This window comes from Bradyrhizobium sp. AZCC 2230 (assembly GCF_036924495.1).
Taxonomy (GTDB): Bacteria; Pseudomonadota; Alphaproteobacteria; order Rhizobiales; family Xanthobacteraceae; genus Bradyrhizobium; species Bradyrhizobium rifense.
Genome location: NZ_JAZHRS010000001.1, coordinates 4722383 through 4779793, shown reverse-complemented (window position 1 = coordinate 4779793; position 57411 = coordinate 4722383). Strand labels below are relative to the sequence as shown.

52 protein-coding genes and 3 pseudogenes (2 of these 55 only partly in view) are annotated in these 57411 nt (G+C 61.0%); 25 read left to right on the top strand and 30 right to left on the bottom strand.

Annotated features, from left to right (window positions below; all coding sequences use genetic code 11):
- Positions 1-24, top strand: the 3' portion of a protein-coding gene (locus tag V1280_RS22970; RefSeq protein WP_334529219.1) for a DUF5335 domain-containing protein. It extends 327 nt beyond the left edge of the window; only the last 24 of its 351 coding nucleotides appear in the window; its start codon lies beyond the left edge, outside the window; it ends in the stop codon at positions 22-24.
- Between the two features lie 408 nt (positions 25-432).
- Here V1280_RS22970 and V1280_RS22965 read toward each other — a convergent pair.
- Positions 433-753, bottom strand: a pseudogene (locus tag V1280_RS22965) (PRC-barrel domain-containing protein); the annotation flags it as partial.
- A gap of 63 nt (positions 754-816) precedes the next feature.
- Positions 817-1170, bottom strand: a pseudogene (locus V1280_RS22960) (PRC-barrel domain-containing protein); the annotation flags it as partial.
- Positions 1171-1491: 321 nt separating this feature from the next.
- On the opposite strand from V1280_RS22960, the gene V1280_RS22955 reads away from it, so the two are divergent.
- From V1280_RS22955 to V1280_RS22940, 4 genes and pseudogenes are all read left to right on the top strand, one after another.
- A complete protein-coding gene (locus tag V1280_RS22955; RefSeq protein WP_334529216.1) occupies positions 1492-1956 on the top strand; it encodes a (2Fe-2S)-binding protein in 465 nt (154 codons plus the stop codon).
- A gap of 9 nt (positions 1957-1965) precedes the next feature.
- On the top strand, positions 1966-4167 hold the full coding sequence (locus tag V1280_RS22950) for a xanthine dehydrogenase family protein molybdopterin-binding subunit (RefSeq protein WP_334529213.1): 2202 nt from the start codon (positions 1966-1968) through the stop codon (positions 4165-4167).
- Positions 4164-5513, top strand: a complete 1350-nt coding sequence (locus V1280_RS22945) for a cytochrome c (RefSeq protein ID WP_334529210.1) — start codon at positions 4164-4166, stop codon at positions 5511-5513. Before V1280_RS22950 ends, V1280_RS22945 begins: the two co-directional genes overlap by 4 nt.
- A 343-nt stretch (positions 5514-5856) precedes the next feature.
- Positions 5857-6258: pseudogene (locus V1280_RS22940) on the top strand (integrase arm-type DNA-binding domain-containing protein); the annotation flags it as partial.
- Between the two features lie 133 nt (positions 6259-6391).
- Here the strand turns inward: V1280_RS22940 and V1280_RS22935 are convergent.
- The gene (locus V1280_RS22935; protein WP_334529207.1) at positions 6392-7129 is read right to left on the bottom strand and encodes a DUF6894 family protein; all 738 of its coding nucleotides are present in this window, start codon (positions 7127-7129) and stop codon (positions 6392-6394) included.
- Positions 7130-7367: 238 nt separating this feature from the next.
- On the opposite strand from V1280_RS22935, the gene V1280_RS22930 reads away from it, so the two are divergent.
- From V1280_RS22930 to V1280_RS22915, 4 genes are read left to right on the top strand one after another with little or no spacing between them, the layout of a single operon-like run.
- A complete protein-coding gene (locus V1280_RS22930) occupies positions 7368-8015 on the top strand; it encodes a hypothetical protein (protein ID WP_334529204.1) in 648 nt (215 codons plus the stop codon).
- A gap of 33 nt (positions 8016-8048) precedes the next feature.
- Positions 8049-8300: a hypothetical protein gene (locus V1280_RS22925; protein ID WP_334529201.1), complete on the top strand. Its 252-nt coding sequence runs from the start codon at positions 8049-8051 to the stop codon at positions 8298-8300.
- 25 nt (positions 8301-8325) lie between these two features.
- The gene (locus tag V1280_RS22920) at positions 8326-9060 is read left to right on the top strand and encodes a Bax inhibitor-1/YccA family protein (RefSeq protein WP_334529198.1); all 735 of its coding nucleotides are present in this window, start codon (positions 8326-8328) and stop codon (positions 9058-9060) included.
- Between the two features lie 24 nt (positions 9061-9084).
- Positions 9085-9285, top strand: a complete 201-nt coding sequence (locus tag V1280_RS22915; protein ID WP_334529195.1) for a DUF2905 domain-containing protein — start codon at positions 9085-9087, stop codon at positions 9283-9285.
- A 13-nt stretch (positions 9286-9298) separates the two neighbouring features.
- Here V1280_RS22915 and V1280_RS22910 read toward each other — a convergent pair whose 3' ends face one another.
- Positions 9299-9811, bottom strand: a complete 513-nt coding sequence (locus V1280_RS22910) for a hypothetical protein (RefSeq protein ID WP_334529192.1) — start codon at positions 9809-9811, stop codon at positions 9299-9301.
- Between the two features lie 143 nt (positions 9812-9954).
- Here V1280_RS22910 and V1280_RS22905 point away from each other — a divergent pair, with 143 nt between their 5' ends.
- Positions 9955-10242 carry a hypothetical protein gene (locus V1280_RS22905; RefSeq protein ID WP_334529189.1) on the top strand — a complete coding sequence of 96 codons (288 nt, stop codon included), beginning with the start codon at positions 9955-9957 and terminating at the stop codon, positions 10240-10242.
- 69 nt (positions 10243-10311) lie between these two features.
- Here V1280_RS22905 and V1280_RS22900 read toward each other — a convergent pair whose 3' ends face one another.
- The gene (locus tag V1280_RS22900) at positions 10312-10524 is read right to left on the bottom strand and encodes a DUF6894 family protein (RefSeq protein ID WP_334529186.1); all 213 of its coding nucleotides are present in this window, start codon (positions 10522-10524) and stop codon (positions 10312-10314) included.
- Positions 10525-10868: 344 nt separating this feature from the next.
- Between V1280_RS22900 and V1280_RS22895 the strand changes: the two genes are divergently transcribed.
- The 3 genes from V1280_RS22895 (at position 10869) to V1280_RS22885 (ending at position 13457) form a co-directional block, all read left to right on the top strand.
- Positions 10869-11702: a universal stress protein gene (locus V1280_RS22895; RefSeq protein ID WP_334529184.1), complete on the top strand. Its 834-nt coding sequence runs from the start codon at positions 10869-10871 to the stop codon at positions 11700-11702.
- Between the two features lie 157 nt (positions 11703-11859).
- On the top strand, positions 11860-12177 hold the full coding sequence (locus V1280_RS22890; RefSeq protein ID WP_334529182.1) for a DUF1772 domain-containing protein: 318 nt from the start codon (positions 11860-11862) through the stop codon (positions 12175-12177).
- 95 nt (positions 12178-12272) lie between these two features.
- Positions 12273-13457, top strand: a complete 1185-nt coding sequence (locus V1280_RS22885) for a baeRF11 domain-containing protein (RefSeq protein WP_334529179.1) — start codon at positions 12273-12275, stop codon at positions 13455-13457.
- Positions 13458-13498: 41 nt separating this feature from the next.
- Here V1280_RS22885 and V1280_RS22880 read toward each other — a convergent pair whose 3' ends face one another.
- From V1280_RS22880 to V1280_RS22835, 10 genes are all read right to left on the bottom strand, one after another.
- Entirely contained in the window at positions 13499-13786 is a 288-nt protein-coding gene (locus V1280_RS22880; protein WP_334529176.1) for a chaperone modulator CbpM, read from the bottom strand.
- 2 nt (positions 13787-13788) lie between these two features.
- Entirely contained in the window at positions 13789-14703 is a 915-nt protein-coding gene (locus V1280_RS22875; protein ID WP_334529174.1) for a DnaJ C-terminal domain-containing protein, read from the bottom strand.
- 45 nt (positions 14704-14748) lie between these two features.
- On the bottom strand, positions 14749-15288 hold the full coding sequence (locus V1280_RS22870; protein ID WP_334529171.1) for a nucleotide exchange factor GrpE: 540 nt from the start codon (positions 15286-15288) through the stop codon (positions 14749-14751).
- A gap of 50 nt (positions 15289-15338) precedes the next feature.
- Positions 15339-17264 (bottom strand): molecular chaperone DnaK, encoded by a 1926-nt coding sequence (dnaK, locus tag V1280_RS22865; protein ID WP_334529168.1) that lies wholly within the window; start codon positions 17262-17264, stop codon positions 15339-15341.
- A 172-nt stretch (positions 17265-17436) separates the two neighbouring features.
- Positions 17437-17907, bottom strand: coding sequence for an Hsp20/alpha crystallin family protein (locus V1280_RS22860; protein WP_334529166.1), 471 nt, complete (start codon positions 17905-17907; stop codon positions 17437-17439).
- A 58-nt stretch (positions 17908-17965) separates the two neighbouring features.
- Positions 17966-18619, bottom strand: coding sequence for a BON domain-containing protein (locus V1280_RS22855; protein WP_334529163.1), 654 nt, complete (start codon positions 18617-18619; stop codon positions 17966-17968).
- Between the two features lie 232 nt (positions 18620-18851).
- Entirely contained in the window at positions 18852-19505 is a 654-nt protein-coding gene (locus V1280_RS22850) for a hypothetical protein (protein ID WP_334529161.1), read from the bottom strand.
- Positions 19506-19531: 26 nt separating this feature from the next.
- Positions 19532-19999 (bottom strand): PRC-barrel domain-containing protein, encoded by a 468-nt coding sequence (locus V1280_RS22845; protein ID WP_334529158.1) that lies wholly within the window; start codon positions 19997-19999, stop codon positions 19532-19534.
- A gap of 127 nt (positions 20000-20126) precedes the next feature.
- Positions 20127-20666, bottom strand: a complete 540-nt coding sequence (locus V1280_RS22840) for a DsbA family protein (protein WP_334529155.1) — start codon at positions 20664-20666, stop codon at positions 20127-20129.
- Positions 20632-21144 carry a redoxin domain-containing protein gene (locus V1280_RS22835; protein WP_334529152.1) on the bottom strand — a complete coding sequence of 171 codons (513 nt, stop codon included), beginning with the start codon at positions 21142-21144 and terminating at the stop codon, positions 20632-20634. The genes V1280_RS22840 and V1280_RS22835 overlap by 35 nt, the downstream gene beginning before the upstream one ends.
- Before the next feature lie 256 nt (positions 21145-21400).
- Here V1280_RS22835 and V1280_RS22830 point away from each other — a divergent pair, with 256 nt between their 5' ends.
- Positions 21401-22093, top strand: a complete 693-nt coding sequence (locus V1280_RS22830; RefSeq protein WP_334529150.1) for a helix-turn-helix domain-containing protein — start codon at positions 21401-21403, stop codon at positions 22091-22093.
- Positions 22094-22102: 9 nt separating this feature from the next.
- On the opposite strand, the gene V1280_RS22825 is transcribed toward V1280_RS22830, so the two are convergent.
- The 6 genes from V1280_RS22825 to V1280_RS22800 form a co-directional block, all read right to left on the bottom strand.
- Complete coding sequence (locus V1280_RS22825) at positions 22103-22732, bottom strand: response regulator transcription factor (RefSeq protein WP_334529147.1); 630 nt, start codon at positions 22730-22732, stop codon at positions 22103-22105.
- On the bottom strand, positions 22722-24434 hold the full coding sequence (locus V1280_RS22820; RefSeq protein ID WP_334529144.1) for a PAS domain-containing sensor histidine kinase: 1713 nt from the start codon (positions 24432-24434) through the stop codon (positions 22722-22724). The genes V1280_RS22825 and V1280_RS22820 overlap by 11 nt, the downstream gene beginning before the upstream one ends.
- 402 nt (positions 24435-24836) lie before the next feature.
- Positions 24837-25454, bottom strand: a complete 618-nt coding sequence (locus V1280_RS22815) for an HdeD family acid-resistance protein (protein ID WP_334529141.1) — start codon at positions 25452-25454, stop codon at positions 24837-24839.
- Positions 25435-25710, bottom strand: a complete 276-nt coding sequence (locus V1280_RS46830) for a hypothetical protein (protein ID WP_442895152.1) — start codon at positions 25708-25710, stop codon at positions 25435-25437. The genes V1280_RS22815 and V1280_RS46830 overlap by 20 nt, the downstream gene beginning before the upstream one ends.
- Before the next feature lie 367 nt (positions 25711-26077).
- Positions 26078-26899, bottom strand: a complete 822-nt coding sequence (locus tag V1280_RS22805; protein ID WP_334529138.1) for a universal stress protein — start codon at positions 26897-26899, stop codon at positions 26078-26080.
- A 7-nt stretch (positions 26900-26906) separates the two neighbouring features.
- Positions 26907-27362 carry a hypothetical protein gene (locus V1280_RS22800; RefSeq protein ID WP_334529135.1) on the bottom strand — a complete coding sequence of 152 codons (456 nt, stop codon included), beginning with the start codon at positions 27360-27362 and terminating at the stop codon, positions 26907-26909.
- A gap of 311 nt (positions 27363-27673) precedes the next feature.
- Here V1280_RS22800 and V1280_RS22795 point away from each other — a divergent pair, with 311 nt between their 5' ends.
- From V1280_RS22795 to V1280_RS22780, 4 genes are read left to right on the top strand one after another with little or no spacing between them, the layout of a single operon-like run.
- Positions 27674-28705, top strand: coding sequence for an AI-2E family transporter (locus tag V1280_RS22795; RefSeq protein WP_334529132.1), 1032 nt, complete (start codon positions 27674-27676; stop codon positions 28703-28705).
- Entirely contained in the window at positions 28680-30230 is a 1551-nt protein-coding gene (locus V1280_RS22790; protein ID WP_334529129.1) for an HlyD family secretion protein, read from the top strand. The genes V1280_RS22795 and V1280_RS22790 overlap by 26 nt, the downstream gene beginning before the upstream one ends.
- Before the next feature lies 1 nt (position 30231).
- The gene (locus tag V1280_RS22785; RefSeq protein WP_334529126.1) at positions 30232-31776 is read left to right on the top strand and encodes a DHA2 family efflux MFS transporter permease subunit; all 1545 of its coding nucleotides are present in this window, start codon (positions 30232-30234) and stop codon (positions 31774-31776) included.
- 26 nt (positions 31777-31802) lie between these two features.
- Positions 31803-32276: a phosphate-starvation-inducible PsiE family protein gene (locus V1280_RS22780; RefSeq protein WP_334529123.1), complete on the top strand. Its 474-nt coding sequence runs from the start codon at positions 31803-31805 to the stop codon at positions 32274-32276.
- A gap of 11 nt (positions 32277-32287) precedes the next feature.
- On the opposite strand, the gene V1280_RS22775 is transcribed toward V1280_RS22780, so the two are convergent.
- Genes V1280_RS22775 through V1280_RS22760 form a run of 4 tightly spaced genes read right to left on the bottom strand, consistent with a single transcriptional unit; the run spans position 32288 to position 34949 of the window.
- A complete protein-coding gene (locus V1280_RS22775) occupies positions 32288-32683 on the bottom strand; it encodes a PRC-barrel domain-containing protein (RefSeq protein ID WP_334529120.1) in 396 nt (131 codons plus the stop codon).
- A gap of 26 nt (positions 32684-32709) precedes the next feature.
- Positions 32710-33333, bottom strand: coding sequence for a hypothetical protein (locus V1280_RS22770; protein WP_334529117.1), 624 nt, complete (start codon positions 33331-33333; stop codon positions 32710-32712).
- Positions 33315-34175: an SDH family Clp fold serine proteinase gene (locus V1280_RS22765; RefSeq protein ID WP_334529114.1), complete on the bottom strand. Its 861-nt coding sequence runs from the start codon at positions 34173-34175 to the stop codon at positions 33315-33317. Before V1280_RS22765 ends, V1280_RS22770 begins: the two co-directional genes overlap by 19 nt.
- Before the next feature lie 33 nt (positions 34176-34208).
- Positions 34209-34949, bottom strand: a complete 741-nt coding sequence (locus V1280_RS22760; RefSeq protein ID WP_334529111.1) for a rhomboid family intramembrane serine protease — start codon at positions 34947-34949, stop codon at positions 34209-34211.
- Positions 34950-35165: 216 nt separating this feature from the next.
- Between V1280_RS22760 and trxC the strand changes: the two genes are divergently transcribed.
- The 3 genes from trxC to V1280_RS22745 are packed head-to-tail and all read left to right on the top strand — an operon-like array spanning position 35166 to position 38270.
- Positions 35166-35630 carry a thioredoxin TrxC gene (gene trxC / locus V1280_RS22755; protein WP_334529109.1) on the top strand — a complete coding sequence of 155 codons (465 nt, stop codon included), beginning with the start codon at positions 35166-35168 and terminating at the stop codon, positions 35628-35630.
- A gap of 37 nt (positions 35631-35667) precedes the next feature.
- Positions 35668-36483: a universal stress protein gene (locus V1280_RS22750; protein ID WP_334529106.1), complete on the top strand. Its 816-nt coding sequence runs from the start codon at positions 35668-35670 to the stop codon at positions 36481-36483.
- A 41-nt stretch (positions 36484-36524) separates the two neighbouring features.
- A complete protein-coding gene (locus tag V1280_RS22745; protein WP_334529103.1) occupies positions 36525-38270 on the top strand; it encodes an FAD-dependent oxidoreductase in 1746 nt (581 codons plus the stop codon).
- A 191-nt stretch (positions 38271-38461) separates the two neighbouring features.
- Here V1280_RS22745 and V1280_RS22740 read toward each other — a convergent pair whose 3' ends face one another.
- Positions 38462-41086 (bottom strand): MMPL family transporter, encoded by a 2625-nt coding sequence (locus tag V1280_RS22740; RefSeq protein ID WP_334529100.1) that lies wholly within the window; start codon positions 41084-41086, stop codon positions 38462-38464.
- Positions 41087-41306: 220 nt separating this feature from the next.
- Here V1280_RS22740 and V1280_RS22735 point away from each other — a divergent pair, with 220 nt between their 5' ends.
- From V1280_RS22735 to V1280_RS22720, 4 genes are all read left to right on the top strand, one after another.
- Positions 41307-41477, top strand: coding sequence for a hypothetical protein (locus V1280_RS22735; RefSeq protein WP_334529097.1), 171 nt, complete (start codon positions 41307-41309; stop codon positions 41475-41477).
- 34 nt (positions 41478-41511) lie between these two features.
- On the top strand, positions 41512-41643 hold the full coding sequence (locus V1280_RS22730) for a hypothetical protein (RefSeq protein WP_334529094.1): 132 nt from the start codon (positions 41512-41514) through the stop codon (positions 41641-41643).
- Positions 41644-41757: 114 nt separating this feature from the next.
- Positions 41758-44112: an efflux RND transporter permease subunit gene (locus V1280_RS22725; protein ID WP_442895246.1), complete on the top strand. Its 2355-nt coding sequence runs from the start codon at positions 41758-41760 to the stop codon at positions 44110-44112.
- Positions 44113-44589: 477 nt separating this feature from the next.
- The gene (locus V1280_RS22720) at positions 44590-45264 is read left to right on the top strand and encodes an HAD family hydrolase (protein ID WP_334529089.1); all 675 of its coding nucleotides are present in this window, start codon (positions 44590-44592) and stop codon (positions 45262-45264) included.
- A 417-nt stretch (positions 45265-45681) separates the two neighbouring features.
- Here V1280_RS22720 and V1280_RS22715 read toward each other — a convergent pair whose 3' ends face one another.
- The 4 genes from V1280_RS22715 to V1280_RS22695 form a co-directional block, all read right to left on the bottom strand.
- Complete coding sequence (locus V1280_RS22715) at positions 45682-47394, bottom strand: cation:proton antiporter domain-containing protein (protein WP_334529087.1); 1713 nt, start codon at positions 47392-47394, stop codon at positions 45682-45684.
- A 391-nt stretch (positions 47395-47785) separates the two neighbouring features.
- Positions 47786-50434, bottom strand: a complete 2649-nt coding sequence (gene clpB, locus V1280_RS22705) for an ATP-dependent chaperone ClpB (RefSeq protein ID WP_334529081.1) — start codon at positions 50432-50434, stop codon at positions 47786-47788.
- 275 nt (positions 50435-50709) lie between these two features.
- A complete protein-coding gene (locus tag V1280_RS22700) occupies positions 50710-51555 on the bottom strand; it encodes a tyrosine-type recombinase/integrase (protein ID WP_334529078.1) in 846 nt (281 codons plus the stop codon).
- Positions 51556-51656: 101 nt separating this feature from the next.
- Positions 51657-57411, bottom strand: partial view of a DUF3320 domain-containing protein gene (locus tag V1280_RS22695; RefSeq protein ID WP_334529075.1) — the 3' portion only. It continues 194 nt past the right edge of the window; 5755 of the gene's 5949 nt are visible here — the last part of the coding sequence; its start codon lies off the right edge, out of view — the gene reads right to left on this strand; the stop codon is at positions 51657-51659.

Sequence of the window (57411 nt, the reverse complement as noted above, 5' to 3'; positions counted from 1 at the left end):
CAATCCACCAAAAAAGCGAGCTGATAATTCGTCGGATGTTGTAATCGACAGCCGCATGCGCCGGAGTACAAAGGGTATCCCGCGTCCGTGATGCCACAATTGGCGGTGGGCCAGCGTCCCCTTCTACCTGCGCACCGGTCCACGGCAGAGGTAGGTAACCGAACCTTGGCATGCTTGCTCGCGAGGCACGATAGCCACTTTACCACGGGATGCGATAATTTCGGCTTGTTTGCTCTTTTAGATTTAGCAGACGGTCACGTTAGCTCCCGAACTGAAGTCGAGACGCCCCCTGCGACGCCCCCTGCCGGGCGTCCGCTATCATTTCCCAAGGCAACCATGATTCGGGCGACCGCCGACAAGGTGGGCGACGAGAAATTCTCGTCCCTTCCCTACCGCTGTCCTCCCGGGATGTCGGCTGACTCCGGATCCGGCCTATTCCACAAGCCAATAGTATCTGACTTCCCAATAGTCGTAGACGTCCTGGTTGCGGTCCCGGTTCGCTTGCTCCCAGCTTTCCCCTTGTTCGATTTTCGGGGCGTTCTTGAGTTGCTCTTCGGTGACGTTCAGTTGGAAGCCGTCGGGCTTTTCATTGTAGGTCAACATCGACCAGGGAATCGGATATTGGTCCGCGCCGATGCCGAGGAAGCCCCCGAAACTCAGGATCGCATAGGCGATCCGGCCGGTGAGCTTGTCGATCATCAGGCGCTCGACCTTCCCGATGCGCTTACCGCGCTCATCATAGACCGGCATTCCCTCCACCCTGTCGCTTGTGATCAGGGATGAAGTTTGGCGCTCTTGCACCGGTGCGGGTTGCTCCCAATAACCATGGACCTCCTCGTCGCGGTCCCGGTTCGCTTGCTCCCAGCTTTCCCCTTGTTCGATCTTCGGGGCGTTCTCGAGTTGCTCTTCGGTGATGTCCACACGGTATCCGCCGAGCTTCTCATCGTAGTCCAGCATCGGCCAGGGAATCGGATAATGGTCCGCGCCGATGCCGAGAAAGCCCGCGTAGGCGACGCGGCCGCTGGCTTTATCGATCACAAGGCGCTCGACCTTCCCGATGCGCTTACCGTGCGCGTCATAGACCGCAGTTCCTTCCACCCGCTCGCTTGCGATCAGCGAAGATGTGGTTCCGTGCTCCGTCATGGGTGCGCGCTGTATTGTGGTCACCATAGTGTCGTCTCCTCGATTGCCGGCCCCCGTTGGGCATATGAAAACCGGTGCCTGGGCTCGGATCGCTGGTCGGTGGCCCCGCAGCCTTGCACTCTGTTGCAAGAGTTTACGCTGCCATCGCGCTCGTTGCGTTGACAGTCGTCAACGCTGGGAGGCCCTCGTCAACTTGACAGTGTCGGCACCGCAGGTCCGCGCTGCAAAAGATATCTCTGCTTTGTTGACGGATAGCAGCGCGATACGATCCAACCACCACCTCAATCCGTCCCTGGCAAGCTACACCGCGACCGGCGATGTCCGGTGATCGCCGAATTGGAGGTTCCGATGGCCACCACCCTGACAATCAATGGCGAGCCGAAATCGTTCGACGCGCCGGCGGATATGCCCCTGCTGTGGGTTCTGCGTGACGTGCTCGGCATGACCGGAACAAAATTCGGCTGCGGCATCGCGCAATGTGGCGCCTGCACCGTGCATATTGACGGCAAGCCGGTGCGTTCCTGCATGCTGCCGGTCGGCGCGATCCGCAATCGCCCCGTCACCACCATCGAAGGCGTCGGCGCGACGCCTTCTGGTGCGAAAGTGCAGAAGGCCTGGCTCGATCTCGAAGTGATCCAGTGCGGCTACTGCCAGCCGGGCCAGATCATGTCGGCCGCCGCCTTGCTCGGGGCCACCTCCAATCCAGACGACAGCGACATCGACGCTGCGATGGCGGGAAATATCTGCCGCTGCGGCACCTATGTGCGGATTCGTGCCGCCATCAAACAGGCCGCCTCCGGCCGCCAGTCGTAGGACCGCGCCATGATCCTTGCAGAAAAAACTAGTCTTGCCGAAAAGTTTTCCGGCCACGTTTCGCGCCGCACAGTGCTGACGACTGGTTTGGCGAGCGGATTTCTGCTCGCATTCCATCTCCCCCTGCCTGCGCTGGCGCCAAACGAGCCGCTGCAGCCGCCGGACGCGACGGAGGGCAAGTTCGCGCCCAATGCCTTCATTCGCATCGATCACGCCGGCCATACCACATTGGTGATGCCGCAGGTCGAAATGGGTCAGGGCGTTTACACCGCGATCGCGATGATCCTAGCCGAGGAACTCGACGCCGATTTTCCACATGTGACGCTCGAGCATGCGCCGCCAAACGACAAGCTCTACGGCAATCCGGTGTTTGGTCTTCAGGTCACCGGCAATTCCAATTCGATCCGGGCGTGGTGGACACAATTGCGCAAAGGCGGCGCCGGCGCCCGCGCCATGCTGGTCCAAGCCGCCGCGCAACAATGGCAGGTCGATCCGGCAAGCTGCACGGCGGCGAACGGCGAGGTCATCCATAAAGAGAGCGGACGCAGGCTTTCCTATGGCGCGCTGGCGCAAGCCGCCGGGAGCCAAACGCCGCCACAAGACGTCGCGCTCAAGGACCCGAACGATTTCGTGTTGATCGGCAAGCCGCTGAAGCGCCTCGACACGCCCGACAAGGCCAACGGCAAGGCCGTCTACGGGATCGACGCGATCCTCCCTGGCATGAAGTTCGCAACCGTGGCGGCGTGTCCGGTGTTCGGCGGCAAGATTCGTAAAGTCAATGACAGCGCCGCCAAGAGAATTCCCGGTGTGCAGAAGACCGTCGTCCTAGACGACATGGTCGCGGTGGTCGGCGACCATATGTGGGCCGCCAAGAGGGGTCTCGATGCGCTGGTGATCGACTGGGATGAAGGCCCGAACGCACGCATCACCTCCAAGGACATCTGGCAGGACATCCGCGCGGCTAGCGAAAAGGACGGCGTGGTCGCAAAATCCGAAGGCGATATCGCCAAGGGCCTCGCAACCGGCGAGCGGCTTGACGCGTCGTATGAGCTTCCATTTCTCGCACATGCGACGATGGAGCCGGTGAACGCCACGGTTCACGTCACACCCTCCTCCTGCGAAATCTGGACCGGTACCCAGATCATGACCCGGGTGCAGTCGGAGGCGGCGAAAGCGGCCGGGCTGCCGGTCGAGAGAGTGACCGTCAACAACCACCTGCTCGGCGGCGGTTTTGGCCGCAAGCTCGAGCCCGACATGGTGGTCGCGGCGGTGCGCGTGGCAAAGCAGGTCGATGGCCCCGTAAAAGTGGTGTGGACCCGCGAAGAAGACATCCAGCATGACGTCTATCGTCCGGTCTATCGCGACACGATTTCGGCGACTTTGTCCGACGGCAAGATCGTCGGCTGGAGATACAAGGTCAGCGGCGCGGCGGTGATCGCGCGCTGGCTGCCGCCGGCATTCCAGAAAGGCATCGATATCGACGCGATCGACAGCGCCGTCGATGCGCCTTACGACATTCCCAATTTCCACGTCGAGTATGTCCGCACCGAACCGCCGGCGGTGCCGACCGGGTTCTGGCGCGGCGTCGGTCCCAACAACAATGTCTTTGCGATCGAAAGCTTCATGGACGAACTGGCGCGCAAGGCGGGCAAGGATCCGATCGACTTCCGCCGCGGTATGCTGGGGAAGAACCCGCGTCTGTTGGCCGCGCTCAATCTGGTCGCGGAAAAAGCTGGTTGGGGCCAGCCGCTTCCCGCACGCATCGGACGCGGCGTCAGCGTGCAACCGTCATTCGGCAGCTTCATCGCAACTGTGGTGGAAGCGGAGGTCGATGAACAAGGCGAAGTGCATCTGCATCGCGTAACATCCGCGGTCGATAGCGGAATCGCCGTCAATCCCGATACCATCGTGGCCCAGCTCGAAGGCGGTTTGATCTTCGGCCTGACCGCTGCGCTCTACGGCGAGATCACCATCGACAAAGGTCGCGTTCAGCAATCCAACTTCCATGACTACCGCATGCTGCGCATCGACCAGACGCCGAAGATCGAGGTTCATATCATCAAGAGCGGCGAGGCGCCGGGCGGCATCGGCGAAACCGGCGTGACGGCGGGGCCGCCGGCGCTGCGCAACGCGATTTATGCCGCGACCGGCGTTGCCTTGCGGCGACTGCCGATCGACCGCTCGCTAATCGCTGTGGGGAGGAAAGAATGAGCTCCGCCACGCGCCGCATTCTCGTTAGCGTTACAGGGATCGTGGTGATCGCGGTGGTCGCGGCCGCCTGGATCCTGCGCGGTCCCGATCCGATGGCGTTTGCGGATGGCCCGAAGGTCAAGCTCGCAGATTACCACGGCCCCAATCCCACCGGCGTCCCGGCCGCGCTCGCCAAGGCGAGCCTGGTGGAACGCGGCGCCTATCTGGCGCGGGCGGCGGATTGCGAGGCCTGCCATACCACCCAGGGCGGCAAGCCCTATGCCGGGGGCCTCGGTTTCAAGCTGCCATTCGGCACGCTGTACTCAACCAACATAACTCCCGATAAAGACACCGGAATCGGCAATTACAGCGATCAGGATTTTCTCAATGCGGTTCGTCGCGGGATCCGCGAGGACGGCGCGCGGCTTTATCCGGCAATGCCGTTTACCTCCTACAGCTATATGACCGACGAGGACGCGCTTGCAATCAAAGCCTATCTGTTCAGCCTGTCGCCGGTGCGCGCGGAGGATCCCGAGAACACGCTGAAAGTTCCGTTCAACCAGCGCTGGGCGATGGGGTTATGGTCAGCGGTGTTCAATCGGGATACGCAGTTTGAGCCCGACACCTCGAAGACTCCGGAATGGAACAGGGGCGCTTATCTCGCGGAGGCGCTGGCCCATTGCGGCGAATGCCACACGCCGCGAAACTTGGCGTTTGCGCTGGACAACCGCAAGAAATTTGCCGGTGCCGTCACTGCAGGCTGGCGCGCCTACAACGTCACATCGGACAAGGCGACCGGCATCAGTGGCTGGAGCGACGACGATCTCGTCGCCTATCTTGCGATCGGCCACGCCAACGGCCACGGCACCGCTTCGGGGCCGATGGGCGAAGCGGTCGACCGCGGCTTGAACCATCTGGTGCCAGAGGACATCCGCGCCTTGACGGCCTATCTGCGTACGGTGCCGCCGATCACCTCGCCCGACCTGCCGGCGAGCGTGGCGCCGCCCGCGCCGGCCTCGCACAAGCAGGGAGGCGGCACACAAGAGGCGCGCGGCAAGATGGTATTCGAAGGCGCCTGCGTCAGTTGTCACGGCTGGACCGGCGAAAGTTCGATCTCGCCCTTTGCCACAATCACCGGAGCGTGGGCGGTCAACGATCCCAGTGCGGTCAATGTCGTCCAGGTCGTGCTTCACGGAACCAAGCGGCACACCCCACCCGACGCCATCTCGATGCCGGCGTTCGGCGATGCCTTTTCCGATACGGAAATCGCCGCGCTCGCCAATTACGTCACCGCGCGCTTCGGCAGCAAATCATCGCACCTCACCGCGCAAGACGTGGCGGAGTTGCGCCAGCAGGCGTCGGAGTAGAGGCCGCTGTCGACTGAGTGGTGCTGTGCGGCGCGCGGAGCGGCCCGCACCCTCAATTGTCATCCCGGGTCTTGCCTCGGCGAGCCCGATGACGGGCTTCTGCGAGTTATCCAGCAGGCCGCGGCCTTTCGGTTCTATCATGGACATCTCGAATGCTGGATCATCGGGTCAAGCCGGACGATGACAGTGGGGCGTGGCTGCGGGCGCCAATCATAAATTTTGGGATCGCCCTGCGCGCTCTCCGGATGCGAGCGACGTTCCAATCCGAAAGCCCGCCACCGATTCTCTCCAGCGTGCTTACGCGCTGTTTACGCGAGAGATCGCGCCCGGAACGAGGAACGGCATGGTCAAGATTACGAAGAGGGTCGTCGAGGCGGCGGAAGCCCAAGAGAAGGACTACCCCTGATCATGACGAACTGCCCGGCTTCGGATTCCGGATCTTTAGTTCTGGCAAGCGCAGCTACGTCATCGAGTATCGAACGAGAGGTCGCTCCCGTCGCTACACAATTTGGCTGCACGGAGCGTGGGCGCCAGAGACGGCGCCGAGAGGCAAAAGTACAACTCGGTCGCGTCGCTGGAGGTGATGATCCCGTCGAAGACCGCCAGCTCGATCAAAGGCGATTCCTGTAAAGGAGCTGTGCGCGCCCGCTATCTCGCCGATCTCCAAGCGGGACCCATACTCGGCAAAGGTAACCGCGCAAAGAAGCCGTCGGATATCGTCACCGACACTGGCCGCATTGAACGCCTGGCGCAGATGGCGCATGCAAATGATGGATCGCCGGCCGTCGATCCGCCGGGCAATGTGGTTTCGCGCGCGTTGCCGAAATAGGCGGCAAGTCCTTGCTCCATTGGAACAGCGCTAAACTTGCGACCAGGCGTTATCGGCCAATCCGCACGCGCGCAATTGGGCGTCCCCTGGCGTTCGTGACGAGAACCGATGCTCCATGCCAGCTGTCGTCTTGCGCCAGTTCCAGGGCGATCGTAAGCGCATGCGCCGCAGCCTGATCCGGCGTTGAATGGACGGATCCTGTTTCGTCCGCATACCACTTGCCATTGTCGATATGGAAATAAAACCGGCTGCTATCAGACGAAAGTTCGGCGGCGGGTTCATGGCGTGCACCAATTGTCGAACGCGAATGCTCGACGTTGTGCTCGGCTGCTCGCCGCAAGGAATCCGTCACCAGCTCGATGAGGGAATCGAGCTTCGCGGGAAAGCTCCGGCCGATCTGCTGATGAATACCGAAGGTGACGCGATAGTCGCGCGCATCGACAAGCCGCGCCCCAAGAATGTCGCGAACGCCGCATGCCAGTACAAAATCGTTATACCATTCGCTTCTGCGCAATACCGGATCCGGGAAGCATTCGGAGAGTTTTTTCCAGCTTCGATCGAGCAACGGCGAGTATGGGTCGAGGGCGGCGTAGTGCCTGATATAATCGGACTTGAATTCAGCGCTCAGGCCGAAAAAACAGGCCTCTTCCACATTTCCCGTGCTCTTGTTCGAAATGATCAGGGCGGCGCCTGCGACGCCGGCCGCCTCCGTCAGCGCCTTGAGCGCATCGGGCCACGCCTCCCGCGAAGCCGCGGCATCCTGGAGCGCTGAAACAAGAGTGGACATGCGAACCGCATCCTCATGACCCGGCTGGAGGAGGTCAGCGAACCCGCAACCTCTTTGCGGATACGCAGACAATCGCCCGCCGAGATTGGCAAAAGACTGTGCTCACATCACGGCGAAATCCCCGACGTTCCCTTGACATTCGTCAAGGTGATGGAACGGGGCGACGAAGAAAATCGACATCGCTAATTTTGTCGCGCCGGTCTCGGCCGATCCGCGGCTTACGCGATGGGACCATGTCATGCTGATCACCATCTGTCGTCTCTACGATTCATATGCCGACGCGAACCGGGTCGTCATCGGGCTCGAAGCCGAAGGCATAGCGCTGTCGGAAACCAGCCTCATCTCGAATAATTCCGACAGCTGGTACCGGACCGGGAAGGCCTCCAACGTGGTTCCGCTGCGGAAGCAGGGCGCGAGCGGAGATGCTGCGACCATCGGCAAATTCGAGGACGCTGCGGTCGGGGTCGCGATCGCCGCGACAGCGGCGACCGCTGCCAGTCTTGTCACCATGCTCGCGCTTCCGGGCGTCGGCGCGGTAGTCGGCGCCGGATGGCTTGCGGCGCTGTTGGGCAGCATGGCGATCGGCGGCGCAACCGGCGGCCTGCTTGGCGCGCTGACCAATGCCGGCATCAGCGAAGAGGATGCACATGTGTTTGTCGAGGGCGTGCGTCGCGGCGGAACACTGGTTGCCGCGCGAGTATCGCCGACTGACGTGCCGCGAATAGAGGCGATGATGAACCAATCCGCGGTTAAGCTTGGGGAGCGCTGTGACCTCTACCGCAATCCGATTGGCATTCGTTCGATCCGTTCGCCAAGCCCTATACCGCCGACCAGGTTCGCAGCGAACGTACGCTGCATGCTCACTAACGGGCCGGCCGGGCGTTGACGTCCGTCAAGGCCACGCCATCTGGAGGTGGCAATGATCCTTGAGCAGCTGATATTGGGAATCCTGGTGGTCGCGGTCGTGGTCCTGCTGCTGCCGTTCCTGCTGGTGATGGCCGGCGTCGCGGTGGCGACGGTGTTCTGGTTTGCTGCGTTCGCCGCCTTATTGGGTGCTTGGATGTTCTGGTTGGTGTTCCCCGGTACCTACGGTGTCGCCGTCCTGCTGCTGGCGCTGCTCATCGGACTGCTGCTGATCGACCGGCGATCCCGGCACGGCGCTTATTGGTAGATGTGAGCAACCACAGGAGCAAGAAATGAGCTATTTTGATTCCGATGCTCGCAGGGCTTCACGCGGAACAGGCTTTCCGCCGTCGGCCGGCGCCCAGATCGACGCAGGCCTGCGTGCCCATGTGCAACGTGTCTATGGCTATATGGCCGGCGGACTGGCACTGACCGGTATCGTTGCCTACGCCGCGGCGGCCTCGGGTTTCTATCAGTCCATTGCGGCCACGCCGCTGATCTGGCTCGTGATGCTGGCTCCGCTCGGCTTCGTGCTGGTGCTCAGTTTCGGCATCCAGCGCATGAGCGCAGAAACGGCGATGCTGCTGTTCTGGCTCTATGCCGCCGTCATGGGGCTCTCGCTCGGAAGCATCTTCCTGGTGTTCACCGGTGAATCGATTGCGCGCGTGTTCTTCATCACGGCGGCGACCTACGGCGTCATGAGCCTCTATGGCTATACGACTAGGTCCGATCTTTCGCGCTTCGGCTCGTTCCTCATGATGGGCCTGATCGGTATCGTGATCGCCTCCCTCGTCAATATCTTTGTCGGGTCAAGCGCCCTTCAGTTCGCCATCTCCATCATCGGGATCATCGTATTCGTGGGCCTTACCGCCTATGACACCCAGCGCATCAAGGAGATGTATCTGGAGTCCGACAGCGCTGATATCGCCGGCAAGAAGGCCGTGCTCGGCGCGCTGTCGCTCTACCTCGATTTCATAAATCTGTTCATGATCTTCCTTCAGTTGTTCGGTCAGCGCCGCGACAATTGACGGAAGAAGCGAGGATTGACTGCGATGGCGCGTGTTCTGATCGTCCTCGGCCTTGTGATCCTGGCAGCCGGTATGCTCTGGCCCTTTTTGAGCCAGCTCGGACTGGGACGGCTGCCCGGTGATATCGTGATCGAGCGGGAGAATATGACGCTGTATTTTCCGCTCGCGACATGCCTGCTCATCAGCTTGCTGCTCAGCGTGGCGCTGTGGGTCGTGAACCGATGACGCGGAGTCGGCATTATCTTAGCGAATGTCGGGTGCCGCGCGATGCCCTGTTGGGCGAAGCTGTACGAGTACGCTTCGACACCGTTGCAGCCTTGCGGCCTTCCAGCATGCCGTGCAGGTGGGCTGCCGCATTCTCGATGTCGTAATGTCGGTATTGGCCGGCTCGGCTTTCCGCAGCAAGTACGCCACAACGGTGAATATCCCTGAAATCTCCGAAGGGAAACGCGTAGTGCGCCTTGGTATTTTCGGGCCTCTCGTCGTTGATCCCCAAAAACCATTTGCCGTATTCGGCAAAACCGCGGAGACGGATATATTCGCTTTCCTGCAGTGCAGACGGTTGGTGCTCGCTCCAGTCATCGCGCTCGTCGAATACGAATCGTCCTTCATCGATCAGCGTTTTGGCGTGCTCATACGCTCGTCGGTTAAGAGTCACGGCCATGGAGGTTCTCCTGTTTAGGTCGGTGTTGCCGAGGCCGGCAATGCCATAGAAGACAAGCCGGGCGTTCGACGCGCTGACGGCGATCAATAATCGCGTTTCTTAGTCGGGCACTTGACGAACGCCAATGCGGTCGCCGTCCGAGCCGCTACCATCACGCTGTCGCGGATGTGTGTCCGGAACTTCGTCTTGCCGGGTACTGGATTTCGCCGCAACGTAAAAGTGGAGATCGCATGATGAAAAAGACCCTGGCCACACTCGCAGTTGCTGCAACCGTCGCGATCGGTGCGGTTACGTTCCCGACACCTGCAGATGCCCGATGGCATCGTGGCTTCCCTGTTGGCCCCGTTATCGGCGGCCTGGCGGCGGGCGCCATCCTGGGTGCCGCGCTTGCCGCACCTAGGCCATACTACGGTGAAGTCTACGAGCCGGTCTATTTCGGGCCCCGATGTTACGTCCGGCGCGAACGGTTCTGGGACGGATGGGGTTGGCGCGTTCGCCGGATCGAAGATTGCTACTGAAGCTGCTGTCGGCGTCGCGAGTCATCTTTCGGACACGGACGGAGGGTCGGGAATTCGACGACGGTCGTTTTAGTCGCCACATTCCGACAGCCGAACTTCGAAAAGTCGCCGACCGTCTTCGACCACGACGATCGCCGCGTTCGTCGATTCTCCGCCGTGCACCAGTTCGGCCGCGACGCGCCTGGCGTGTTGCAAGGCCACGGAAACATCCGCGAGCACTTCGCCCTCCTCGTCCTTGAATAGGGATGCTTCGACCCGGAAGTGAAAGAAGTAGCGAGGCATGGGCTAGGTAGATCGACTTGGTAGATCGACTTGGATTCAGGAACGCCGTTCCCGGCAAAATCGGGACAACACGGAATGCCACGGCTTAAGCGCAAGCCAACGAGTGACCGCGCGGGAACGTGAAACAGGTGATCATACAGGTGATCATGCAGAACGGTGCCGTTACAACCGCGATTGGGCGGCTTGGTTCCTGATGAATGCGTGAACGTGAACAATTTGATGGTCGTCGCCCCCGCTTCTATCAATGACGGGCCACGTTCGTTGACCGGCATCAATGCCAAAAGTGGCGGGATGCTCGACAGTACCCTCTGCGACGGCCCGGCGTTTGCTCTCGGAGCATCTCTATGATCAAGGACGTTGTCATCAATCTGGAGCATCAGGTCGCGCGCAATCCGGCTCGCGACTTTGCCATTTCGATCGCGGAAATCTGCGACACCCATCTCGCGGGAGTGGCTTTCGCATACACTCCGGAGTTTCCGGGCTATGTTGTGCTGGAATTGCCGCCTGACATCGTGGCCCAGATGACCGCTGAAAGCGAGAAATCCGCGGTGGCCGCAATAGAGCGCTTCGATGCGGCAGCCAAACGGAGCTTGATTTCAGCGGAGCACCGGTTGCTCAGGACGCAGGGCGCGGAGGCGCCGGCGATCCTGGCGAACCTGGCTCGGCGCTTCGATCTCAGCGTGCTCATGCAATCCGAGCCCGGTCGCGTCGACAACGATGACATGATCGAAACCGCGCTATTCCAGTCCGGACGGCCGCTCATCGTGGTACCGTATATTCAAAAGGACGGGCTGAAGCTTCATCGCATGGTGTGCTGCTGGGACGGCAGCCGCGCGGCAGCCCGCGCGCTCAACGATGCGCTGCCATTACTGACCAGGGCGAACACGGTCGATCTGCTGATCGTGCTGAATGAGAAGACAAACAGCGAGAACAGGGAAGTCCGCGGCGTCGAAATGGCGAAGCACCTCGCGCGCCATGATGTCAAGGTTCAGCTCGAAAGGATTCCTGCGCCCGACATCGACGTCACTAGCGCCATACTCTCCTATGTCGCCGATAATTCCGGAACGCTGATCGTTATGGGTGGTTACGGCCATTCCAGACTGCGTGAGGTCATCCTGGGCGGCGTGACCCGCGATATGCTGAAATCGATGACCGTTCCTGTGTTCATGTCGCATTGAGGGATGAGCCAACGGTCTCGCGTCAGGAGCGCCAAGCGATGCGGCCCGGTCTCTACGCCTTCGCTGTCGCAGCCGCCTTCCTCGGCGCCACGATTTACATCAGCCTTGTCGAGCAGCCGGCCCGGCTGAGGCTTAATGGCCGTGCGATGGTTCAGGAATGGAAACTGAGCAACCGGCGCGGCACGCTGGACTGTCAGTGCTTGCGGTCCTCTCGGCCACGACCGCCTTCATCCAGTTCAGGGTGAATGGCGACGTCCGCTGGACCATCGGAGGCATCACCATTCTGGCGAGCTGGCCGTATGCCTATTTCGTGATGATGCCGGTGAACATCTGGCTCTTCGCCATTCCACTCGGGAAGCCGGTTTCGCCGATCCGGAAACTGATGCGCGACTGGGGACTCCTGGAATGGGGGCACATCCTGATCGGGCTAGCCGCCTGTTGCGCATTCGCCTGGCCGCTCGAGATGCCGCCTTGATTGACGGCCATCAATGCCGGTGTGCGGTGCTTCAGCGAACATCGCTCTAGATTGGATATGAAAGACGGTCTCCCGGCCGCCTGAAGCGAGGGCCGATGCTCCATATCGAGATTCCGAGCCTGGAGGAGTTCAAGGCGCTCGCGCAGGTCAAGGGTGAAACCTGCGTTTCCCTGTATCTGCCGACGTCTCCCCTCGGTGCCAGTGCCAAGGTCAATCGCACCGCCTTCAAGGACCTCGCCAAGGACGCCCTGTCTCAGTTGAAGGAGGCAGGTATCGGCAAGGTTGAGTTTACCGCGTTCGCGGAGCAATTCGATCGTCTCGCAGGCGTCGAGCCCGATGTCCAGGACCAGGAAAAGGTCCGAAGGCATCGGCACGCAAAGCCGGACCCGGTCGATTCCTTCTGGCACTATCAGGCCAATGGGCTGGCGGTGCTCGCCACATCGAGCGCAACGCGAACATTGCGTCTCCCGAATTCGCCAAAGCCTCTGGCAGAGGTCGCGGACCGATTCCATCTGACGCCGCTGATACGGGCGATGACTTCGCGGCACGATATCTACGTGCTCGCGCTGGCGAAAGAGAGCGTTCGGCTGGTCCATGCGTTCGCCAATTTGCCGCCGGAGCGGCTGCAGGTTCCGGGCCTGCCTGCGAATGCGGGGGAGGCGACGCGGCGGCCATCGGTTCACGTCCGGGCGCCAAGCGGCCACCTGCAGAATCTGGAAGGAGAGAAGGTGTTGCTGCAACAATATGTCAGGAAGGTCGAGCAGGCCGTCTACGGCGTGCTGGCCAAACGGAACACGGCGCTGGTTCTGGCGGCGGCGGAGCCGCTCGCGTCGATGTTCCGTTCGGTCAACACCTATCCGGGACTGGCACATGAGATGATCGAGGGAAATCCGGATCAGACGACGGATGCCGAACTGGAAGATGCAGCGATCCCGATCCTGGATCGGCTTTATTCCCGCGATCTGGCCGCCGTGATCGCCCGTTACGACGAACTGAAGCCGCGCCTCGCAACTACGGACGTGTCCTATGCCGCGCATGCCGCGACCGCTGGTGCCATCGATCAGCTCCTCGTCGATCTTGATGCCGTCGTTCCCGGCCTCGTCAGCGACGTCGACGGCAGCGTTACCTACGCAGCCTCCGATGATGCCGAGACTTACAGCGTCGTCGATGAAGTCGCGCGGCGCGCGCTTTACACCGGCGCCAGGGTAATGGGCGCGCGGAGGGAGGAGTTGCCGGATCGAGCCCCGCTCACCGCCATTCTTCGCTACGCGTTTCATTGAAGAGCGCGTCGTATTCCCGCGCCACCGGTCAGCCGGGATCCTCAGCCGGAATCCCTGGCCCGGTCGGTCGTTTCGATCGCGTGGATATCCCTCACCAGGGAACGCAGTCCGTGGAGCTGGTCGAGGAGATGCAGGATGATCGCAATGCCTTCGTCGTTGACGCCAAGGTCCAACTTGAGATCCCGGATCAGCCGGGCCCGCGCGAGATCGGCATCAGAGAATTGAAGAGCGCTGCCGTTGGCGCGCGGTATCAGCCATTCCTCATCAATCCAGATGTTCAATGTTGCTGCATCAAGATGCGATCGGCTGATGAATTCCTGGGTCTCCACGGTCACACTCCCATCGATTGCCGTGGACTGTCCGCCACCGGCTGCCACTGCGCGACGAATTTCTCGAACTCCCGATCGGGCTTTTGCGGAAGCACCAGCTTCAGTGTGACGTATTGATCGCCTTTGCTGCCGTCGGCGCGCGGCACGCCGCGGCCCTTCAGTCGGAGAACTCGCCCGGTATTCGACCATTTCGGCACCGCCGCCGTGACCATTCCGCTCGGGGTCGGCACCTTGATCTTGGCGCCCAGCACCGCCTCCTTCAGGGAGATCGGCAAATCCAGATAGATGTCGTCGCCCTTGCGGATGAAATAGGGATGCGGCAGCACGCTGACCTCGATCAGCGCATCGCCGGGCGGGCCGTCTCCCACCCCCGAGCGACCTTTGCCTTTCAAGCGTAGAACCTGACCGTCCCGCGTGCCCGGCGGGATGCTGACGTCAAGCGCGGAGCCATCGGGGAGCACGAGAGATTGCTTGCCACCGTTGATGGCATCCAGGAACGTAAGATTGAGATGGTAGTGCACGTCCTGGCCGCGCCGGCGGCGGCCTGCGCGGTCGCCGCGGCCGAAGATTTCGGAGAGAATATCCTCGGCGCCGGAGTAATCGCCGAAATCGGAAAAGCCGGCATTGTTGGTGTAGGCCGACCAGCCCCCTTGATCGGCGAAATCGCGGTAATATTGCTGGCGTGGCCGCTCCGTTCCCGAAGCGTCAATCTCGCCGCGGTCAAAGCGCGCGCGCTTTTCCGGGTCGCTCAGCAGGTCATAGGCGGCCGAAACTTCCTTGAACTTGTCTTCCGCTGTCTTGTTGCCGGGGTTCAAGTCGGGGTGCAGCTTCTTCGCCAGGCGGCGATAGGCCTTCTGAATTTCGTCTGACGTAGCGTCCTTTTTCACGCCCAGCGTTGTGTAGGGATCTGCGGCCAATGCCCACTCCTGTTTGCGCCTGGCTCACGGCGAGCGAATGCAGCGTCATGGTTGTTCCGCTTGCGACGATGGCTGCCGGGGCTTGGCCACCACCACACGCGCCGGCCGTAGCAGACGGTCGTGAAGCATGTAGCCGTCCTCCAGAACCTGGGCCACGCTGCCGGCCGGCTGGTCTGTCTCGTCCGTCTCCATCACCGCTTCGTGCTTTTTGGGATCGAACGGTTGGTGGAGAGCCTTGATTTGCTCGACGCCGAAGCGATTGAGAATCTGAGTCAGGATGCGGTCGGTGGCGGCAACGCCCTCGATCAGCCCGTCGGTTCCGCTCGCCTCGCGGCCTGCCGCGCCGGCATCGATGGCGCGGTGGAGATTGTCGACAACCTGCAGCAACTCACGGGCAAAGTTCGTGATCGCGTATTGGCCGGCGTCCTGCGCACGCCGTTCGCCCTGCCGCCTGGTATTTTCCGTCTCGGCCAAAGCGCGCATCAACCGCTCGCGCAACGACGCGATTTCGCCCGCGTTGTCGTTGTCTTGGGCTTCGCCCGCGACTGACGGGCCGGCATCCTTATCCATTGTGTTCGTCGTCATGCCGTTCTCCTGCGTCTCACCGCGTCGAGGCAACTTGAAGTCTCAAGGCCTCAGGATGCCCTGCGGTCGCGGGGATCGACCTCTTCGAATTCGGCGTCGACGACGTCGTCGCCGGAAGAGCCGCTGCTGGCGCTCGCTTGCCCGCCTGCGCCACCGGCTCCCTGCGAGGCCGCTTGCGGCTGGCTGAGGGCTTCACCGATCCTTGACGCCGCTTGCTGCAGACGGTCAGCCGTCTGACGGATGGTTTGCGGGTTGTCCGCCGTCAGGCTCTGCTTCGCGTCGGCGATCGTCTGCTCGACCTGCTTCTTTAGGTCAGCGGGAATCTTCGTCTCCGATTCCCTCAGCAACTTCTCAGTGGAGTAGATCACCGCATCGGCGTGGTTGCGCGCCTCGACGAGTTCCTTGCGCCGCTTGTCCTCATCGGCATGGGCTCCGGCCTCCTTGACCATCTTCTGGATGTCGGCCTCGCTCAGCCCACCGGACGCCTGGATCCGGATGCTCTGTTCCTTGCCGCTCGCTTTGTCCTTGGCCGATACGTTGACGATGCCGTTGGCATCGATATCGAACGTAACTTCGATTTGCGGCATGCCGCGCGGCGCCGGCGGGATGCCGACCAGATCGAACTGGCCAAGAAGCTTGTTGTCGGCCGCCATCTCCCGTTCGCCCTGAAACACGCGGATGGTGACCGCGGTCTGGTTGTCCTCCGCCGTCGAGAATACCTGGCTCTTCTTGGTCGGTATTGTTGTATTGCGATCGATTAGCTTGGTCATCACTCCGCCGAGCGTCTCGAGGCCGAGCGACAGCGGGGTGACGTCGAGCAGCAGCACGTCCTTGACGTCGCCTTGCAGCACGCCGGCCTGGATCGCCGCGCCGATGGCCACGACTTCGTCCGGATTGACGCCCTTGTGCGGCTCGCGCGCAAACAGCTTTTGGACGATCTCCTGAACCTTCGGCATGCGGGTTTGGCCGCCGACCAGCACAACCTCGCTGATATCGGACGCCTGCAAGCCAGCGTCCTTTAGCGCAGCCTTGCACGGGTCGATCGTGCGCTGGATCAGGTCGTCGACCAGCGCTTCCAGCTTCGCGCGCGACAGCTTGATGTTGAGGTGCTTCGGCCCGTTCTGATCTGCGGTAATGAACGGCAGATTGACGTCGGTCTGGGTGGCGCTGGAAAGTTCGATCTTGGCCTTTTCGGCGGCGTCCTTGAGCCGCTGCAGCGCCAAGCGATCCTTGCGCAGGTCGATGCCTTGCTCCTTGCGGAATTCGTCGGCCAGATAATCCATGATCCGCTTGTCGAAATCCTCGCCGCCGAGGAAGGTGTCGCCGTTGGTCGCCTTGACCTCGAACACACCGTCGCCGATCTCGAGGATCGAGACGTCGAAGGTGCCGCCGCCGAGATCGTAGACCGCGATCTTGCCGCTGCCCTTCTTGTCCAGCCCGTAGGCAAGGGCGGCCGCGGTCGGCTCGTTGATGATGCGCAGCACTTCAAGCCCGGCGATGCGACCGGCATCCTTGGTTGCCTGGCGCTGCGCGTCGTTGAAATAGGCCGGCACGGTGATCACGGCCTGCGTCACCTTGCTGCCGAGATTGGCTTCCGCGGTCTCCTTCATCTTGGTGAGGATGAAGGCGCTGATCTGGCTCGGGCTGTATTTTCTGCCCTTGATCTCGACCCAGGCGTCACCATTGTCGCCGCGTACGATGTGGTAAGGCACCATCGTCTTGTCTTTTTCGGTGATGGGGTCGTCGTAGCGCCGACCGATCAGCCGCTTGATGGCGTAGACCGTATTTTCCGGATTGGTGATGCTCTGGCGCTTGGCCGGCTGCCCGACCAGCACTTCGCCATCGTCGCTGAAGGCGACCATCGATGGCGTGGTGCGGGCGCCCTCGGCATTTTCAATGACCCTGGCCTTGCTTCCCTCCATCACGGCAACGCAAGAGTTGGTGGTTCCGAGATCGATGCCAATTGCTTTCGCCATGATCAGGCTCCTTGGTTAGGGTCGCGGTTCGTGCTCTCGATGTACAGTGCGTCGCCGGTCCGTGCCTCGGCGGGAATTCAAATCGGGCGTCGCGTCGATCGTTCGACCGCGTGCGGGGCGCGCAAGCGTTGGAGGAGGGCACCGCCAGCGCGTCCCGCTACCTCTCGGCGTCTCAAGCGGCTTCCTTGACCTCGATTTTCTTCGGTGCCGATTTGGCCGGTTTCGGAATTGTGAGCTTCAAGACTCCATTGGACATCGTGGCTTGGACGCTCGATGGATCGATGCCGGGGGGCAACTGCAACACGCGCAGGAACACGCCATAGCTGCGCTCGCTGAGCTGGACGTTTTTGTCCTTCTGCTTTTCCTCGACCTTCTTCTCGCCGCGGATCGTCAGGGTATCGTCCTCGATCGAGATCTCGACGTCCTTGCGTTCGAGTCCCGGCATCTCCGCACTGACCTCGATCGCCTTTTCGGTTTCGGTGATTTCGATGTTGGGGACGATGGACTGCGCGCCGCCTGGACCGATGCCTTGCGCGAATTCGTTGAACAGGCGGTCAATCTCCCGGTGCAGCCCAAACAATCCGAAATCCGGCCGCATCAGCGCGCCGCCTTCACGGAACGGAACCAGCGATTTTAACCTCATGGGATTCTCCTTTTGTCTTGGATGGGACTATCTCTGGCGGACAATGCGGCTCGCCGTGCTACGGACTGACTACGATCCGATCTTCGACGTGGGTGATGCCAGGCGCCGACCACGCGACGCGCTCGGCTTCCTCGCGTTCGATCCAGGAGCGAACGGTACCCTTGAGGATCACCTCGCCGCCGTTAGCTTCGACGGTGATCCGATTGGCGTCCACCTCGGCGTTGCGCTTGAACGCTTCCTGGATCTTGCGCTGGATGTCGGTAGGTTGGACCTTGGGCTTGACCGTGATGACGTTGGTCACGCCCTTGACGCCTTTGACCTTTCGCACGGCGCTCTCGGCGGCAGTCTTCTGATATTGCCACTCCGCCGCTCCCTCCAAGGTGATCCAGCCGCTCTTGACAACGATCTTGATCTTGTCGTGCGAAATCGGCAGCTCCGACTTCAGGGCGGCAACCGCGTCCCTGGCTATGTCCGGATCCGGACGCTGATCGATCGCTGGCAGGCGGACCTCGATGTCATTTGCGACCGCGTGAACCCCGGCGACGCGCTTGACGGCAAGTTCGGCTTCCATCCGGTCGGTGTAGCTGTGAGTGAAGCCCGCCAGCGTAACAACGCCATCCTTGACGGAGACGGCGATGTCTTCCGCGTCAAGGTCTGGATCCCATTTCAACTCTTCACGGACATCGCGCTCGATTTCACTATTGGATTTCATGGTTGGCTCCTGGTCTGCGAGTTGCGGGCTCGGTGTGATAACGCTACCGATCGTGATCGATCCTATGAGTGATCGCGCCGGCGGCCATGACGATGATCAACTTCCGCCCCAAGTTTTATCGGCGGTTGTATAAATCTCAGTTCGCCCGGGAGCCGCGGATGTCGCCATGCTCCCGGCAGGCGACAAAAGTTCGTGCTGGATCGACGGCGACAGGTCTTGGATGCAAGTCGCGCTACGGCTGTCCCAGCCGTTCGTCACCGAGCCATGGATCGGGGCGCAGCGAATGGAGCGGAAGATCGTCGGTTCGTCGGGCCAGTTCGATTTCATGAACGTGGACCGCGTCGCCGCCGTGCCGCATCAGGATCTCCTGAGCTAGCGCTTCCTTCTCCGGCGAACTGACCCGTACCCAGATCAACAGGCCGTCCCATTCGGAAAACTTGTCCAGTCCCCGCCTGCGCTCCTGGTCGAACCGGCGACGTACCACGAGCACGGCGATGCCGGCGACGACCAGCCCGCACAGTATTGACAGAATGCCGATGACGAGCGGCCTCACGTCCTTCACCACGAGAAAGCACGCTATTGCCACTGCAGCGGCGCAACCGGCAATGCTGCCGACGACGGCCTGGGTGCCGGCGATATCGTCGCCGCCGGTGAAAGGGCGCCTCGGCGTGATCGGGATATCGGCAAGATCTGCCGGGGGAATCGACGCGTAGTTCAAGCGCCGCTGCAGCTCATCGGCAGGGGCGCTGACATCGATGTCCGCGCGATCGAATCCCGCAACAAGCAATTCCTCGGCGGCGTCGACGAGCGCCTTCCGTGCGTGGAAGACGCCCGTCACTTCGCGGGTGCGCATCCGGTCTAGGATATCGTCTGGTGACGCACGCATGGATGTTTTCCGAACAGCGGTTCCGATCACGCCGGATAGTTGAATGCCGATAGCTTCTTCAGTTCGTCCTTGGACGCGCCGGGCAGGGTGATCTTCTGGCCGGTCTCATCGATCACAAGGCTTTCATACGGTACGACCACAAGATGTCCGCCGAGGCCGAGGAAGCCGCCGACCTGCAGCACCGCGAAACTGAGCTGCTTCTTGTCCTTGTCCGCGACCACGTCGTCGACGGTCCCGATCTTTTCGTTCTTGTCGTTGATCACGGTAGTGCCGATCAGCTTGCTCATCCGATAGCCCTTCGCCACGACCGAAAGATCGACCTTGATGAGCTGCACTCCTGCCTGCGGCAATGCCGGACCGGCGGCGAGGGCGACCGCAAGCGCGGTCCAGATCATCCAGCCTGAATAGCGTCGCGCCGGACGCGTTGGGCTGTGCGGTAACGGAGTCGCGTCGACATGCGATTGGGATGGCGTCTGAAATCCGAAGGCAACCATGGCTCTCTCCTGAGGTCTTGAGCAGGGTTGCAGGAATAATCCGGAAGCCTCGATGCGGCACTGATCATTGTCAATTCGTGGAGGGTTTTTGATTCGCAGGATTGCACCGATGCCGCCCGCGGGGCGGCTATGCGCTCGTGTCGGTGGCGAGGCGCATCTGGATTGCTGCCACCAAGGAAGCAGAATCGTAACCACCGTCATGCCGCACGCCATTGATGAAGAAGGTCGGAGTGCCATTCACGCCGCTGCGGATTCCACCCATAAAATCGCTGCGCACCTTGTTTCTGTATTGCCCCGTCTCCAGAGCGTTCCGCAGTTCCGTCTCGGTTAATCCGAGTTGTTCGGCGATCAGGAAGATCGTTGGCAGGCTCAACCTGCTCTGGTTCGCAAATAGGGCGTCGTGCATATCCCAGAATAGCCCGGCTGCGCCTGCGAATTCGGCGCTTTCGGCGGCGATCTCGGCGTGCGGATGAACTTCGGTCATGGGGAAGTGGCGGAACACGAACCGCATGCGCCCGCTGAAATACAGTTGCACCCGGTCGACAATCGGATGGGCCAGCGCGCAATGCGGGCACTCATAGTCGCCGTATTCCACAAGCGTGATCGGCGCCGATTCCGGTCCGCGAACATGATCACTTTTCGTGATGGGCGTTGTCAAATTGGCCATGGCCATTGGCCCCATCTGTGAGGTTTTCGAGGGCGTCGAGAATTCCGTCGGCGCCGGGATTGACCGCGATCGGGGAGCAATAGCTCCACGCAATAACCCCCTGTCGATCGAGCACGAACAGCGCGCGTTCGCAGACCCCTTCATTGGCACGATAGGCGCTGTATTTCCGCGCCACTTCGCCCTTTGGTTCAAAATCGGCGAGCAACGGAAAGTGCAGGCGGCGATCGCGGGCAAAGGCGGCATGGCACCAGACGCCGTCGACCGAGACACCCAGCAACTCGGCCTTGTGCTTGTGGAACTCCGGAAGAACTTGGTTGTACAGCGTCACCTGATCGCCACAAACCGGACTCCAGTCGGCCGGATAGAACGCCAGTATTACGGGCCTTCCTCGGAGGTTCGAGAGCGTGAGGCTTTGATCAGGGGTGACCCGCAGCGTGAAATCCGGTGCAGCGGTCCCGGCAGCCAGAATGGATGACATTTCGTGCCTCGAACGTGTCGAGAGGGATGGGTCGTTCGGAACTGCAACGTTACAATTAGCGCGACTTCGCGTCGTTGACTGCAGTCAACTTCCTGTACCTCCATGTTCCGGCAATCCGATGTGCAACCCGTCCCTATTGCGGCACGCGCAGCTGCATTACGTATTTTCACGTACCGCAGTTTGTCAAATTCATTCGAACGTTCCTGCAGCGGTATAGTTCACCCTGAGTGGTTTCCGAAAAAAGAAGGGTGCGACTATGAAAACAAGGATCCATGCAGCGGACTACTATCGGCGGATGCTCTCGATACAGCCCCATGCACTGAAATGCCTTGATGAGTTTGCCAAGATCATGGCGTGCAGACGTGGTCAGGAAATACCAAATAACCCGGGGCCTGCGGGCCACTGGTACTACGTCATCACCGGCGCGGTCCGGCGATGCGCCGTGCGTTCGGACGGAAGACGGCAAATCGTCGACCTGATGCTGCCGCGGGACTTCTTCTTTGTTTTGGGCAGTCGGAATGAGGCGACGATCGAAGCGATCGCCGACGAGACGGTGCTTGCGAGCTATCCGGGCCAGCGGGTTGAACTGGTCGCGGAACGCGATGTCGAGTTTGCGAGAGAACTTCGCGATGTCGCGTTCGAGTCTCTCACCCGCTCCCAGGCCCAGCTTCTGATCATTGGCCGGCTCACCGCGCTCGAGAAAGTCGGCTCCTTCCTGCTCTCACTTGACGGGCGTGCTTCCGACGCAAACGGGGAGGTCGTGTTGCCGGTCTCGCGATATGATATTGCCGATTATCTCGCAGTGTCGGTCGAAACGGTTTGTCGCGCGATGACCGATCTGAGGCAGCGGGGCGTTATTCGTCTGGCGGGCAAACGAACAATCAAGATACTAAACCGCAGTGCACTGGAAGACCGCATGGACGAAAGTTCGATGGCGGCGTGCGTTTGAGCTGTGCCATCATTTGTCCGGGGCTGACGCGACGCTCAGCTTCGCCATCACGCCAAGGCGGATGGCTCCCGCGAGCTGGCGTACCCCAAGGCGCTCCATCATGCGCGCGCGGTGCACCTCGACCGTGCGCACGCTGATTTCAAGCTGGTATGCAATTAGCTTGTTCGGACGGCCGGCCATCAGCCCGTCAAGGACGTCCCGTTCGCGCGGACTGAGGCTTGCGATGCGCCGAACGGCGTCGACGATGTCGCGATCGCTGGTCACGCGAGGTTCCCGCTCAAACGCGGCCTCAATGGCCCCAAGCAGGGCGTGATCGCTGTAGGGCTTCTGTAGGAAATCGCTGGCGCCCGCCTTCATCGCACGAACTGCCGTTTGGACATCGTCCTGGGCCGTCACGATAATGACCGATAGATCGCTTCGCATCCGGTTGAGCTGCGCCTGAACGTCCAGGCCATTCGTGCCTGGCAAACGGACATCAAGCAGGACACACCCAGGTTTGAATGACTTCGCTGCGTTGAGAAACTGTTCGGGCCGCTCGAAGGTAACTGGCTCGAAGTGGGCAGAACTCAGCAAACGTTCCAGCGAACGAAGAACGGCTTCGTCGTCGTCAAGAACGTAAACCGTTCGTTCAACTGGCATCGGCTGTTCCGCCGGTTGGCACGGTAAAGCGGAAGATGCTGCCGCCCCCGGGTTTCTGCCCCGCCGTCAATTTGCCGCCATGCGCTTCGACAATCGAACGCGAAAACGACAGACCCAATCCCATGCCATTGTGCTTGTTCGAGACGAATGGCTCGAACAGCCGGCCGGCAATATCGTCGTGAATTCCGGGTCCGATATCGCTCACCGCAACTTCGAGCCAGCCGTCGCCGAGAACTGTGGTTGCCAGGGTGATTTCGCGCCTCTCCTGATCCACCATCGCCTCAAACGCGTTGCGGATGAGATTGATGAGAACCTGCTGGATTTGAACCCGGTTCACGAATACGTCCGCGGCTTGATCGTCAAATTCGAACGTGAGGCGTGCAGCGAGCGGAGCAGCGCTGCTCAATGCCAGGGCGCCCGCTTCCTCGATGATCGAAGGAAGCGCCTCGATTCGCCGCTCGGTCTCGTCCAGGCTGACGAACTGGCGGAAACCGCGGATAATTTCGCTCGCCCGCAATGCCTGGCTGGCCGCCTCATCTGCGATGTCCTGCACTATCGCGAGGCTGGCACTATCCTCTCTTGCCAGCAACCGCTTTGCTGCATTGACCGAGTTGATGACTGCCGTGAGCGGCTGGGTAAGTTCGTGGGTGAGGGCGGCAGCCATTTCGCCTGCGGCCGTGAGGCGCGCCATATGGAAGAGTTCGTAACGCAATTTTTGGATACGGCGATCGGCCTGCTCGCGCTCGAAATTATCCGCCAGCAGCTTTCGGTGCGCGACCTCCAATTCGATTGTTCGTTGCTCCACGCGTCGTTCGAGATTCTGGTTCAGAAGGCGCAGTTCCACTTCTGCGGCCTTTTGTGCACTCAGATCGCGGCTGACCGTTGCGACATTCATCGGCTCGCCGGTCCGCGGATCGTCGATCCTGAACCAGTCGACCAGGAACGGTATTGGCGTCCTGGAACCGAAATGCTGGAGATCAAGTTTCCCCTTCCACCGTCCAGTGCGCAGCACTAGGGGCCAGATCTCGTTCCGAACCGCCTGCTGATATTCTCGCGAAACGAAATCAAACATGTGAAGGTTCAGTGCTTCGCCGAGGGTGGAAAGTCCGAGCGATTGAAGACCCGCCGGATTGACGTGCTGAATATGGCCACTAAGCGAGGTGATGCCTACGAAATCGGTCGACCGTTGCACCAACGTGGTGAACCGTCTCTTATCGGCGTCGGCCAGCCGCTGCTGGATGGCAATCGCCACCTGATTTGCTCCGGTCGTCAGCAGTAGTCTCTCGGTTTTGGTCGGAAACGTTCCTCGGGAGGAACCAGCGACAAGCACGGCATCGCCGCCCAACCCGATCGGCGAGGTTGTTACGTGCAGGTTGCCGCCGGACCCATTGTCGACATCGAACTCATGTTCGCTGCCAAACGCTGCGTTTTCCTCCCTTAGCACGGTCCGCACACGATCCAGACTTGCGGGCTTCAGGGTCGGTTCGCTGCGGATCAGTTCAGTAAGTTGATTGCTTTGGCCGGGGAGTATGATGAGAACGAAATCGGTACTCAGCATAGTGATCAACGCAGCGACGATGCTGTCACCGACCTGGCGTTCATCAAAGTCTCGCCACGCCGCAGGAAGCGCTGAAAGCGCGACGAGGTCGCGAATGCAACGCCGCAACTCGTCAGAGTTAGCAAACGGCTCGGTCCACGGCATTGCCATAGCCTAGCGTTCGGCGGCCCTGATCACTTGACGCCTATATTTTGGGGTTGGCAACGCACAAAAATGGGCGGTCTTGCTACGAGAGCCACCCGGAAGTGAAAAAAGATCTGGTCCGCTACCGTACATTGCCGGGCTATTCGGAGAAATATTTTCGAAGATTCATCTCGATCTACGAGGCACTTTTGCGGTGGAACGGGATTTTGCCTGTCGGTCGGGGATGCCAACCCGGGCCAGGGGAATCCAGGCGGGAGGATCGCTCGCGGGAAACGTCTCGACGAGGCTCGACGTGAGATCAGTGTCGACGTCGGCCGGTTCCGTCTCCGGCGTGGGCCGAGCGCTTGCCCGGCCTCGTTGACTTTGATGACGCGATTTCTGGTGCATCGTCTCCGGCTCGCCTCAAGCCGCGGTGCCAACGGCCGTGGGGCTGGCGCCCCGATGCTGCCGCGACCGAAGCCGGAAAGAGAAGATGACCAGCGCGATGCCAAAGGTGAGGGCGTAGGCGCCCATCCACCAGGTCAGTACGAGCGCACCGATCAGGGGCGTAAAGATCAGCAGCGCGCCATACGCAAGCGACAACAGCCCACCCAGCACCAACCACCACCGGCCATGCTCTATGTTCAGGCGGAAAGCTGCGGCCGTCATCAACGCGCCGGAGACAATTGCCCAGGAAGCAACGAGCAACACGAAGGCAAGGACGGTAAGGCCCGGCCAGATGAAGGCACAGACACCCACGGCGATATTGAGCAGGCCTGCGAAGATTAGAAATCCCCAGCGGTCCCTTCGACGCATCGCCCGCACGGCAGAGATGATCTCGGCCACCCCGTCGACCAGCATGTAGGCGGAGAACAGCAGCACCAGCGACAGCATCGTTGGCCCGGGAAGGGCCAGCGCGAGACATCCGAAGATAATGCCGAAAATGCCTCGCAGCGTGAACAGCCACCAGTTCTGCGCGAGCGTCGCTGTCGCAGAATCGGTTTGAACGTCAGAGGCGCTGTTAAAATTGATGCTGGCCATGACATGCTCCCGCAGTCGGTTGGTCGGTCGACGTGCAGTCATGTTTAGCGCGTTCGGGACGGCACGCATTGACGCCTGTCAAAAAGCGGGTTTGCCGATCATGAGCGGCAGCGGGGTCATTCTCCGCGACCTTATGGACGAGATCGGCGGCATTCCTGGCGCCAAGCTTTTTTAGCGAATTGCGCCGTGGAAACCGACCGTGCGTGGACTGATGCTGCCGAGCGTCCGTCAGCGCGGCTTGCCCACTTTCCTTCATCACGTCGCCCAACTGGCCGGTGAGGATCAGCTTGCCGCGGCCAGGAATGCTTGGTCGCCTCGACGAACTGGATATCGCCGCCGGCGGGCGTCCAGGCGAGGCCGGTCGCAACGCCCGGCACGGTAGTGCGCATTGCAATTTCCTGCTCGAAGCTCTTCGGCCCCAGTATGGCCTGAAGGTCCGACACGGTGATGATGATGCGTGTGGCGTTGCCTTGAGCGATCCGCATCGCGGCGTGACGGCAGATCGCCCCGGCCATGAGGCAGGTCCCTAAGCGGGTGCGAAGTCGCCGAACGAACCTATGATGCGACGCATGGCGTCACCTTGACGACCGTCAATCGGTGGCGGGGCATTCACAGAACCGCAGTCAGTGCGCGATGAGCAGGGGGACCGGTGAACGGTGCAGGATCCGGCTGGTCGTAGATCCCGGCAGCAAATCGCGCAGTTGAGAGTGGCCATAGCTGCCCATCACCAGCAGATTTGCATCGAGGCTGCGGCACTCCGTGATCAGCACGTCGGCCGTCTCGTCTTCCTCGCCGACGACGCGATATTTGATCGCGTTGATGCCGTGATGGCGAAGGTGCAGAACGGCATCGTTGGCCTTCAGCGCGTCGGTTTTGGTCTGATGCTCGCCTTCCACGACGAGAACGCATACCTTGCTGGCCCGGTGCAAGAACGGGAGGGATTCGGCAAGCGCACGCGCCGACTCGCGGCTCCCGTTCCAGGCCACGACAACGTTATCCAGGGGCGTGAAGCCATTCCAGTCTTCGGGAACCAGAAACAGGTGGCGTCCGGTGCCGAACAGCAGGTTTTCGATCAGGTCTTCCGGTTCCTTCGACCGATCATTTGGTCGGAGCGCGACGAAGGTGTCTGCGGTGCGCGCCACCGGCAGGGCAGTCTCGGAAATATCGAGAACGCCGGCGACATCGAACCGCCGAAGATTGGTCGGCTGTTGCAACCCGTTCAGCCGATGAAACAGCACGGTCTCGACAGCGTCGCCGGCCCGCTTAGCGGCGCCCGGCGATCGGGCAGTTTGACTGGCGCCGGTGCCATTGAATTCGTCCGGCACAACATTGAAGAACAGTCCGGTGATATGGCTCTGGAAGATTTCAGCGATCTGTGTTGCGGCGGCCAGACGGGCATCGTCCCCGGAGCCTCCATCGAGCCGAACCATCACGTCCTTGATCATGGCGCCTTCACACCTTGATTTGCAGTTCGAACGACTTGATCAAGGCCGTCGACAGCATGACCGGATCGACTGTGACAACCCGAAACGTGTTGAGCTTGCGGTCCTGCCCGCTGATCGAGACGTATTCACCCGGCCAAAAGGCATGCGCTTCAAATCTGTAGCCGGCCTCGTCGTCGCCATCCTCGTCTTCACTGTAGCCGAAGACCCAGCGCGCGCGGTCGGCGCCGCCAGGCTTGTGGACGAGGCGACCGACCTCGTCTTCGCCATCCCAAAATCGGCGAACGCGGCAATAGTCCCGATACTTCTTCCATAACACCGGATCGATATGGCCTTGGGCATCCAGCGGCGCGATGAAATCATATCCATGACGGGACGAGCCATCAAGGAATTCCCTGGAGCGGGCAAGATGGAGCAGGATGCGATTAAGGTCGGAGAGTTCAGTCAACTCGGACAAGGTTTCCATGGTGCGATCCAAGGGTGCGATCCAAATCCAAGGGTGCGATCCAAGGTGTGGCTACAGTAATGAAACCAGGACTGGCAGGACAACACGATGACGATTGTCAAATCGGTCAGGGTTAATTGCAGGAGCAGGCGCGTAACGCGCGACAATCTCGGAAGTTGATGGTCATCAACGTGTGGGGCGATGCGCGATGTAGCCTGCACGGCGCCGCACGAATGTGACGAAGAAGGATCTGATCGACAGTGCCGCAAGTTATACCGGGTCATGAAAGGAGCGAATTTTGGCCGCCTGAGAGGTCCGCGCCGTCGCTCGATTTGCGGGCGCGCGCTCAGGCGACCATTGCCGTCGCGATCGTGCTGCTGGCAGTCTGGGTCGCACGCGATTTTCTGGTGGCATTGACCTGGGCCGCCGTGATCGCGATCACATGCAGGCCGATCTACCTCCGCTTCGAGCGGCTCGTTGGCCATCACTCGCGATCGCTGGCGCCCCTGCTATTCACGCTTGTGACCGGTCTCGTTCTGCTTGTACCGATCATCGTGACGGTGCATCAGCTTGCGCAGGGCAGCGAGGCCTTCGTCCGCGGGCTCAATCGCCTGCGCGAGAGTGGGATCGCGGTCCCGGCCTGGCTTGCCCAACTGCCGGTCGCCGGTGAGTACCTTGATCTCTGGTGGCGCACCAACCTCAGCAATCCCGACGTGCTGATAGAATGGTTTCGCGGCGTGAATGTCGAAAATCTGACGGCGTGGACCGGCACATTCGGAGGCGCATTGCTGCATCGACTGCTTCTGCTCGCCATCACGCTGGTCGCGCTGTTTCTGGTATTGCGCGACGGGGCATGGCTGGCAGATCGCGCGCTTGTGACCGCGGACCGCCTGCTCGGTGATCGCGGGGCGCACCTCGTCGGCAAGATCGCCGATGCGACCCGCGCCACCGTGAACGGGACCATAGCGGCTGCGATCGCAAAAGGCGCTGTCATCGGGATTGCGTACATCCTGACGGGCGTGCCGCATCCGGTGCTGTTCACGTTTCTCACCATGGCGTTGGCAATGGTGCCACTTGGAGCGTGGCTGGCGCTTGGTGTCGCCGCCCTGACCTTGGCGCTTCGAGACGGCACATTGTTGGTGCCGGCTGCACTGTTTGTCTTTGGCGCGGGGACGTTGCTGATCGGTGACAATATCGTTCAGCCGGCGCTGATCGGGGGATCTGCGGAGTTGCCCTTCCTGTTGGTGCTGATCGGGATTCTCGGCGGCATCCAATCATTCGGGTTGGTCGGTCTCTTTCTCGGTCCAGTGATCATGGCGGCTCTCCTGACTGTATGGCGTGAATGGATCGGCGTCGGTGACTGACAGTTGGTGCGCCTGCGTCCTGCCGCTCCACGCATCCGCAGTCCAGATATGTCTGCAAAAGAAAGGACCGCGCGGCTTTCGCCAGCGGTCCAAGTCTAGGGAGGAAACGCCCTCGGGGGAGGGGGAGCGACATGGGAATGTCGCAGGCTCTATCTCGCATTTCGAAAAAACCCATGCATTGACGGCGCTCAATTTACACTCGCGGTATTTGCAATGCGCGCCGGACGTGTCGTCGATACGCCGGGCCAAAGCAATACTGACACCCATCAAGGTGTCGATCGTTCGCTTGATGCACCATCAACGGGAACCGGGATGGCGGAGGCATCGCGCAATGGCAGATGGCAGCCTCGATATGATTTCGCAAACCGGCGAACCGGGCACCGCACGCGTAGCCTCCCGGCGTTCGTCTCAGGAGAATCGGGAAATTTCCGGTTCGACGCAGGCACCCGGCGAGCAAAGCGCGCCGGCCGCGTCACCGGGCCGCTGGCGACGGCCGCTCCTGATCATGGGTCCAGTTGCCCTGGTCCTTGGCGCGCTCGGCCTTTATCTGGCGACCGGCCGCTACGTGTCGGAGGAAGATGCCTATATGCAAACCGTGAGCGCCTCGATCAGCCCGCAGGTCGCGGGTCAGATCGTTAGCATCGCAGCGAAGTCGAACACAGAGGTCAGCAAGGATGCTCCGCTGTTCAACCTCGACCCCGAGCCTTACCGGATCGCGCTCGCCAATGCCCAGGCCCAGCTCGGCATTGCGCGCGATCAGGCCCACACCCTGATCGAGACCTATCACGCGCGTCAAAAGCAAATCGATGAGGCCAAGGCGACGGTCGACTACACGCAAACCAATTTCGAGCGCCAACAACATCTCTTTGATACTGGCGCCGCGCCGCGGGCCACGCTCGATGCTGCGATACGCGACTTTCAGGCCGCGAAGGCCAATCTTGCGAGTCTGGAGCGGGAGGCCGCGGCGGCGCTCGCCCAGCTCGGCGGCAATCCGGATTTGCCGGTCGATCAGCAATCCGCGGTGAAGCAGGCGCAGGCGGCGGTCGATCTCGCGGCGCGTAATCTGCGGCTCACCGCCATCGTCGCGCCGTTCGACGGTATTCCGAACAATGTTGAAAGCATCGCAGTCGGGGTGTTTCTGAATGCCGGCCAATCCGCCTTTCCGCTGGTCTCGGCCAGCGATCTCTACATCGAGGCCAACATCAAGGAGACCGAGTTGACCTATGTGAGGCAAGGCAATCCGGCGCGCGTCGTCGTCGACGCCTATCCGGATGCTCCGCTCGCGGCGAAAGTGACGACGGTGGCTCCTGCGAGCGGTTCGATGTTTGCGCTGTTGCCGCCGCAAAATGCCACCGGCAACTGGGTCAAGGTGGTGCAGCGCGTGCCGGTTCGGCTTTCCTTCGGTCAGAACCCAGAGCACCTCGCCTTGCGCGCCGGCATGAGCGTCAAGGTCTCAATCGATACCGGCCACCAGCGCTCGCTCCGTGAGCTGTGGCGCGACCTTACCACGATCTTTGGAGCCTGACATGGCGGGCGATGCGGCCACGAGCGGGGTCATCAATCGGGGAATGGTCACGGCAACCGTGATGCTTGCGACCCTGATGCAGGCGCTCGATACCACGATTGCCAACGTCGCGCTGCCCTATATGCAAGGCAGCCTGTCGGCGACCAGCGACCAGATCAACTGGGTGCTGACATCCTATATCGTGGCGGCTGCGATCATCACACCGGCGACCGGCTGGCTCGAAGCGAGGTTTGGCCGCAAGCCGTTGTTCCTGACGGCGGTGATCGGCTTCATCGTGGCCTCGATGCTGTGTGGGGCCGCGGTTTCGCTGGCGCAAATGGTGGTGTTCCGGCTGCTACAGGGCATCTTTGGTGCGCCGCTGGTGCCGCTGTCGCAATCCGTGCTGCTCGACGCGTATCCGCAGGAGCAGCAGGGCCAGGCGATGGCGGTATTCGGGCTTGGCGTGATGCTCGGGCCCATTCTCGGGCCGACGCTCGGTGGCTGGCTCACGGACTCCTACAGTTGGCGCTGGGTATTTTATGTCAACTTGCCGCTTGGCGTGCTGTGCGCGTTCGGCATTTTTCTGTTTCTCAGGCGGCGCGCTGGTCGGCCCTTGGCCCGACGACTGGATTGGCTCGGCTTCGCGTCGTTGAGCCTCGGCATCGGCGCGTTGCAGCTCTTGCTCGACCGTGGCGAGCGGCTCGACTGGTTCGCCTCGCGCGAAATACAGCTCGAGGCTGCATTGTGCGTGCTCGGCTTCTACCTCTTCACCGTGCACTCGCTGACCGCGTCCGATCCCTTCATCGACCTCGCATTGTTCCGCGACCGGAATTACGTGATCGGAATCATGCTGATTTTCATTGTCGGCGTCGTGCTGCTGGCGACGCTGTCATTGCTGACGCCCTATCTCGAACGGCTCATGAACTATCCGGTGCTGACGGCGGGACTCGTTCTCGCCCCCCGCGGCGTCGGCACCATGGCCGCGATGCTGCTGGCCGGACAGCTCATCCGCTTCGTCGATGCGCGGCTCCTGATCGCCACCGGGCTCGGCATAACCGCATTCTCACTCTACATGATGACCGGCTTCACCCCGGATGTGTCGCAGGGCACCCTGGTCCGCACCGGCCTGCTGCAAGGCTTTGGCATCGGTTTTGTCTTCGTGGCGCTGGGCACTGTGGCATTCGGCACGCTGCCGCCGGCGCTGCGCACGCAGGGAACCGGGCTGTTCAACCTGATGCGCAATATCGGCGCGAGCATCGGCATCTCCATGATGGGTTATCTGCTGGTGCGCAATTCGGCCGTCACGCAGGCCGGGCTGGTCGAGCATTTCACCCCCTTTAGGCAGGTGATACGCGACCACGCCCAACAGCTCGGTCTTGCCATCCCCGGCGGGCGGGCCGCGCTTGCCCAGCTTGTGACCGCGCAGGCGGAAGCGGTCGCGTTCATCGACAATTTCAAGCTGATGATGTTCGTATCGCTGCTGGCGATTCCCCTGGTGATGCTGATACAACGGCCGCGCCGACCGCCTGGCAAGGAAGGTCGGGCGAGAGCTCTGGCAGAAGCTTGAGATCGCGCGGCGCACCGGAGGCTCTGATGTCGATCAAGCAGGAGTTTAGGGAGGCGAGGGAGAAATTCAGGCTGTTGTCGCTTTATCAGCGCTTTGAGCACTTCGTCGTCATGTTCCTCACCGCGTTGATCGTGGTCATAGTCGTGGCCGCGCTGTGGACCCTGACGCTGAAGATATTGTTCGGCCTGGTTCTCTCGGGAGGCCTTGACCCATCCGATTACTCGGCGTTCCAGGCCGTGTTCGGCATGATTCTCACCGTGATCATCGCGCTCGAATTCAAGAAATCGCTTCTGGTGGTGGCCGAGGGCCGCGACACCGTGGTCCAGATCCGATCGGTCGTGATGATCGCGCTGCTTGCGATCTGCCGCAAGGTCATCATCCTCGACCTCACGGAAACCGATGCGCTGCACATTCTGGCGTTGGCAGCCGCGATCCTCGCGCTCGGCCTTATCTACTGGCTGATCGGTGTCCGCGACCGGAAGGGCGACGAGGCGGCCTGACGTGGGCGGCGCTATCGATTATTGTTGACGAAGACCGGCAGTTTCTCGAGCGCGCTACGGCTCGCTCCGGGCAGCACGACGGAGCCGGATGGATCGTCCAGCTTGAGGTTGCGGAAAGGGACCGCAATCGGGTGGCCGCCAAGGCCGGTGAAATCGCCGACGGCGAGGATGGCGTAGGTGTTGCCGTCCTTGCCGAAGATGAAATCGTTGATGCGCCCGATCGTCTCGTTCTTGTCGTTGACGACACGTTTCAGCTTGATGGCTTCGGCGCGGTAGCCTCTAGCGACCTCGGTCGTCTCCAGGGGCGTCAGGGCGACTTCCTGTGCCGTGGCGCGATCCGCCCACGGAATGAGAGTGACGATCGCAACAACGACGGCGGCTGACCACGAGAGGCGGAACCTGTTCATGATATTACCTTACCCGATCCGATTTTTTACCGCGAAGGCCGATCAGAAGTATTCGAGCTCGATCCGCCGGTATTCGAGCCGGTGGTGCTCGAATTGTCGTCCGTGACGATCTGGGTCACCAGCTTGTTGTCGGGGTCGATCAACAGGATCCGATCCGGCAGCTTGACGAAGAGGAGATTCTTCGTCTCCGGAACCTGGTCGGTGACGTTGTTTGGCATCGCCTGTGGCGACATGGAATCCGGAACATGCTTGCCGACCTGCGCTTGCTCGCCGGACGGTGTCGGTTGTGAAGGCGATGTTGCGAGCCCCTGGCTAACCGCCTGTTGCTGATTTGCCGTTAACTCGGGTTGCGCGGAGCCGGTCCGCTGGGCGGCGGCGAAGCCGTTTGTACCAAGGATCGCAACGAGGATGGCGCCTCCGCGAATGAGTTGATTCATGATTGCCTCCTGATGGATTGAGGGATTGAGACCAATTGCGCTGCCGGGGCGACACATCGCGCCAATCGCGTGGCTCTCCGGCCTTGATAGACATTGCAGGCCCCGCCGGCGTTGACCGCCGTCAAGATGGCGCAGATTTAGATCGGCTGGTCCGTGACATGCGGAGGTCAGGGCCGGGCGACGATGTTGCGGCGTCATCGAGCCGAATTCCACCCCGACCCATCCACCTTGGTCCCTTCCGGCAATCGACGCTCCACCGGGAGGTATTCCACGCCGCCGCCCTGCATGCGAACCGGTTGCGGATAGAGCTTCAGCAATTGAAATACGTCGGCCGGCATTTCGGTACTGACCGGCAGGCCGAGTGATTTTCCGACCGAGGCCCAGATCGGATAGTCGTGCGTCCATGTACCCGAGGTGAGCTTGTCCGCTAGGGCGTCAGCCTTTCCCGCGGGCAGGCGGCGGGTCAGGAGTTCGGTTGCGGCCTCCTTGACTTGCACAATTGCCTTGCGTCCGATATCGGCCATGATCAGCGTCCGATCGTCGATTTTCGCCATCGGTTTCTCGGCGATCACTTTGATGAGCGAGGCTGCCGGTGACTCACCGAGCTGCGGGTCGATCGGACCCAGCACGGAATGCTCGCACATCACGATTTCGTCGGCGGCGAGCGCGATCAGCGTACCGCCTGACATGGCGTAGTGGGGCACAAAGACCGTGACCTTGCCCTTGTGCTCACGAACAGCCTTCGCGATTTGCAGCGCGGCCAAGACGAGACCGCCCGGCGTGTGGAGAACGAGGTCGAGCGGCACATCGGCGTCGGTCATCTGGATCGCACGCAAAACGTCTTCGGAATCATTGATGTCGATGTAGCGGGCAATCGGAAAGCCGAGAAACCGCATGGTCTCCTGCCGATGCACCAACAGGATTACCCGCGATTTTCGTTCACGCTCGAGCCGCGAAATTTTGCGGATACGCATGGCCTCGAGCATCTGCTGCCGCAACATCGGCTGGACCGCGGAGAATATGAAGAAGAGCCAGACAATATCACCCATCGACATGGAATCCTCCTATGGCATGACACTCAAACCCGCTCATATCCGCCCCTCGGTATCGAAGCCGAACATGCCTTCGTCCGGGTAGTAGACGCGGTAGCGTTGCCTCGATCGGACCAGGAGAGGGCCAAGCGTGAAGCCCGCCAGGAATCCTCCGACATGGGCCCACCACGCGACGTCTCCGCTGGAGGATGGCAGCAGCAGCCCCATCGTCGACTGGAACAGCTGAAGCAGGAACCAGAGACCGATGAAGACAAACGCATGGACTTCGAGGAATAGCGGAATGAACAGGATCGGGACGATCACGACGATCCGCGCCAGCGGAAACAGGCGCATGAAGCATCCGAGAATGCCTGCGATTGCGCCGGACGCGCCCAGTGCGGGTACGATCGAGTCCGGGTTGAACAGGACGTGAGCCAACGAAGCCGCAAGGCCGCAGACGAGATAGAACGCCAGATAGCGGCCATGGCCCAGCCGATCTTCGATGCTCGGGCCGAACAGCCACAGCGTCCACATATTCAGGATGAGATGGAGCCAGCCTCCATGCAGAAACATCATCGTGAAGAAGGGAAGGAAATCGCTGGCAGCCAAGTCGGTCTCCCCGGACGCAAGGAAATCGGAATAGAGTGCGGGGATGAGCGCGAATTGGCGCACGAACAGCGCGAGTTCGGAGGGGCTGAGGCTGTCTTGGAATACGAACACGAGGCAATTGGCGCCGATCAGCATCCAGGTGATCACTGGCGGATAGCGGGATGGGACAGCATTCCTGATCGGAATCATCTGCGTCTCTTCGGACCGGGCGATCATATTGCGGCTGCGAGGCCCGCGCGCAGTCGCCAGCACTCAATCGCGCACGGGCGCCGTGCCGAAACAATGATGGCCGTCAAGGCGGCGACAACAATTGTTCTCCGCGCGGGTCCGATAAGTTGACGCAAGTCAAGGCGATCGCTGCCGCGGCGCGTCATCCTGCAGGACTGAGCCCGCCCGGGAGTTCACATGACCAGTGCGCTGCACGTCGTCTGCCCGCATTGCGACTCCGTCAACCGCTTGCCGCGCGAGCGATTGCGTGATCATGTGCGTGATCATGCCAAGTGCGGGTCGTGCCATCGCCCGCTTTACGAGGGGCGGCCGACGGCGCTCGACAATGCCGCTCGCTTCGATAAGCATGCCAGGCACAGCGACGTCCCGCTGCTCGTTGACTTCTGGGCCGCCTGGTGTGGTCCCTGCCAGGCGATGGCGCCGGTCTTCGAACAGGCAGCAGCGGAGCTCGAGCCCGAGGTGCGGCTGATCAAGGTGGAAAGCGATGCGGTGCCGGAACTGCTGCAGCGCTACGGCATCCAGAGCATACCGACCTTGATGCTGATGCATCATGGTAGGGAGATCGCCCGCCAGTCCGGCGCCGTATCATTGCCCAAGTTGCTCGCGTGGGCCCGTGAGCATGTAGACGGCGTCAAGGTGTGACGGGCGTTAGACGATGCCGTCGTGTCAGGAGATAGCGATGATCAGGGATGTGATGGTCTGGCTGGACGGCGGCGCTTCCGACGAAATTCGGCTCGCGGCCGTTGCCGACATGGCCCGGCGGCTCGAGAGCCGGGTGGTTGTCGGATTGTATCTCAACGTCTTGCCCTTGCCCGGACCGATCGAAGGTGATGTCACCGCCAATATCGTCAAGTGGGCGCGCGAGGAGGGTGACGAGATGGAGGCGGCGCTGGCCAAGCGGCTGCAAATGCTTGATCGGGCGGTCGAGATCCGGCGGTTCGATGCACTCGCCGACGACATCGCCAATATTGCCGCCCGTGAGGCGCGCTCGGCCGACACGTTTGTGGCGCTCCGTCCGAACGGCGCGACGGATCCCGAACGACTCGTCGAAGGCGTACTGTTCGGATCGGGCCGGAATGTTTTTCTCGTTCCCGAGGCGGAGCGACCGAAGATCGCGTTCGATCGCATCCTTGTCGCCTGGAACGGCAGCCGGGAAGCGGCCCGGGCGCTCGCCGAAGCGATGCCGTTTCTGCACAAGGCGAAACAGGTTTGGGTTGCGGTCGCGACCGGCGAACGACCGACCGAAGAAGAGGCCGTGATGGGCATCGACGCCGTCAATCATCTCAGGCATCATGATATTGATGCCGGCCTTCATCGCATCAAGAGCCGCCCCAGCGAGGTCGGGGCCAAATTGATGGCAGAGGCCGATCGACGAAAGGCCGATCTGATCGTCATGGGCGGATACAGCCATCATCGCCTGCGCGAGCGGCTGCTGGGCGGGGTGACCTACAGCCTCATGCATGAAGCGCCTGTACCGCTGCTGATGGCGCACTAGAGACACGCATCGCCCACATTCCCGATAAAGCGAGACCTGAGATGTCGACGATCGATAGCCGCCGCGAGCAGATGTTCCCAACGCTTGCGCCGCAGGAAATCGATCGCATTCGCAGATTTGGGAAACTTCGCCGCTATGCCGCCGGTGAAGCGCTGTTCACCACCGGAGAAATCGCTCCCGGCATGTATGTGCTGATCAAGGGCGCCGTGCGCGTTGTGAGGCGCGATCCGCTGGGGCACAGCGCCCCGATCGTGGAGCATGGGCTCGGCGAGTTCGTCGCCGAAGTTGGACAATTGTCAGGCCAGCCGGCCTTCGTCGACGTTCACGCCATCAGTGAGGTGGAAGCGCTATTGATCCCGCCGGAGAATCTGCGCGCCTTGATGATCGAGGAGCCCGAACTCGGCGAACGGATCATGCATGCGCTGATCCTACGCCGCGTCGCGCTGATCGAGGCCGGTACGGGTGGTCCGGTTCTGATCGGCCCCGAGTCAAGTCCTGACGTGGTGCGCCTGCAGGGTTTTCTTGCCTGCAACGCCTATCCGCACCAATTGCTCGACCCGGCAGAGGACGACGATGCGGCAAGGCTGGTCCAGCAATACGCCCCCGCTCCTGCCGACCTGCCGCTGGCCGTGTGTCCGAAAGGCACTGTCCTGAAAAACCCGAGCGAGGCCGTACTGGCACGCGCGCTCGGCATGGTGCCGATCGACGAAACCGACCGGACCTATGACGTCGCGATCGTCGGGGCTGGACCCGCGGGCCTCTCGACCGCGGTCTACGCTGCATCGGAGGGCCTGTCGGTCATCGTCCTCGACGCGCGCGCCTTCGGCGGTCAGGCCGGCGCCAGCGCGCGCATCGAGAATTATCTCGGCTTCCCGGCCGGCATTTCCGGCCAGGCGCTCACAGGTCGCGCCTACGTTCAGGCACAGAAGTTCGGAGCTCGGATGCTGATACCCGCCAGCGTATCGCGTCTCGATCGGAGTGAAACATCGGCCATGCTTCATCTGGAGGATAGCCGGCGGATTAAGGCTGCGACTGTGGTCATCGCGAGCGGCGCCCGCTATCGGCGCCTCAACGTTCCCAACCTTGCGGATTTCGAAGGGCGCGGCGTCTGGTACTGGGCTTCACCGATCGAGGCGCGGCTGTGCCGGAACGAGGAGATTGTTTTGGTCGGAGGCGGCAACTCGGCCGGTCAGGCTGCTGTCTTTCTGCGCAACTTCGCCGCGAAGATCTGGATGCTGGTGCGCGGGCCCAGTCTCGAAGAGAGCATGTCGCGCTATCTCATCGACCGCATCGCGAGCATCGACAATATCCAGGTGCTGACACAGACAGAAGTTGTTGCGCTCTACGGCAGCCGGGAAGGGCAACTCGAACGCGTACGCTGGCGCAACAATGTGACCGGCGTAGAGACCGAGAAGCCGATCCGCCACGTCTTTCTTTTCATCGGCGCGGAGCCGGCGACGACCTGGCTTAACGGCAGCGGGATCGCGCTGGACGAAAAGAACTTCATTCTGACGGGACCGGACGTCGTTTCCGACGACCCCGACTCAAACAACAGGCCTACCCGCCCGCTGCGGCTGGAAACCAGCGTTCGCGGCGTTTTCGCCGCCGGCGACGTGCGGTCGGGATCAGTCAAGCGCGTGGGCGCCGCGATCGGCGAGGGGGCAGTGGTTGGGGCGGAGCTTCATGTGGTTCTTGCGAACGGCAGAGCCAGTTTCGCGCGCGAGGCGCGAAGCTCAGGAGAGCGCAGCGTCGCCAAACAACTACCCGAGACAACGAACTCGCCTTGACAGCTGCCAGCGCGACGAATGGCATCTGCGGCAATGCCGCCCGCACCAGATCGGTGGTCTCGATGACGTCGGCGCCCGGCTGCCTGAACACGATCAGGCGGACGCATGGCTGTTCCATCGACAGCTCCGGCGGCGATGATATCCCGCGGCCCGCCCGGCCGACATCGTGAACCCCAGATTGGCTTTGACGCTTATTCGGCGGCTTGGCGCAGAGTTCCGTCCTGTTCGGAATATGCCTTCACCTGCCGCGGCGGACCCATCAGAACGGGCTGGAAGAACACTGCGGCCCCCATCGTGCACAACAGAGACAGGGCCATCAGCTCGCCCATGGTCGAAATGCCGGGATAGTTCGATGCCCACATGCTTCCGAACGCGATCGCAGTTGTCATGGCGCTGAATATCACTGCCCTCGTCAGCGTCGATTGCAGCAGGCCGGTCTTTCCAGCGCGCCACGCCATGACGTAGTAGATCTTGAATGCGACGCCGACGCCGAGCAGTAGCGGAAGCGCGATGATGTTTGCGAAATTGAGCGGGAGGCCAATCAGCACGCAAATCTCGAGAGTTAGGATGCCGGCGAGGAGGAGGGGGATGAGCGTCAGCAGCACATCGGTCAAGCGCCGCAACGCGATGAGCAGGAGAATGGCGATCGCACCGATTGCCAGAGCACCTGCTTCGACAAAGGCCGATATGACGGTTCTTGCGGCTTCATAGAGGCTGATCGCGCCCCCCGCCGCCGAAGGTTCAACGCGAAGTACCGCAGTCGCGAAATCACGCAGCACGTTGGTATCGTTCGGATCACCCTTTGGCAGCGCCCGAAGGCGGGCTCTGCCGTCGGGCGATACCCAATCGCGCACCAGATCCGGTGGCATCGTCTTGATCGTGACCAATTCCGGGGCAAGAGACTTCCGAAGAAGGTCGAGATCGAAAATCAAGGGTTGTACGATTGCAGCGCCGGCCCTGGCCCGGATGCCGGCATCTGCGCTTGCGAGGCGCTTCAGCAAGTCGGATACATGCCGCGCGGCCTCGGCGCCGGAGCCGCTTCCGTTTCCTGCGGCCAGGCCAATGACTTCGGCTGCGTTTTGAAGCGCAGCTATATTCTCTTGATCGCTCGGGGCTGGCCGCACCCCCGCAGGATTGAGGGCTGGGCCAACGCGTTGCGACGCGGCCTTCAACGCGGCGATTTTCTGGTCCTGATCGGCTGGAATCAGGCCGCTCAGCGTCAAGGTGCGTGAGACTTCGGGAAGTGCAGCCAGGCGTTTGGCCGTTTCATCGGCCGCTTCGAGTGAGGGCGCCAAGACCTGAGCATCGTTGCCGCTGGTTTCCGGGTCGTTCTGCAATTCGCGATAGGTCACCACGGAAGGAGAATTCGGACGTTGCAGATCGACCGGATTGACGTCGAACTGCAGATGGAACAATAGCGGTATACCGGCGAGAACGACGAGAAACGTGCCGACGATCATCGCAATGCGATGCCTCTGTAGGAAATCGTCGAGCGGCGCGAGCCGTCGGAAGCCGATCGGCACGGCCTCGCCCGGAGGCTTGAGCAGCGCCAGGCTCGCCGGCAGCAATGTGATGGTACAGGCGAATGCGACCAGCATACCGCAACCAGCGATTAGGCCCAGCTCCGACAAGCCACGATAGCTGGTGGGCAGAAACGCGAAAAATCCGACGGCGGTGGCCGCGGCGGCCAATGAGAGTGGATTCCCCGCCTTGCGGGCAGCCGATCGCAGCGCCTCGTACAAGTCAGGGTGCTCGTACCGTTCGGTGCGATAGCGCACGCTGAATTGAATGCCGAAATCTACTCCGAGACCGACGAACAGCACGAACAATGCAATCGAGATCAGATTGAAAGAGTTGACCAGGACGAGACCGAGAGCAGCCGTCGCCGCAAGCCCGACCGTGAGGCTAAAGAAGACCGCAGCGACGATCCTCCAGGAGTGAAGCGCCAACCGGAGAATGATCAGAACGCCGAACACCGCCGTCAACGTGTCGCGCACGGCGCTGTATCTAATGACCGAGAATTGATCGTCATTCATCGGCACCTCACCGGTTAGATCAGCTGTCGCGCCGAACTTGCTTTGCAAGTCCAGATCGGCGGCCGCGCGCCGAATCCCTTCTCCCGGCTTGCGACCAGGCTGAAGCTCCCTAAAGTCGAGCGTGGGCTGAACTCCGACAAGGTGCCGCAACCGGTTCGCCGGCGCCGGCTGACCTTGCAACAGCTCCTGCCACGAAAATGTGGCCGGCTTCCCGGACAGAACGTCACTTAGTGTTCGATCTGCCAGTGACAGAGGCCGCGCAAGCTGCTCCAGCCTGATCTGTCCTGCCTTCACGCCCTCGGCCGCAAACGATAGCGCCGTCATAACGCCGCGCAGACTCGGATCGCCGGCGAGCGCTGCAATAAGCGGCTGAACTCTCGTCAGTCCCTCCGCGGTTCTTCTGACATCGGCTGGAGGCTCGAACAAAAATCCAGTGCGCTCGAAAAAATCCCCACTATCGAGTTGTTTCACTTTGGAAAACAGATCGGGGTTTTTCGAGAGGGCCTGCGCCAGCGCATTGGTCGCCTGTTCGGCGTTTTCAGGCGTCGTCGCTTTCACGACAACCAGAATGCCTTTTTTCGGAAAAGCCTTGGACAGCTCCAGTTCGCGCTGACGCCATGGCAGATCTTGGGAAATCAAACCTTCTATATCCGTATTGATCGAGAATCGCGCGGCATCGAAGGCCGCGGCTCCAATCATCAGCAGCGCGCCGGCAATAACGATCGTCCAGCGATTGCGAGCGCAGAAATCGACAATTCGAATGATCGCTGAATGAATCATAGCTGACACCAGCTCTCGATTGCTACGCCAGGATCGGGGGCGAGCCGGACAGGATCGGGCTCGCAATTTGCGCGCCCGCAATTCCAGAGCGTCGATGAGCGCTACCATCGCGCTCATGCTCTTCTTCGCTCTGTTGCCTCCGGCACTCACAGCCACACTATCGGCCAAGGCCCCGGATGACATTGAGCCCTGTCAATAATCTGGTGGCCGGAGCGGCTCGGTGGACGCGCGCAACCCGCCCCGACACTTGATAGCCGAGCTGATGGCGCAGCTGCGGCTGCCGATCAACGATCGCGCCATCCGCCGTGCCGGCGCCCGTGCCGAATGGTGCGCGCGTCGAGACGTGCCGCCCGAGATGGATGATATTTTCGCGGAGATCTCGAGCATCTGAGTGCTGCTCGGGCGGTTCCTGGAGACGGTTTGCCATGACGCGAATCTTCTCCGAAGAGAACCCGCTCCTGTGGATGTTGATGACCATCAAGGCGGCTAGGGTAGCGCTGGACGAAGTGGAGCGGTTGGCAAGCCACTGGTTCCAGCGCCATCTTGCGCGAATTTGATGCCCGTCATGGTCGGAGCGCGTGTCCGGACGTATCCACGCCATCGGGGCGCGACCCGAAACTCGCGGCAGAGGCCACAAGCCGCGCGGACGATCATCTCGCAGGCACTTGAACATGGATACGAGATCTACACAGCCAGAGCCCAATTTGCGAACCGGCGCGTCGCAGAGCATTGCCTTCGGTCTCGAGCGTATCGGGCTCATTTCCCTGCGCTTTCCGCTGGTCGTTGGGTTTGCTGCCGTCGCGTTGCTGATAGCGGCAGGGTTCGGGATACCGCGCATCAAGGTCGACGATTCGCTCAGCCAGCTGTTTCGATCCGAGACGCCCGAGTTCAAGTCGTTTGAAGAGGTGACGCGGCGCTTCCCGTCGAGCGAATTCGATGTCCTCATCGTGGTCGAGAGCAAGAACCTGCTTGAGCGCGCTTCGCTCGAAAAGCTGCGCGATCTCGTCACCGACCTTCAATTGATCGAAGGCACGAGGGGGATCATCTCGCTGTTTTCGGCCCGGCAGCCACCGCAGGGCAACGAGCTGCCCGCGCCGCTGTTCCCGGAGCAATTGCCCCAAGGCGCGGAATATGAGCGGCTGATCCAGCGCGTCATGAGCAACGAGATCATCCACGGCAAGTTGTTGTCGGAGGATGGCGAACTCACACTGATGGTCCTCGCGCTTGATCCGAATGCCGTTTCCAGCAGCCGTCTGCGCGACGTCGTCGCCAACATTCGGAAAACGATCGATGAGGACCTGGCCGGCACCGGACTCACGACCCGTCTCTCCGGGGTACCGGTCATGCAGTTGGAGATACGCAATGCAGTGGAGCGAGATCGGCTGTTCTACAACGCGTTCGGCTTCGCTGCCGGAGCTCTGATTGCCATTGTATTCTTTCGCCGCCTGTCGTTCATGATCATCGGCGCTGGCCCGCCGTTGATCGCGATCGTGATCGCGCTCGGCGCCCTCGGCTGGTTCGATTTTCGTCTCAACATGTTCCTCAACGTAATGACGCCGCTCATTATGGTGATCAGTTTTTCCGACAGCATGCAGTTGACCTTCGCCGCCCGCGACCGGCTACTTCAAGGCCAGCCGAAATTTGATGCATTTTGCGACGCCATGCTCGTTGTCGGGCCGGCGTGCGTGCTGACGCACGCGACCGCCGCGCTTTCGTTCGTCGCGTTGCAGTTTTCCGAGTCCGATCTGATCCGGACCTTTGGCGAAGCTGGTCTCGTCGCAACGCTGATTGCAATGTTCGCAGTGCTGATGCTTGTGCCGCTACTCGGTGTTCTGCTTGTGCGGAAGGAATCGATGTTCGCGGCACAAGTCAAAGAGGCGGACACCGGCGTGGACGTTCTCCGGCGTTTTTGTGCCTGGATTGCCGCCAAGATGGTAAGCCGCCCGGGCCTTTACACGCTGCTCAGCGTTTTGATCGTCGGCGGCCTTGGGGTGGTTTACGAGAATCTTGAACCCCGCTATCGGCTTGCTGACCAGGTACCCGACCGGGAGCAGGCGGTTGCTGCGAGCCATCGTCTCGATGCGAAGCTCAACGGCGCCAATCCAATCGATGTCCTGATCGAGTTCCCCAAAGGCAAATCTCTCTACGACCCGGAAACGCTGGCCACCATCGCCGAGGTGCATGCGACCGTCGAGAAACTACCGGGCATCGCCAATGTGTGGTCGCCTGAGACGCTGCGGCGCTGGCTTGCCGAGAAACTCGGCAAGTCGGATGTGGCGACGTTGAAGCAATACGTCGATATGCTTCCGGAGCACCTGACGCGTCGGTTCATCTCTGCCGAACAAGAAGCCGTCCTGGTCTCCGGCCGCGTCCCGGACGTCGATGCCTGCCAACTTCTGCCTGTGATCGAGAGCCTCGACCAAGCCCTGGATGATGCCCGCAAGAAACATCCGGGCTACAAGATCGCCGTGACCGGCCTTTCAGCGATCGCCGCTCGCAACAGCGCTCTCATGATCAAGAAATTGAACAAAGGCCTGACGATCGAGTTCGTGTTTGTCGCCGCGTTCATTGGCCTGGCGTTCCGCTCGTGGGTCGTCATGCTGGCGGCCATCTTGCCGGGCATTTTTCCGGTGGTGCTCTCTGGAATGATATTATGGGCTCTCGGAGAGGGCCTTCAGTTCGCGAGCGTCGTGGCGCTGACGGTCTCGTTCGGATTGGGCCTGAGCGCCACAATTCATTTCCTGAACCGGTTGCGGCTGGAGGAGCGGCCGGGAGCGGATCCGGCAGAAGCCGTCGAGCGGGCAACCGTGCTGGTCGGCCCGCCGCTGATTCTGACGTCCGTGGTGCTGGCATGCGGTTTGATCGTCACGGCCTTCTCCGATTTGCCATCGCTGCGCCTGTTTGGCTGGCTGAGCGCATTCGCGATGCTCGCGGCATTGGCTGCGGACCTGTTGATCTTGCGGCCGACGGTCACGTTCTTGAGCAGGGCCGCACGCCGGATGGGCGGCAAACCGTTTTACCGGTAGTGGGAGCAAGGAGGTCCGCTTCTTATGCCGCAACCCGCTTGCGAGGCTTTACACATGATGTGGATCGCGATGGGGCTGTCGTTGATGGGCATCAGAATGACAGGCATCAGAATCGTCATCGATTTGGCCGCTTGAGCAAAATTGATGACCGTCATTGCGGCGATCGGACGGTGCCTCGATGCTGCGCAGAAAGAAACGTCTGGCTACGATCAGTTGACATGTTCGCTCGCGGCTCGGCGAGAAACTGCGCGGCGGGTTCTCGTTAGTCATAATCCAAAGACGATCCATGAATTCCAGCCGAAGGGATCATTGGTTGCTCATCAAAAGTCGCGACGAGTATGCGGATCCGTCGTGGGACATCGAGGGCGCGCGTTTCGATCGGTCCGTCCTTACCGGCCGCAGTCTGAAGGAAATCAAGGAGGAAGGCATAGGCGAATTGGTGCAGACCACCTTGGTTCCCAGAACGGGAGAGATAGAATGCGGATCGAACCGGTCTTTTTATTTGATCTCGATGGCACGCTCGTCGACAGTGTCTATCAGCATGTCCTTGCATGGAAGGAAGCGCTCGATGCAGAGGGCATCGAACTGTCGGTCTGGCGCATCCATCGCAAAATAGGCATGAGCGGAGGCTTGTTCACCAATCAGCTTCTTCGCGAAACCGGGATCGAAATTAGTGCGGAACGCGTCGCGCGGCTTCGCCACGCCCATGCCGCCGCTTATCGGCAGCAGGCAAATCACATTCGGCCGTTGCCCGGAGCTCGCGAATTGCTGAACTGGTTGTCGAAGGCCGGCATTCCCTGGGCGATTGCGACCAGCGGCCGCATGGAAACCACAGCCGTTAATCTGGCCTCGCTCGGCATCGATCTGAGCGGGATCCCGGTCGTGACGCGCGACCAGGTCAAATATGCCAAGCCCGATCCCGACCTGTTTCTGGCGGCCGCCGAACGGTTGAGCACACCGATTGAAACCGCGGTGGTCGTTGGCGATAGCATCTGGGACATGTTGGCGGCGATCCGATGTCGCGCGTTGGGGGTGGGCCTTTTAAGCGGCGGCTATGGACCGGAAGAGTTGAGACAGTCCGGAGCACTTCGCGTCTACGAGGATCCGGCAGATCTGTTGAGCCGCATAGACGAGGTCGGAGGCCGACGCTAAAGACAGCTATGGCGCCAGCCCACGTGGATGGATTGACCGGAGTGCAATGGAGCGATGCCCACTATGCCTGTGCTCTCGGGCTTGCGTATGCACTCCAGTCGTCGCGCACGTTGCGATGTAGTTGGGAAAGGAATCTTTCCAGCGAAAATCTGTGTCCGCCGGATTGGAATGCGATTGAGTAAACATCGCCATGCGTGTGCACTGAGGCTTTCATGTGCACCATGTGTACATTGAGGAAACAAATGCGGTGATTCGGTTTCCATTCGAGGCGGACACGTCGAAAATTCAACATTCGGAGGCATCGTGATCGACCAAGGGGTCGTCATTGACAGGCCGAAGGCATGGAAATGCGCGCACGCCGTTAGCTTGACCGTCTTGCTGGCGACCGCGCGGCGTGTGAGAGAGAACGCACCCAATTCAACGTCCTACGCGCCCGCGCAGTTCGGGATTGAGTTCAGCTCGAACCGTCGTGACGATATTTGCGGCCGTGTCCTGGGAGAAACCGCAGACGAGAAGCACTTGGTCGGCCAGCGCCAAGCCTGCCGCGACATTCTCTGGAAATACCGTGCTGGCTCCGGCCCGCACAAACGATATGATTTCCTGATCGTCGGCGACACTCACAATCGAGGACACGGCCGGATTTTGCTCACGTGCATAGTGAAGAATACGCTCGACCGCATGGCGTCGATCAAACGTTAGCACGACAAGGCGTGCCCGGGTGACGCCGGCGGCTTCCAAGACCCTTTTCCGGCCTGCGTCCCCGAACACCACCTTGTGCCCCGATTTCTTTGCCCTGCGAAAGCGCATCAGATCGGACTCGACCGCAATGTAAGGAACCTTTGCGGCCTCGAGCACGAGGGACACCAGCCGGCCCACGCGTCCACAACCGCACAGGATTACGTGGTCCCCGAGATTTTGACTTTCCGCGCGGATGGCGGCTTCTTCGGCGTCCGCCTTGGCGCGATGTGACGCACCGTTAACGAACTCCGCAAACCGCGCACTCCGCAGAATCAGCATTGGGCCGAGCGCCATCGTTGCGGCCAAGGCCAAAAGAGCAGGCTGCCCAACGTTCGGTTCTATGGCACCCACTTTCATCGCCAGGGTAAGCAGCAGCAAACCGTCTTCTCCGCCGTGCGCCAGAATCAGCGCCGCTCGCGTACTAACCGGGGCCGGCCAACGCATAATCGCGCCGACGAGCAACACGACAACGGCCTTTCCCGGCAGGCACGCAATAATCCAGGCGAGGACGGCCATGGGTGCTGCAGTGATGGTGGATGGATCAACCTCCATGCCGGTTGTAACGAAGAACAGGCCTAACAGGACGTCGCGAAAGGGCCGGATGTCATCCTCTACCTGATGACGGAAATCGCTTTCGCCCACCACCATACCGGCAAGGAAGGCTCCGATTGGTGTGGAAAGGTCGGCCAAGCGTCCGGCGAATGCCGTACCTAGCGCAAGCAACAGAACAGTGAGCAGAAAGAGATCTGCCGAGTTTGTCCTGGCAACCCAGGTGAGCCAGGCGCGAAAAACCGGCCTGCAAACGAAAGCAGCGACGCCGAGTGCGCCCGCTGCTATTCCAAGCTGACGCAGCGTTTCCAACGGCTCGGGTCCGCCGCTCTGCTTCCAGCCGCCGAGCACAACGAGAAACGGAAGGGTCGCAAGGTCCTGGAACAGCAGGGTTGCCAGCACGAGACGGCCTTGCTGACTACTGACGTCGCCCTGGTCGACCAATTGCTTGAGCGTGATGGCGGTCGATGACATGGCGACGGCGCCGCCGAGCAGCACAGCGGTGGGTAATCCAACGCCCCACAGCATGGCGATTCCCGCGACGATCAAAACGGTCAAGCCGACTTGCAGGCTGCCGGCGACGAAGACATCGCGGCGTGCGGCAATCATCGCCGAGAAGGAAAACTCAAGACCGACCATGAACATGAGAAAAATGATGCCGAGCTCAGCCAAGAATCTCGTTTCATCGCTCGTGGCGATGAGGTGTAGACCGTGCGGGCCGATAACCAAGCCAGCCATTAAGTAACCGCCAGCCGCTGGAAGCCCTGCGCGCGCGACCAAGCTGATGGAGCTGACGGAGGCAAGGATGACGACCAGCGTCTTGATCAATAGGACATCGGCCATGCGCGGCTCCGGTGCGCCTAGCGCTCACGGTATCATGCCAATTCATCATCACTCTGACGGGTGTCAAATTCCGCATCGATAACCGCTTTAGCGATCGCCACCTAGCCCACGGTCGCCAGCACCGAGATCGTGAAAGTTGGGCCCATCAAGATTCGATTCGTGCTCCGGGTACTGAAAGTTGGACCTGGTATCCTTCCCGAACGGCCAATGAAGCAGCAGTAACAGCTGCCTCGAAAGCGGCTTCTTTGGTTTGGTATCTGCCTATCGGTTCACCGTCGTGCTTGACGCGCCAGATACCGCCCGAACCAACAACTTCGTAACTGGCTATTCCCATGATGCATCTCCGATTTCCCCGCTCCCCAAGAAGGGAGAGGAAGACGTATCGATCAATTCAATTCAGCCTGCGTTTTGGGATCGGCGCCTCGAATGCTGCGATCTCGGCGGTCTCGGCGGTCTGCGGCGCCTTGCCGTTGAAGGTCAGCACATTGCCTTCGCTCGAGATCACCACGCGATCGCCGTCTGAAACCTCGCCGGCGAGGATCATCTCGGCCAACGGATCCTGCAGGTTGCGCTGGATCACCCGCTTCAAAGGCCGCGCGCCATAGGCGGGATCCCAGCCCTTGGCGGCGAGCCAGTCGCGCGCGACGGGATCGAGCGTCAGCACGATCTTGCGCTCTTCCAACAGCCTCTGCAGCCGCGCGAACTGGATCTCGACGATGCGGCCCATCTCGCTCTTCTGCAGGCGGTGGAACAGGATGATCTCGTCGACCCGATTGAGGAACTCGGGGCGGAAATGCGCCCGCACCATGCCCATTACCTGCTCGCGGACTTCAGACGTGTCCTCGCCCTCCGGCAGGTTCACCAGGAATTCCGAACCAAGGTTCGAAGTCATGATGATGAGTGTGTTGCGGAAGTCGACCGTGCGGCCCTGACCATCGGTCAGCCGTCCGTCGTCGAGCACCTGCAGCAGCACGTTGAAGACGTCGGGATGGGCTTTTTCGATCTCGTCGAACAGCACCACCTGGTAGGGCCGCCGCCGCACCGCTTCGGTGAGCGCACCGCCCTCATCATAGCCGACATAACCCGGAGGCGCGCCGATCAGCCGCGACACCGAATGCTTCTCCATGTATTCGGACATGTCGAGGCGGACCATCGCGGTCTCGTCGTTGAACAGATATTCCGCCAAAGCCTTTGTCAGCTCCGTCTTGCCGACGCCGGTCGGGCCCAGGAACATGAATGAGCCCATTGGCCGGTTCGGGTCCTGCAAGCCCGCGCGCGAACGGCGCACGGCGGTCGCCACCGCCCACACCGCCTCGGCCTGGCCGATGACGCGCCGGCCGAGTGAGTCCTCCATCTTCAGGAGTTTGTCCTTTTCACCTTCCAACATCTTGTCGACGGGCACGCCGGTCCAGCGCGAGACCACCTGCGCGATGTGGTTGGCGGTAACCGCCTCCTCCATCATCTCGCCGGGGTTTTCGTTGGCCTCGATCGACGCCAGTTTCTTTTCAAGCTCGGGAATTCTGCCGTAAGCCAGTTCGCCCGCGCGCTGGAATTCGCCGCGGCGCTGCGCGTTGGCAAGCTCGATACGAAGCGCGTCAAGTTCGCTCTTCAGCTTCGCGGCTTCCGAGAGCTTGTTCTTCTCCTTGCTCCAGCGCGCCGTCAGCGCCGCCGACTTCTCCTCGAGTTCGGCGAGTTCCTTTTCCAGCGCTTTCAGCCTTGTCTTCGAGCCGGCATCGCTTTCCTTCTTCAGCGCCTCCTGCTCGATCTTGAGCCGGATGATTTCCCGGTCCATCGAATCAAGCTCTTCCGGCTTGGAATCGACCTGCATCTTCAGCCGCGCCGCCGCCTCGTCGACGAGGTCGATGGCCTTGTCGGGCAGGAAACGGTCGGTGATGTAGCGGTTCGACAGCGTGGTCGCCGCCACCAACGCGGAGTCTGTGATGCGCACGCCGTGGTGCTGTTCGTATTTGTCCTTGAGGCCGCGCAGGATCGAGATGGTGTCCTCGACCGTCGGTTCGGAAACGAAGATCGGCTGGAAACGGCGCGCCAGGGCCGCGTCCTTTTCGACATGCTTGCGATACTCATCCAGCGTGGTCGCGCCGATGCAGTGCAATTCGCCCCGCGCCAGCGCTGGCTTTAAGAGGTTGGACGCGTCCATCGCGCCGTCGGCCTTGCCGGCGCCGACCAGGGTGTGCATCTCGTCGATGAACAGGATGATCGAGCCCTCGGCCGCGGTGACTTCCTGGAGCACCGCCTTCAACCGCTCCTCGAACTCGCCGCGGTATTTTGCGCCCGCGATCAGCGCGCCCATGTCGAGCGAGAGCAGTTTCTTGTCCTTCAAACTCTCCGGCACGTCGCCATTGAGGATGCGCAGCGCAAGGCCCTCGACGATCGCGGTCTTGCCGACGCCGGGTTCGCCGATCAGCACCGGATTGTTCTTGGTGCGGCGGGAGAGCACCTGAATGGTGCGGCGGATCTCCTCATCGCGGCCGATCACGGGATCGAGCTTGCCGTCGCGCGCGGCCTGGGTCAGGTCGCGGGCATATTTCTTCAGCGCGTCATAAGCATTTTCGGCCGTGGCAGAGTCCGCGGTGCGGCCCTTGCGCAAGGCTTCGATCGCTGAATTGAGATTCTGCGCGGTGACGCCGCCCTTGTTCAAAATGCTGCCGGCTTCGCTGTTCTTGTCGAGCGCCAGTCCCAGCAGCAGCCGCTCGACGGTGATAAAGCTGTCGCCGGCCTTTCCGGCCGCCTTCTCGGAAGCATCGAAGGCGCGCGCCAGTTCCGGCGCGAGATAGACCTGGCCTGCGCCGCTCCCCGAAACCTTCGGCAGCTTGTTCAGCGCCTCTTCGGTGGCTCTCACGATGGCACGGGAATTACCCCCGGCGCGATCGATCAGACCGCCGGCAAGCCCCTCGCTGTCGTCTAGCAGCACTTTCAGTAAATGCAGCGGCGAGAACTGCTGGTGCCCGTCGCGCATCGCGAGCGACTGCGCTGACTGGATGAAGCCACGCGCCCGCTCGGTGTATTTTTCAATATTCATGGCGTCTTCCCTCAGCCTGCCGGTCCGCCTCGTCAAGTACGTACACGGCATCTTCATTGGTTTTCCGCTGATCGCATTGACATTCGTCAACCGGCGCCCCGCGATCGCGCCGCCGACGTTTGGGCCGGCTTGAGGTAGAATGTGGGATCACCCTCAGGAGCAAACCATCTCGCTCATGGCGGTTTCTGTGTCGCATCTCGAGGAGCACTGGGAGGTGGAGTTGGAACTCCCGCTTGGCTTGCAGATGAAGCACGCCGCCCCAGCAGGATGATTTCTCACGCGCGTTTTCCCATCGGCCCCACGTTTCCATCACTCCGCGGCACCAGGGACACGACTGCCGCCCTTGCGAGGTCTTCCAATGCGGTCGCAATGTATTTCGCGTAGTGCCGCTCGATCATTTTGACTGATGTGTTGTGCAGTTTGGCGACCTGTTGGATGGGCAAGCCCTTTCGGAGACCGCGCACGATGCTCGAGTGCCGCAAAGCATAGGGAATCACCTCCGGCATACCGGCGCGCTCGCGAATGGCCTTCCACGGACGTGCAAGTTCGCCTCTTTTCCACGGACCGCGTTCAGACTTCTTCCAGGCGATACCTCCCGGCTCCTGTTCATGGATCCATCGCTCGAAAAGAGGAGCATCGCTTGGCCGCGCGGCGATAGCGGGCAAAAGAACCTCAATCACATCGTCGCCCACTGGGACTGGGTCTGAGCCGCCATTGCCGCCGCGCCCTTTGTAAGAGCCGGGCACCATCAGACGCCGTGCAGAAACCTGTACGTCGCCCACGCGCATTCGTCTGACCTGGGCATACCGCGCGCCGGTCGCGGCCAGACATACGACGATCCGATATAGATCGCCATCAAATCCTTGCTCCTGATCGACTTCGCACGCTGCCTGAAGGATGGCGCCAACCTCCTCATCCGTGAGGATCTGGTTATCCCGAGCAACCGACACATCATCATCATCGTCGATCCGCTCGGCTTTGAATCCAGCCTTCACAATTGCGAGGAACGTCGGGTTTGGCTTCTTCCGATCTGCGGAGAGCCGCGGCCACGCGGCATTTAGTGCGGCCTTGAGGTCATTGACGAACCGCTGCTTGGTCGTGACCTTTAGGTCCTCCGGCAAGACGCATGTCCAAATCTGTGTCTGCAACTCCGATATGATCAAAGGTGTATTTCGGGTTCCAGACCGTCACCTGAAGGGTTGAGCGAGATTCGTGGCAAAGCTCAGCCGTCGACGGCCACAGCTGCCTCAAATCGCTCACGCGTCGATGCCGCGAGGCGCCCTAAACCGAAGTGCTCCTGCATTCCGCGGATGACGTCCTCATCTTCCTCGAGGCCGGTGGTCCGGAGTATCTCGGCGAGGCCCGCCAATTCAGGAAGAGGGATATCGCTGTGGTCGCGTCCCCCAGCACTTCTGTAAGGAGCGCTGTCGCGCGCTGTGGCATTTTGCGGCCAGACAACCTGACGTCCGCCTTCTTTGGTCGTTGGAAACCGATCACGGCCGAGAGATGAGGCGATGATTTTTTGCACCGTCTCACCCGAACGCATGAAGCCGTGTGCACGCGCAATGCGATCGACAACTACGTCGAAATAGATCGGTCCTTCAATGTCAACGACATGATCGACCATACTACGGAGTGTTCCGCGGTAGCTCGGGTCGTAGAAACGCTCTCGATCAGGGGATGCCACGCTAGCTGGGTCCGCCTTGACATACGTGGCAGCAGGCGCCCGATCTGTTTCCCGTTCTTCGTTCGACGGCCCGCGCGCGTAGACTTTCGTCGGCTTGATCGGCTCACCGTCGTCATTTGCCGGTTCTGGCGAGACCTCGGGTTGCTCCGCCTCCGCCTCAGCAGTTGTGGTTTCAACGCGAGCCGGCTCGCCTGGCTCATCCACGAGCGGGGTTTCTTCCGGTGGAGGTACAGGCTCTTCTTTAGCCTCGACAATCGGCCGAGACGCACGGTCGGCTTCGAGATCCGCCACCAGCCTGGTGTGGATCTTCTCTGTCGCGGTGGTGGAATCCATCCACCATTCGGTGCTCCAGATTCGCCGAATTCGCCAACCGAGATCCGTGAGCACCATTTCACGCAAACGGTCGCGGTCGCGCGCGGTGGCTGATCGGTGATAGGCGGCTCCGTCGCATTCAACGCCAGCGAGATAGCGGCCTGGGAAATCCGGATGAACAATGCCGAGGTCAATCCGGAAGAAAGAAACACCCACTTGGGGATGGATCTGCCAACCCTTCTCCTCGAGCGCCCGCATCACGGCGTCCTCAAACGGCGATTCGGTGTCACGCCCGGTTGGCGAGAAGGCCTCGGCGATAGCCCGCGCGCCGTTCTCTGCGAACTCAAGGAAGTGCTTGAAGTCGACCACGCCCTTCGCGCCCGTGCGCCCCAAGTCGATTTGCTCGGGTCGCAATGTTGCGAACACCAACAGCTCGCGGCGCGCACGGGTGACCGCAACATTGAGCCGGCGGTGACCGCCCTCACTGTTCAACGACGAGATCTGGGCGGTGACCCGTCCGGTCTTGTCCGGTCCCACCGCGACCGAAAAAATGATGACGTCGCGTTCGTCGCCCTGCACGTTCTCGATATTCTTGATGAGGATCGGCTCCCTGGTCTGGTTCCGATCGAAGTGCGGTTCGAGCGAGGGGTCGGAGCGGCGAGCCTGATCAAGCAAGTTTTCGATCAAACGTTGTTGCTCACCATTGAAAGTGACGACACCGATCGAATGGGTTGACGTCTTCATGCGCCGGACAACCTCTGCCACGACGGCTTCGGCCTCCTTCCGGTTAATCTTAGCGCCACCGCGCTCGTAAACGCCGCCGTGTACGTGGATGTATCGGACCGCGGTATCGCGCGTCACCGGCGATGGGAAGGTCGTCAGTTCTCCGCGATAATATTTGACGTTGGAGAATGCGATCAGGCTCTCGTGGCGGCTGCGATAGTGCCACGACAGCCGCATGCTTGGGATGTTTGAGGCCAGGCATTCGTCAAGTATGCTTTGTTGGCTCTGCACGATGGAGCCGTCGTCGTCCTCATCATCAACGCCACGTTGTCCGACATTCGTGGGAGGCAGTTGTTCTGGGTCACCAACAATCACCACCTGGGTGCCACGCGCAATCGCTCCGATCGCGTCCCACACCGGAATCTGAGAGGCCTCATCGAAGATAACCACATCAAAAGGCTTGGCCTCCGCGGGCAAGTACTGGGCAATGGAGAGCGGGCTCATCATCACGCACGGGGCGAGCTGGGTCAGCACTGTTGGGAGACGGCCAAACAGCTGCCGAAGCGGAATGTGCCGAGCTTTCTTGTTGATCTCCCGCGCGAGCGTGCCCCATTCCGGGTCTTTGCCGAAATTGGTCTGAGTTGGCACCGCCGCACCGATGCGCGCCTTTACGATGTCTCTTGCGAGCTCTCCCAATTTCTTATCTGCTGCGACAAACGCCTCAATTGTGGCTTCGTGCTTTTCGGTTAAGAAACTACTGAGAACCACATCCTCGTTCACGATGGTTTCGGCGATCCAGCGCGCGTAAGCATAGTCAAAAACACTGGTGAGGACCGCACCGTCCACGGACCCACTTTCGACGGCATCGACAAGGGGCGATAGCCCAGCTACCCGCGCCGTTTGCGCCGCGGAACGCCAAGTGGCCCATTGTGGAGCCTTGATGATATTGGCTTTCCAGTTCGCGGTCTGCTGGAGGAGAGCATCAATCCATCCGGTCTCAATTTTGACGATGCCTTCCGGATCGTCGAGGCCAATACATGCACCGAGTTCTTTGGCCGTCCGATGCATGGTCGGAAATGCCTTGTACATGGCCTCGAAGGCCTGTCGGACTTGTCCACCAGGCCGGAAGCGCGGGATGTCGCGCAGTAATAGATCTGTAACGTGTGAGAGCAGTCTGTCCGATGCGATTCCCTCAACCGGACAAGCGTCTACCGCGTCGCGCATGCTTGTGGCCCAGTTGATCAATCCCTGGAATCGCGAGACATCGCTTTGCGGCCCTCGCCATAGGCGCTCGATTCCTCTGAAACGAGGTCGAATGCTCTCGATCTCGCTGAGCAGAACACCGAGGTCCTTGAGCACAACTATGTCCCGACCGATGTCATCGGGGATTTCACCCGAACAGTACGGTGTGAGCGCCAATCGGACCTTCTTCTTTCGTCCATTTCGCACGAGGATATTCGACGCGCACGCATCGATCCACTCACGCTCAAGCGAGTGCAGGTCCAGCTGTGTTGCTTTCAGGTCATAGCGGACCGATAGTTCCGAGTTCTTTTCACTCAGCCGACGTATGACATCGACCAGATCGTACAATGCATGCACGTGCTCTGGCGCGTCGGAAGACAGCAGCAGCGCTCCGTCCGCGGCGTCAGCGTGCAGCATGAGCGAAACGAGCTTGATCAGTTGCGGCAGAAGAGCATCGTCGCTTGCGTTGCGGTCGAGCCCGATCGACGCGGTAAGGTCGTCTGCCGCGATCCCGACTTCACGCAGCGCGAGGTGGAGACGTTCGATCAGCTGCAGGAACGACTGTACCCAGGCCGGACTCCACCTGGTTTGTTCGATACCCTTGAGCGGGTGATTAGCGGGATCTCCGATGGCCTCGAGCGCGGTGCAAATATCCGAGCAAGATTCTCGCATCCGCATGAGGTCTTCAGGGGTATGTATGGTACCGGTTGGCCATGTCAGGCCGACGTCCTGAAACCGCTCACGATCAGCGATGACACGTCCGAACGCCTCGTATGCCGTCATGCCATTAGGCCGGCGTCGGTGTAGCGCGGAAACGAGCTTGTTCAGTTGGTCGCGCCGCCGCTTCAGCTCGTTGGCGGCCGTCGACCAATGTTCCTCGGTGACGAGATTGCGCTCGCGCCAAGCGGTAGCGAGCTGCTCCAGCACACTAGACTTCTGAGCTTTGGTCGAATGAACCTCCAGGCAGTAGTTGCCGAGGCCGATCGCCTGCATGCGCTGTCTTACCACTTCAAGCGCAGCAGTCTTCTGCGATACGAAAAGCACCGTCTTCTGGTGAGCGAGGCAATTCGTAATCATGTTCGCGATCGTTTGGCTCTTGCCCGTACCAGGCGGGCCGAAGAGCACGAAATCGCCCCCGCGTTGCGCGGCGAGGACGGCCGCAATTTGGGAGGAATCGGCCGAAAGTGGCGTAAAGAGCTCAGCCGGGTCTACGATTTGGTCGATGGTGTTCTCTGCGACAAAAGCTGCCCTCGAACCATCATAGGTGTGAGTTGGCGTATCGATCAGATGCCGGACGACCGGGTTTCGCTTCAAGATATCGGATCGATCGACGAGATCCTTCCACATTAGGTACTTCGTGAAGGACAGCGTTGCGAGCACGACCTGCTCTGTAACCTCCCACCCTTTGATACTCTTGATGTGGCGCCTTATCGTCTTCCAAACGCCAGCAACATCGACACCCGTCGCGTCCTGCGGCAATTCTGCTTCGAGCTCGGGCATCGAAAGGGCAAAATCCTGCTTCAGCATCTGCAGCAGCGTCGGATTAAACCGGGCCTCGTCCTCGTGAAGCGCCAGGCGAAACCCGGAACGCACGCTTTTACGCTCGAGTTGCACCGGGACGAGGATCAACGGTGCACGGTACGGTCCCGCACCGTCCTGGGGCGTCCATTTTAGGAACCCAAGGCAAAGGTACAGGATATTGGCGCCGCCCTCCTCGAAGGCAAGGCGGGTGGCCCGGTAGAGGTCGGTTAGCCGACCTTCAAGATCAGTCTCGAGAACGGTCGTGTACAGTTCACCGCGGACCATGGCGTCACGGACGAAATCTCTGCGGGCATCGTCCTGCAGCCGTTGTGCCAACAGCGCGGTATCGCGCCCATCGGAGCCGTCGAGCACGCTGGCCCTGCCAAGCAATTTGAAGCGCTCTCCCCCCGAAAGCTTGTCTTCCAGCGTCGCCGCGTCAGGACATTCGATCGTGATAGTTGACTTCGTGTCCTTGAAGTTCAGCAGCCGGTTTCTCAGCGTGAGATCCAAGAGGTTGCGCTTCCAAACTTCAAGCCGATCTAGATTCCGTTCAAAAATGGGTTCACGGGGCTTATCGAGATCCTCTTCAAATTTTGGTATCTCGCCGACTTCATGCGAGACAGACGGCGCGCCAGAAGGAGTTATTGTCGGCTCGCCAGACCCCGATAGATCAAGTGGCCGGATCTTGGCGCTTCGGGCGCGCTTGACGTCAACAGCGAGCTCGAACGGGGAGGTCGCGTCCTCGGCGATCAGCTTTGCTCCAGCATCGACGGCTTGCTTAAACCTCCCCGGATTCGACCCCGTGAGGATCGTCGTCTCAACCAGGACCAGCTCCTCCAGTTGCACGCGTTTGCGTAGCATTTGGGGGTCATCAATCACCAGGTTGGAAAAATCCTCGTCAACGAGCCAGACCCCCACGAAAGCATGGCCTTCGGTCAGGACGAGCACCGGATTAAGGCCCGCCTGCTCAAGACAGGACGCGTAGAGGAGAGTGAGGTCCAGACAAGTACCAACCTTGCGAGATAGAATCTCGCTTGGTCCGCGAACCTGCTGGCCAGAGCGTTCAAAACTTTTTGGAGGAAGGACATAAGCGATCGAGTGCGAAACCAATGCCGCCCAGATCGCGTCTGCTATCTCCCAGGCCCGGGCCTTGGTCTTCTTTCTATAACCATCTACCGCATCATCCCGGCCAGCCGTAGCGAGCTTATTCGAGGCCTCGCGCAAGATAACATCGATGCTGGGATCGGTAGGGCGAACGAACGCCGCCAGCAGCTCGGGCGCGGCATTAACGCCACCCCAGTGCGACGGCGGTAGCAAATTGAGCTCGACAATCTTTTCGGCTAACGTCTCGCCGGCGACATCCACGCTTATGCGTAATTGGGCTTGCCGCGATGCATTGATGCCGGACAGGAACGCTGGATCTAGCTTCAGGTCCAGGCTGCGGATGTGGTGACTAGCTTGATTGGCAACGCGCTGGACCCGCCATACCCCT

Excerpts from the sequence above, each read along its gene's own strand:
- V1280_RS22745 (WP_334529103.1), top strand. The coding sequence starts at position 36,525 with ATGTCGACGATCGATAGCCGCCGCGAGCAGATGTTCCCAACGCTTGCG.
- V1280_RS22750 (WP_334529106.1), top strand. The coding sequence starts at position 35,668 with ATGATCAGGGATGTGATGGTCTGGCTGGACGGCGGCGCTTCCGACGAA.
- V1280_RS22900 (WP_334529186.1), bottom strand. The coding sequence starts at position 10,524 with ATGCCTCGCTACTTCTTTCACTTCCGGGTCGAAGCATCCCTATTCAAG.
- V1280_RS22765 (WP_334529114.1), bottom strand. The coding sequence starts at position 34,175 with ATGTCGATGGGTGATATTGTCTGGCTCTTCTTCATATTCTCCGCGGTC.
- V1280_RS22835 (WP_334529152.1), bottom strand. The coding sequence starts at position 21,144 with ATGTCATCCATTCTGGCTGCCGGGACCGCTGCACCGGATTTCACGCTG.
- V1280_RS22930 (WP_334529204.1), top strand. The coding sequence starts at position 7,368 with ATGCTGATCACCATCTGTCGTCTCTACGATTCATATGCCGACGCGAAC.
- V1280_RS22920 (WP_334529198.1), top strand. The coding sequence starts at position 8,326 with ATGAGCTATTTTGATTCCGATGCTCGCAGGGCTTCACGCGGAACAGGC.
- V1280_RS22740 (WP_334529100.1), bottom strand. The coding sequence starts at position 41,086 with ATGATTCATTCAGCGATCATTCGAATTGTCGATTTCTGCGCTCGCAAT.
- V1280_RS22825 (WP_334529147.1), bottom strand. The coding sequence starts at position 22,732 with ATGCCAGTTGAACGAACGGTTTACGTTCTTGACGACGACGAAGCCGTT.
- V1280_RS22905 (WP_334529189.1), top strand. The coding sequence starts at position 9,955 with ATGATGAAAAAGACCCTGGCCACACTCGCAGTTGCTGCAACCGTCGCG.
- V1280_RS22935 (WP_334529207.1), bottom strand. The coding sequence starts at position 7,129 with ATGTCCACTCTTGTTTCAGCGCTCCAGGATGCCGCGGCTTCGCGGGAG.
- V1280_RS22950 (WP_334529213.1), top strand. The coding sequence starts at position 1,966 with ATGATCCTTGCAGAAAAAACTAGTCTTGCCGAAAAGTTTTCCGGCCAC.
- V1280_RS22775 (WP_334529120.1), bottom strand. The coding sequence starts at position 32,683 with ATGAACAGGTTCCGCCTCTCGTGGTCAGCCGCCGTCGTTGTTGCGATC.
- V1280_RS22845 (WP_334529158.1), bottom strand. The coding sequence starts at position 19,999 with ATGGTTGCCTTCGGATTTCAGACGCCATCCCAATCGCATGTCGACGCG.
- V1280_RS22805 (WP_334529138.1), bottom strand. The coding sequence starts at position 26,899 with ATGATCAAGGACGTGATGGTTCGGCTCGATGGAGGCTCCGGGGACGAT.
- V1280_RS46830 (WP_442895152.1), bottom strand. The coding sequence starts at position 25,710 with ATGAAGGAAAGTGGGCAAGCCGCGCTGACGGACGCTCGGCAGCATCAG.
- V1280_RS22830 (WP_334529150.1), top strand. The coding sequence starts at position 21,401 with ATGAAAACAAGGATCCATGCAGCGGACTACTATCGGCGGATGCTCTCG.
- V1280_RS22955 (WP_334529216.1), top strand. The coding sequence starts at position 1,492 with ATGGCCACCACCCTGACAATCAATGGCGAGCCGAAATCGTTCGACGCG.
- trxC (WP_334529109.1), top strand. The coding sequence starts at position 35,166 with ATGACCAGTGCGCTGCACGTCGTCTGCCCGCATTGCGACTCCGTCAAC.
- V1280_RS22815 (WP_334529141.1), bottom strand. The coding sequence starts at position 25,454 with ATGGCCAGCATCAATTTTAACAGCGCCTCTGACGTTCAAACCGATTCT.
- V1280_RS22850 (WP_334529161.1), bottom strand. The coding sequence starts at position 19,505 with ATGCGTGCGTCACCAGACGATATCCTAGACCGGATGCGCACCCGCGAA.
- V1280_RS22915 (WP_334529195.1), top strand. The coding sequence starts at position 9,085 with ATGGCGCGTGTTCTGATCGTCCTCGGCCTTGTGATCCTGGCAGCCGGT.
- V1280_RS22860 (WP_334529166.1), bottom strand. The coding sequence starts at position 17,907 with ATGAGGTTAAAATCGCTGGTTCCGTTCCGTGAAGGCGGCGCGCTGATG.
- V1280_RS22840 (WP_334529155.1), bottom strand. The coding sequence starts at position 20,666 with ATGGCCAATTTGACAACGCCCATCACGAAAAGTGATCATGTTCGCGGA.
- V1280_RS22785 (WP_334529126.1), top strand. The coding sequence starts at position 30,232 with ATGGCGGGCGATGCGGCCACGAGCGGGGTCATCAATCGGGGAATGGTC.
- V1280_RS22855 (WP_334529163.1), bottom strand. The coding sequence starts at position 18,619 with ATGAAATCCAATAGTGAAATCGAGCGCGATGTCCGTGAAGAGTTGAAA.
- V1280_RS22800 (WP_334529135.1), bottom strand. The coding sequence starts at position 27,362 with ATGGAAACCTTGTCCGAGTTGACTGAACTCTCCGACCTTAATCGCATC.
- V1280_RS22945 (WP_334529210.1), top strand. The coding sequence starts at position 4,164 with ATGAGCTCCGCCACGCGCCGCATTCTCGTTAGCGTTACAGGGATCGTG.
- V1280_RS22760 (WP_334529111.1), bottom strand. The coding sequence starts at position 34,949 with ATGATTCCGATCAGGAATGCTGTCCCATCCCGCTATCCGCCAGTGATC.
- V1280_RS22870 (WP_334529171.1), bottom strand. The coding sequence starts at position 15,288 with ATGACGACGAACACAATGGATAAGGATGCCGGCCCGTCAGTCGCGGGC.
- V1280_RS22725 (WP_442895246.1), top strand. The coding sequence starts at position 41,758 with ATGGATACGAGATCTACACAGCCAGAGCCCAATTTGCGAACCGGCGCG.
- V1280_RS22890 (WP_334529182.1), top strand. The coding sequence starts at position 11,860 with ATGGAAACTGAGCAACCGGCGCGGCACGCTGGACTGTCAGTGCTTGCG.
- V1280_RS22720 (WP_334529089.1), top strand. The coding sequence starts at position 44,590 with ATGCGGATCGAACCGGTCTTTTTATTTGATCTCGATGGCACGCTCGTC.
- V1280_RS22715 (WP_334529087.1), bottom strand. The coding sequence starts at position 47,394 with ATGGCCGATGTCCTATTGATCAAGACGCTGGTCGTCATCCTTGCCTCC.
- V1280_RS22730 (WP_334529094.1), top strand. The coding sequence starts at position 41,512 with ATGACGCGAATCTTCTCCGAAGAGAACCCGCTCCTGTGGATGTTGATG.
- V1280_RS22780 (WP_334529123.1), top strand. The coding sequence starts at position 31,803 with ATGTCGATCAAGCAGGAGTTTAGGGAGGCGAGGGAGAAATTCAGGCTG.
- V1280_RS22885 (WP_334529179.1), top strand. The coding sequence starts at position 12,273 with ATGCTCCATATCGAGATTCCGAGCCTGGAGGAGTTCAAGGCGCTCGCG.
- V1280_RS22925 (WP_334529201.1), top strand. The coding sequence starts at position 8,049 with ATGATCCTTGAGCAGCTGATATTGGGAATCCTGGTGGTCGCGGTCGTG.
- dnaK (WP_334529168.1), bottom strand. The coding sequence starts at position 17,264 with ATGGCGAAAGCAATTGGCATCGATCTCGGAACCACCAACTCTTGCGTT.
- clpB (WP_334529081.1), bottom strand. The coding sequence starts at position 50,434 with ATGAATATTGAAAAATACACCGAGCGGGCGCGTGGCTTCATCCAGTCA.
- V1280_RS22820 (WP_334529144.1), bottom strand. The coding sequence starts at position 24,434 with ATGCCGTGGACCGAGCCGTTTGCTAACTCTGACGAGTTGCGGCGTTGC.
- V1280_RS22895 (WP_334529184.1), top strand. The coding sequence starts at position 10,869 with ATGATCAAGGACGTTGTCATCAATCTGGAGCATCAGGTCGCGCGCAAT.